Origin of the sequence: Maritimibacter harenae, from assembly GCF_009882975.1 — a bacterium.
Taxonomy (GTDB): Bacteria; Pseudomonadota; Alphaproteobacteria; order Rhodobacterales; family Rhodobacteraceae; genus Maritimibacter; species Maritimibacter harenae.
Genome location: NZ_WTUX01000011.1, coordinates 53,900 through 109,505, shown reverse-complemented (window position 1 = coordinate 109,505; position 55,606 = coordinate 53,900). Strand labels below are relative to the sequence as shown.

At 67.3% G+C, this 55,606-nt stretch carries 54 protein-coding genes and 1 tRNA gene (2 of these 55 cut by a window edge); 26 read left to right on the top strand and 29 right to left on the bottom strand.

Going from position 1 to position 55,606, the window contains the following annotated elements:
• The 7 genes in view from pcaF to GQE99_RS07190 are tightly spaced (at most 22 nt apart) and all read left to right on the top strand, a layout consistent with a single transcriptional unit that may run on beyond the window.
• Nucleotides 1–957, top strand: partial view of a 3-oxoadipyl-CoA thiolase gene (pcaF, locus tag GQE99_RS07220; protein ID WP_161350933.1) — the 3' portion only. Its footprint begins 249 nt before the window's first position; only the last 957 of its 1,206 coding nucleotides appear in the window; its start codon lies beyond the left edge, outside the window; it ends in the stop codon at nucleotides 955–957.
• A 22-nt stretch (nucleotides 958–979) separates the two neighbouring features.
• A complete protein-coding gene (gene paaA, locus GQE99_RS07215; RefSeq protein WP_161350932.1) occupies nucleotides 980–1,972 on the top strand; it encodes a 1,2-phenylacetyl-CoA epoxidase subunit PaaA in 993 nt (330 codons plus the stop codon).
• 11 nt (nucleotides 1,973–1,983) lie between these two features.
• The gene (gene paaB / locus GQE99_RS07210) at nucleotides 1,984–2,268 is read left to right on the top strand and encodes a 1,2-phenylacetyl-CoA epoxidase subunit PaaB (RefSeq protein ID WP_161350931.1); all 285 of its coding nucleotides are present in this window, start codon (nucleotides 1,984–1,986) and stop codon (nucleotides 2,266–2,268) included.
• Nucleotides 2,268–3,035, top strand: a complete 768-nt coding sequence (paaC, locus tag GQE99_RS07205; protein WP_161350930.1) for a 1,2-phenylacetyl-CoA epoxidase subunit PaaC — start codon at nucleotides 2,268–2,270, stop codon at nucleotides 3,033–3,035. Before paaB ends, paaC begins: the two co-directional genes overlap by 1 nt.
• A gap of 4 nt (nucleotides 3,036–3,039) precedes the next feature.
• Nucleotides 3,040–3,501, top strand: a complete 462-nt coding sequence (gene paaD / locus GQE99_RS07200; RefSeq protein ID WP_161350929.1) for a 1,2-phenylacetyl-CoA epoxidase subunit PaaD — start codon at nucleotides 3,040–3,042, stop codon at nucleotides 3,499–3,501.
• A gap of 10 nt (nucleotides 3,502–3,511) precedes the next feature.
• The gene (locus GQE99_RS07195; protein ID WP_161350928.1) at nucleotides 3,512–4,585 is read left to right on the top strand and encodes a 2Fe-2S iron-sulfur cluster-binding protein; all 1,074 of its coding nucleotides are present in this window, start codon (nucleotides 3,512–3,514) and stop codon (nucleotides 4,583–4,585) included.
• On the top strand, nucleotides 4,575–5,336 hold the full coding sequence (locus tag GQE99_RS07190) for a Phenylacetic acid catabolic protein (protein WP_161350927.1): 762 nt from the start codon (nucleotides 4,575–4,577) through the stop codon (nucleotides 5,334–5,336). Before GQE99_RS07195 ends, GQE99_RS07190 begins: the two co-directional genes overlap by 11 nt.
• A 16-nt stretch (nucleotides 5,337–5,352) precedes the next feature.
• Here GQE99_RS07190 and GQE99_RS07185 read toward each other — a convergent pair whose 3' ends face one another.
• From GQE99_RS07185 to paaG, 4 genes are read right to left on the bottom strand one after another with little or no spacing between them, the layout of a single operon-like run.
• Nucleotides 5,353–5,952, bottom strand: a complete 600-nt coding sequence (locus GQE99_RS07185; protein WP_161350926.1) for a TetR/AcrR family transcriptional regulator — start codon at nucleotides 5,950–5,952, stop codon at nucleotides 5,353–5,355.
• Nucleotides 5,952–7,262, bottom strand: coding sequence for a phenylacetate--CoA ligase PaaK (gene paaK / locus GQE99_RS07180; protein ID WP_161350925.1), 1,311 nt, complete (start codon nucleotides 7,260–7,262; stop codon nucleotides 5,952–5,954). The genes GQE99_RS07185 and paaK overlap by 1 nt, the downstream gene beginning before the upstream one ends.
• Nucleotides 7,259–7,696 carry a hydroxyphenylacetyl-CoA thioesterase PaaI gene (paaI, locus tag GQE99_RS07175; RefSeq protein WP_161350924.1) on the bottom strand — a complete coding sequence of 146 codons (438 nt, stop codon included), beginning with the start codon at nucleotides 7,694–7,696 and terminating at the stop codon, nucleotides 7,259–7,261. Before paaI ends, paaK begins: the two co-directional genes overlap by 4 nt.
• Complete coding sequence (gene paaG, locus GQE99_RS07170) at nucleotides 7,693–8,481, bottom strand: 2-(1,2-epoxy-1,2-dihydrophenyl)acetyl-CoA isomerase PaaG (RefSeq protein WP_161350923.1); 789 nt, start codon at nucleotides 8,479–8,481, stop codon at nucleotides 7,693–7,695. Before paaG ends, paaI begins: the two co-directional genes overlap by 4 nt.
• A gap of 104 nt (nucleotides 8,482–8,585) precedes the next feature.
• Here paaG and paaZ point away from each other — a divergent pair, with 104 nt between their 5' ends.
• Together paaZ and GQE99_RS07160 are read left to right on the top strand one after the other, a co-directional pair.
• Nucleotides 8,586–10,616, top strand: a complete 2,031-nt coding sequence (gene paaZ / locus GQE99_RS07165) for a phenylacetic acid degradation bifunctional protein PaaZ (protein WP_161350922.1) — start codon at nucleotides 8,586–8,588, stop codon at nucleotides 10,614–10,616.
• A gap of 31 nt (nucleotides 10,617–10,647) precedes the next feature.
• The gene (locus tag GQE99_RS07160; protein ID WP_161350921.1) at nucleotides 10,648–11,436 is read left to right on the top strand and encodes a PaaX family transcriptional regulator C-terminal domain-containing protein; all 789 of its coding nucleotides are present in this window, start codon (nucleotides 10,648–10,650) and stop codon (nucleotides 11,434–11,436) included.
• Nucleotides 11,437–11,442: 6 nt separating this feature from the next.
• Here GQE99_RS07160 and maiA read toward each other — a convergent pair whose 3' ends face one another.
• From maiA to GQE99_RS07125, 7 genes are all read right to left on the bottom strand, one after another.
• The gene (gene maiA, locus GQE99_RS07155; protein ID WP_161350920.1) at nucleotides 11,443–12,057 is read right to left on the bottom strand and encodes a maleylacetoacetate isomerase; all 615 of its coding nucleotides are present in this window, start codon (nucleotides 12,055–12,057) and stop codon (nucleotides 11,443–11,445) included.
• A gap of 133 nt (nucleotides 12,058–12,190) precedes the next feature.
• Nucleotides 12,191–13,210, bottom strand: coding sequence for a TRAP transporter substrate-binding protein (locus GQE99_RS07150; RefSeq protein ID WP_161350919.1), 1,020 nt, complete (start codon nucleotides 13,208–13,210; stop codon nucleotides 12,191–12,193).
• A 113-nt stretch (nucleotides 13,211–13,323) separates the two neighbouring features.
• Nucleotides 13,324–13,560: an acyl carrier protein gene (locus tag GQE99_RS07145; protein WP_161350918.1), complete on the bottom strand. Its 237-nt coding sequence runs from the start codon at nucleotides 13,558–13,560 to the stop codon at nucleotides 13,324–13,326.
• Nucleotides 13,553–14,956: a class I adenylate-forming enzyme family protein gene (locus GQE99_RS07140; protein ID WP_161350917.1), complete on the bottom strand. Its 1,404-nt coding sequence runs from the start codon at nucleotides 14,954–14,956 to the stop codon at nucleotides 13,553–13,555. Before GQE99_RS07140 ends, GQE99_RS07145 begins: the two co-directional genes overlap by 8 nt.
• Nucleotides 14,953–15,897 (bottom strand): aKG-HExxH-type peptide beta-hydroxylase, encoded by a 945-nt coding sequence (locus GQE99_RS07135; protein ID WP_161350916.1) that lies wholly within the window; start codon nucleotides 15,895–15,897, stop codon nucleotides 14,953–14,955. The genes GQE99_RS07140 and GQE99_RS07135 overlap by 4 nt, the downstream gene beginning before the upstream one ends.
• Nucleotides 15,898–16,201: 304 nt before the next feature.
• Nucleotides 16,202–16,360: a hypothetical protein gene (locus GQE99_RS07130; protein ID WP_161350915.1), complete on the bottom strand. Its 159-nt coding sequence runs from the start codon at nucleotides 16,358–16,360 to the stop codon at nucleotides 16,202–16,204.
• A 77-nt stretch (nucleotides 16,361–16,437) separates the two neighbouring features.
• Complete coding sequence (locus GQE99_RS07125; RefSeq protein ID WP_161350914.1) at nucleotides 16,438–17,439, bottom strand: alpha/beta hydrolase family protein; 1,002 nt, start codon at nucleotides 17,437–17,439, stop codon at nucleotides 16,438–16,440.
• A 238-nt stretch (nucleotides 17,440–17,677) separates the two neighbouring features.
• Here GQE99_RS07125 and GQE99_RS07120 point away from each other — a divergent pair, with 238 nt between their 5' ends.
• Entirely contained in the window at nucleotides 17,678–19,360 is a 1,683-nt protein-coding gene (locus GQE99_RS07120) for a family 43 glycosylhydrolase (RefSeq protein ID WP_161350913.1), read from the top strand.
• An 8-nt stretch (nucleotides 19,361–19,368) separates the two neighbouring features.
• On the opposite strand, the gene GQE99_RS07115 is transcribed toward GQE99_RS07120, so the two are convergent.
• The 7 genes from GQE99_RS07115 to GQE99_RS07085 form a co-directional block, all read right to left on the bottom strand.
• Nucleotides 19,369–20,076: a ThuA domain-containing protein gene (locus GQE99_RS07115; RefSeq protein ID WP_161350912.1), complete on the bottom strand. Its 708-nt coding sequence runs from the start codon at nucleotides 20,074–20,076 to the stop codon at nucleotides 19,369–19,371.
• Nucleotides 20,073–20,942, bottom strand: a complete 870-nt coding sequence (locus GQE99_RS07110; protein WP_161350911.1) for an NAD(P)-dependent oxidoreductase — start codon at nucleotides 20,940–20,942, stop codon at nucleotides 20,073–20,075. The genes GQE99_RS07115 and GQE99_RS07110 overlap by 4 nt, the downstream gene beginning before the upstream one ends.
• A gap of 1 nt (nucleotide 20,943) precedes the next feature.
• Entirely contained in the window at nucleotides 20,944–22,455 is a 1,512-nt protein-coding gene (locus GQE99_RS07105) for a sugar ABC transporter ATP-binding protein (RefSeq protein ID WP_161350910.1), read from the bottom strand.
• Nucleotides 22,452–23,453 carry an ABC transporter permease gene (locus GQE99_RS07100; RefSeq protein ID WP_161350909.1) on the bottom strand — a complete coding sequence of 334 codons (1,002 nt, stop codon included), beginning with the start codon at nucleotides 23,451–23,453 and terminating at the stop codon, nucleotides 22,452–22,454. The genes GQE99_RS07105 and GQE99_RS07100 overlap by 4 nt, the downstream gene beginning before the upstream one ends.
• 11 nt (nucleotides 23,454–23,464) lie before the next feature.
• Nucleotides 23,465–24,439, bottom strand: a complete 975-nt coding sequence (locus GQE99_RS07095) for an ABC transporter permease (protein ID WP_161350908.1) — start codon at nucleotides 24,437–24,439, stop codon at nucleotides 23,465–23,467.
• 32 nt (nucleotides 24,440–24,471) lie between these two features.
• Nucleotides 24,472–25,284, bottom strand: a complete 813-nt coding sequence (locus GQE99_RS07090; protein ID WP_161350907.1) for an SDR family oxidoreductase — start codon at nucleotides 25,282–25,284, stop codon at nucleotides 24,472–24,474.
• 95 nt (nucleotides 25,285–25,379) lie between these two features.
• The gene (locus GQE99_RS07085) at nucleotides 25,380–26,345 is read right to left on the bottom strand and encodes a sugar ABC transporter substrate-binding protein (RefSeq protein WP_161350906.1); all 966 of its coding nucleotides are present in this window, start codon (nucleotides 26,343–26,345) and stop codon (nucleotides 25,380–25,382) included.
• 360 nt (nucleotides 26,346–26,705) lie between these two features.
• On the opposite strand from GQE99_RS07085, the gene GQE99_RS07080 reads away from it, so the two are divergent.
• The 8 genes from GQE99_RS07080 (at nucleotide 26,706) to GQE99_RS07045 (ending at nucleotide 36,274) form a co-directional block, all read left to right on the top strand.
• The gene (locus GQE99_RS07080; protein ID WP_407943786.1) at nucleotides 26,706–28,385 is read left to right on the top strand and encodes an ABC transporter substrate-binding protein; all 1,680 of its coding nucleotides are present in this window, start codon (nucleotides 26,706–26,708) and stop codon (nucleotides 28,383–28,385) included.
• A 14-nt stretch (nucleotides 28,386–28,399) separates the two neighbouring features.
• Nucleotides 28,400–29,209, top strand: coding sequence for an SDR family NAD(P)-dependent oxidoreductase (locus tag GQE99_RS07075; protein WP_161350904.1), 810 nt, complete (start codon nucleotides 28,400–28,402; stop codon nucleotides 29,207–29,209).
• Between the two features lie 63 nt (nucleotides 29,210–29,272).
• Nucleotides 29,273–30,571, top strand: coding sequence for a M24 family metallopeptidase (locus GQE99_RS07070; protein WP_161350903.1), 1,299 nt, complete (start codon nucleotides 29,273–29,275; stop codon nucleotides 30,569–30,571).
• A 63-nt stretch (nucleotides 30,572–30,634) separates the two neighbouring features.
• Nucleotides 30,635–31,624, top strand: a complete 990-nt coding sequence (locus GQE99_RS07065) for a thiamine pyrophosphate-dependent dehydrogenase E1 component subunit alpha (protein ID WP_161350902.1) — start codon at nucleotides 30,635–30,637, stop codon at nucleotides 31,622–31,624.
• A gap of 11 nt (nucleotides 31,625–31,635) precedes the next feature.
• On the top strand, nucleotides 31,636–32,631 hold the full coding sequence (locus GQE99_RS07060) for an alpha-ketoacid dehydrogenase subunit beta (protein ID WP_161350901.1): 996 nt from the start codon (nucleotides 31,636–31,638) through the stop codon (nucleotides 32,629–32,631).
• Nucleotides 32,621–33,943: a biotin/lipoyl-containing protein gene (locus GQE99_RS07055; protein WP_161350900.1), complete on the top strand. Its 1,323-nt coding sequence runs from the start codon at nucleotides 32,621–32,623 to the stop codon at nucleotides 33,941–33,943. The genes GQE99_RS07060 and GQE99_RS07055 overlap by 11 nt, the downstream gene beginning before the upstream one ends.
• A 15-nt stretch (nucleotides 33,944–33,958) precedes the next feature.
• Nucleotides 33,959–35,383, top strand: coding sequence for an NAD-dependent succinate-semialdehyde dehydrogenase (locus GQE99_RS07050; RefSeq protein ID WP_161350899.1), 1,425 nt, complete (start codon nucleotides 33,959–33,961; stop codon nucleotides 35,381–35,383).
• Between the two features lie 9 nt (nucleotides 35,384–35,392).
• Nucleotides 35,393–36,274 carry a 2-oxo acid dehydrogenase subunit E2 gene (locus tag GQE99_RS07045; RefSeq protein WP_161350898.1) on the top strand — a complete coding sequence of 294 codons (882 nt, stop codon included), beginning with the start codon at nucleotides 35,393–35,395 and terminating at the stop codon, nucleotides 36,272–36,274.
• Nucleotides 36,275–36,372: 98 nt separating this feature from the next.
• Here GQE99_RS07045 and GQE99_RS07040 read toward each other — a convergent pair.
• Together GQE99_RS07040 and GQE99_RS07035 are read right to left on the bottom strand one after the other, a co-directional pair.
• Nucleotides 36,373–36,448 (bottom strand) — tRNA-Thr (locus tag GQE99_RS07040).
• 49 nt (nucleotides 36,449–36,497) lie between these two features.
• Nucleotides 36,498–38,162, bottom strand: coding sequence for an ABC transporter permease (locus GQE99_RS07035; protein WP_161351494.1), 1,665 nt, complete (start codon nucleotides 38,160–38,162; stop codon nucleotides 36,498–36,500).
• A gap of 88 nt (nucleotides 38,163–38,250) precedes the next feature.
• Here GQE99_RS07035 and GQE99_RS07030 point away from each other — a divergent pair, with 88 nt between their 5' ends.
• On the top strand, nucleotides 38,251–39,126 hold the full coding sequence (locus GQE99_RS07030) for a hypothetical protein (RefSeq protein WP_161350897.1): 876 nt from the start codon (nucleotides 38,251–38,253) through the stop codon (nucleotides 39,124–39,126).
• Nucleotides 39,127–39,139: 13 nt separating this feature from the next.
• Here GQE99_RS07030 and GQE99_RS07025 read toward each other — a convergent pair whose 3' ends face one another.
• On the bottom strand, nucleotides 39,140–39,412 hold the full coding sequence (locus GQE99_RS07025; RefSeq protein ID WP_161350896.1) for a DUF2312 domain-containing protein: 273 nt from the start codon (nucleotides 39,410–39,412) through the stop codon (nucleotides 39,140–39,142).
• Between the two features lie 106 nt (nucleotides 39,413–39,518).
• On the opposite strand from GQE99_RS07025, the gene GQE99_RS07020 reads away from it, so the two are divergent.
• Complete coding sequence (locus tag GQE99_RS07020; protein ID WP_161350895.1) at nucleotides 39,519–39,734, top strand: hypothetical protein; 216 nt, start codon at nucleotides 39,519–39,521, stop codon at nucleotides 39,732–39,734.
• A gap of 8 nt (nucleotides 39,735–39,742) precedes the next feature.
• On the opposite strand, the gene GQE99_RS07015 is transcribed toward GQE99_RS07020, so the two are convergent.
• The 8 genes from GQE99_RS07015 to GQE99_RS06980 form a co-directional block, all read right to left on the bottom strand.
• Entirely contained in the window at nucleotides 39,743–41,833 is a 2,091-nt protein-coding gene (locus tag GQE99_RS07015; protein ID WP_161350894.1) for an enoyl-CoA hydratase-related protein, read from the bottom strand.
• A 92-nt stretch (nucleotides 41,834–41,925) separates the two neighbouring features.
• Nucleotides 41,926–42,135 carry a hypothetical protein gene (locus tag GQE99_RS07010; protein ID WP_161350893.1) on the bottom strand — a complete coding sequence of 70 codons (210 nt, stop codon included), beginning with the start codon at nucleotides 42,133–42,135 and terminating at the stop codon, nucleotides 41,926–41,928.
• A 49-nt stretch (nucleotides 42,136–42,184) separates the two neighbouring features.
• The gene (locus GQE99_RS07005) at nucleotides 42,185–42,511 is read right to left on the bottom strand and encodes a TraR/DksA family transcriptional regulator (protein ID WP_161350892.1); all 327 of its coding nucleotides are present in this window, start codon (nucleotides 42,509–42,511) and stop codon (nucleotides 42,185–42,187) included.
• A gap of 76 nt (nucleotides 42,512–42,587) precedes the next feature.
• Nucleotides 42,588–43,664 (bottom strand): FliM/FliN family flagellar motor switch protein, encoded by a 1,077-nt coding sequence (locus tag GQE99_RS07000; protein WP_161350891.1) that lies wholly within the window; start codon nucleotides 43,662–43,664, stop codon nucleotides 42,588–42,590.
• 63 nt (nucleotides 43,665–43,727) lie between these two features.
• Complete coding sequence (locus tag GQE99_RS06995) at nucleotides 43,728–46,391, bottom strand: ATP-binding protein (RefSeq protein ID WP_161350890.1); 2,664 nt, start codon at nucleotides 46,389–46,391, stop codon at nucleotides 43,728–43,730.
• A 3-nt stretch (nucleotides 46,392–46,394) separates the two neighbouring features.
• On the bottom strand, nucleotides 46,395–46,676 hold the full coding sequence (locus GQE99_RS06990; RefSeq protein ID WP_161350889.1) for a hypothetical protein: 282 nt from the start codon (nucleotides 46,674–46,676) through the stop codon (nucleotides 46,395–46,397).
• 10 nt (nucleotides 46,677–46,686) lie between these two features.
• Nucleotides 46,687–47,055 (bottom strand): response regulator transcription factor, encoded by a 369-nt coding sequence (locus GQE99_RS06985; RefSeq protein WP_161350888.1) that lies wholly within the window; start codon nucleotides 47,053–47,055, stop codon nucleotides 46,687–46,689.
• An 88-nt stretch (nucleotides 47,056–47,143) separates the two neighbouring features.
• Nucleotides 47,144–48,451, bottom strand: a complete 1,308-nt coding sequence (locus GQE99_RS06980) for an XRE family transcriptional regulator (protein WP_161350887.1) — start codon at nucleotides 48,449–48,451, stop codon at nucleotides 47,144–47,146.
• A 217-nt stretch (nucleotides 48,452–48,668) separates the two neighbouring features.
• Between GQE99_RS06980 and GQE99_RS06975 the strand changes: the two genes are divergently transcribed.
• The 6 genes from GQE99_RS06975 to acs all read left to right on the top strand — a co-directional run.
• A complete protein-coding gene (locus GQE99_RS06975) occupies nucleotides 48,669–50,018 on the top strand; it encodes a substrate-binding protein (RefSeq protein ID WP_161350886.1) in 1,350 nt (449 codons plus the stop codon).
• 123 nt (nucleotides 50,019–50,141) lie between these two features.
• Entirely contained in the window at nucleotides 50,142–51,173 is a 1,032-nt protein-coding gene (locus tag GQE99_RS06970; RefSeq protein ID WP_161350885.1) for a branched-chain amino acid ABC transporter permease, read from the top strand.
• A gap of 9 nt (nucleotides 51,174–51,182) precedes the next feature.
• Entirely contained in the window at nucleotides 51,183–52,373 is a 1,191-nt protein-coding gene (locus GQE99_RS06965) for a branched-chain amino acid ABC transporter permease (protein ID WP_161351493.1), read from the top strand.
• Between the two features lie 12 nt (nucleotides 52,374–52,385).
• Nucleotides 52,386–53,141, top strand: coding sequence for an ABC transporter ATP-binding protein (locus tag GQE99_RS06960; protein WP_161350884.1), 756 nt, complete (start codon nucleotides 52,386–52,388; stop codon nucleotides 53,139–53,141).
• A gap of 13 nt (nucleotides 53,142–53,154) precedes the next feature.
• Entirely contained in the window at nucleotides 53,155–53,940 is a 786-nt protein-coding gene (locus GQE99_RS06955) for an ABC transporter ATP-binding protein (RefSeq protein WP_161350883.1), read from the top strand.
• A 79-nt stretch (nucleotides 53,941–54,019) separates the two neighbouring features.
• Nucleotides 54,020–55,606, top strand: the 5' portion of a protein-coding gene (gene acs / locus GQE99_RS06950; RefSeq protein WP_161350882.1) for an acetate--CoA ligase. The gene runs 351 nt beyond the window's last position; 1,587 of the gene's 1,938 nt are visible here — the first part of the coding sequence; the start codon lies at nucleotides 54,020–54,022; its stop codon lies off the right edge, out of view.

Below are 55,606 nucleotides of genomic sequence, written 5' to 3'. Positions count from 1 at the left end.
ACCACCGTGAACCGGCTCTGCGCCTCCGGCATGGACGCGGTCGGCATGGCGTCGCGGGGCCTGAAGGCCGGCGACTACGACCTCGCCATCGCGGGCGGCGTCGAGAGCATGAGCCGCGCGCCTTTCGTGATGCCCAAGGCCACGAGCGCCTTTTCGCGGTCCAACGCGGTCTACGACACCACGATCGGCTGGCGTTTCGTGAACAAGAAGATGGCGGACCAGTACGGCACGCACTCGATGCCGGAAACCGCCGACAACGTGGCTGAAGATTACGCCGTAAGCCGCGAAGATCAGGACGCTTTCGCCGCCCGCTCGCAGGCCCGATGGGCCGCGGCGCAGGAAGCCGGGCGCTTCGCCGACGAGATCGTTCCCGTCAGCGTGCCGCAGCGCAAGGGCGACCCGGTGATCGTCGACACCGACGAACACCCCCGCCCGGGCACCTCGGCCGAGAAGCTCGCGGGCCTCAAGGGCGTGAACGGCCCCGACCTGACCGTCACCGCCGGCAACGCCTCGGGCGTGAACGACGGGGCCGCGGCGATCCTGATGGCCTCGGAGGCCGGGGTGAAGGCCCACGGGCTGACCCCGATCGCCCGCGTCGTCGCGATGCAGGCCGCCGGCGTCGAACCCCGCGTCATGGGCATCGGGCCGGTTCCCGCCACGCGCAAGGTGCTGGCCAAGACCGGGCTCACCATCGACGACATGGATGTGATAGAATTGAACGAAGCCTTCGCGTCCCAGGGCCTTGCCACCCTGCGGGAACTGGGCGTGGCGGACGACGACGACCGGGTGAACCCCAACGGCGGCGCCATCGCCATCGGCCACCCGCTCGGCATGTCCGGCGCGCGGCTGGTGCTGACGGCGGCCTACGAACTCAAACGCCGCGGTGGGCGTTACGCTCTGTGCACGATGTGCGTGGGCGTGGGCCAGGGCACCGCGATGATCATCGAACGCGCCTAGGCGCGCAGAGGAGGACCAAGACATGTATGCACAAATGGTCAAATCCACCGGCAAGGGCGTGAAGTCGCTCGAGGAAATGGAGCCGGAAGAGCGCCATTTCCAGGAGAAGGTCGATGCCGACATCCGCATCGAACCGCGCGACTGGATGCCGGAGGGCTACAAGAAGACGCTGATCCGCCAGATCGGACAGCACGCGCACTCGGAAATCGTGGGCCAGCTGCCGGAGGGCAACTGGATCACCCGTGCGCCGACGCTGGAGCGCAAGATGATCCTGCTCGCCAAGGTGCAGGACGAGGCGGGCCACGGCCTCTACCTCTACTGCGCGGCCGAGACGCTGGGCATCTCGCGCGACGAGATGACCGAAATGCTTCTGTCGGGCAAGATGAAGTACTCGTCGATCTTCAACTACCCCACCCTGACCTGGGCCGACATCGGCGCGGTCGGCTGGCTCGTGGACGGCGCGGCGATCATGAACCAGGTGCCGCTTCAGCGCACCTCCTACGGCCCCTACTCGCGTGCGATGATCCGCATCTGCAAGGAGGAGTCGTTCCACCAGCGCCAGGGCTACGACATCATGATGAAGATGGCGAAAGGCTCCGAGGCGCAGAAGCGCATGGCGCAGGATGCGCTGAACCGCTTCTGGTATCCCTCGCTGATGATGTTCGGGCCCTCCGACGCCAACTCGGTCCACTCCGAGCAGTCGATGGCCTGGAAGATCAAGATCAACACCAACGACGAGCTGCGCCAGAAATTCGTCGACCAGACCGTGCCGCAGGCCGAGTACCTGGGCCTCACCATTCCGGACGAGACGCTGAAATGGAACGAGGAAAAGGGTGGCTACGACTTCGCCGAACCGGACTGGGACGAGTTCTTCGACGTGCTCAAGGGCGCGGGCCCGGTGAACAACGACCGCCTCGAAGCACGCCGCAAGGCGTGGGACGACGGCGCCTGGGTGCGTGAAGGCCTGCTGGCCCACGCCGAGAAGAAACGCGCCAGCAAAGTGGCCGCAGAGTAAGGACGACGGACATGAGCAAGGAATGGCCCCTCTGGGAAATCTTCATTCGCGGTCAGCACGGCCTGAGCCACCGTCACGTGGGCAGCCTGCACGCCCCTGACGCGGAAACCGCGATCAAGAACGCGCGCGACGTCTACACGCGGCGCAACGAAGGCGTGTCGATCTGGGTGGTGGAAGCCGCCCACATCACGGCCACCGCGCCGGGCGACAAGGGGCCGATCTTCGAGCCCTCCGAGTCCAAGATCTACCGCCACCCGACCTTCTACGACATTCCGGACGAAGTGGGGCACATGTAATGACCCAAAAATCGGACCCGAAGTTCGAGGCGCTCCTGCGGCTCGGAGACAATGCGCTCATCCTCGGACACCGCGTGAGCGAGTGGTGCGGCCACGCCCCGGTGCTCGAAGAGGACATCGCGCTGGCCAACACGGCGCTGGACCTGCTGGGGCAGACGTCGCTCTGGCTGGAATACGCGGGCGAGGTCGAGGGCAAGGGCCGCTCGGCCGATGACATCGCCTTCCTGCGCGACGCCTGGGACTTCCGCAACGTGCTCCTGGTCGAGCTGCCCAACGGCGATTTCGGCCAGACGATCATGCGGCAATACCTGTTCGACGTGTTCAACCGCCTCAACCTCGAAGCGATGAAGACGTCCACCGACACGCGCATCGCCGAGATCGCCGAGAAGGCCGCGAAGGAAGCCGCCTACCACGTCGAACGTTCGGAAGGCACGGTGATCGGGCTTGGCGACGGCACCGAGGAAAGCCATCGCCGGATTCAGGACGCGCTGAACATCCTGTGGCCCTACGCCCAGGAGCTCTTCATCACCGACGAGGTCGACGAGGAGATGGCGAAGGCGGGCGTGATCCCGGACCCCAAGTCGCTCCAGGACGCCTGGAACGCCGAGGTCCGTGGCGCGTTGGCCGAGGCCACGCTCGAAGTGCCCGAGGCGCATTTCGGCCACCGCGGCTCCGGCAAGGACGGGCGGATGCACACCGAGCACCTGGGGCACATCCTGACCCAGATGCAGTGGCTTCAGCGCGCCTATCCGGGGCAGGAGTGGTGAGCCGATGGCCCACCCGTCGACAGAACAGGTGTGGGACTGGCTCGACACCATTCCCGACCCGGAAATCCCGGCGATCACGCTGACTGATCTCGGGATCATCCGGAACGTGGGTTGGGACGGCGACACCTGCGTCGTCACCGTCACGCCCACCTATTCCGGCTGCCCCGCGACCTCGCTCATCAACATGGAGATCGAGACCGCGCTGCGCGAACACGGGCTGGAGAAGATCGAGCTCAAGCGCCAGCTTTCGCCCGCCTGGACCACGGACTGGATGAGCGAACGGGGCCGGCGCAAGCTCGAGGAATACGGGATCGCCCCGCCGCAACCGGCGGGCGGACCGGACAAATGCCCGCACTGCGGGTCGACCAACGTCGAGAAACTGAGCCAGTTCGGCTCGACCCCCTGCAAGGCGCAATGGCGGTGCAAGGACTGCCTCGAGCCCTTCGATTATTTCAAGTGCATCTGAGGAGGTGCGGATGGCACGCTTCCACGAACTCGAAGTCACCGACATACAGAAAACCATCCGCGACGCGGTGGTGGTGACGCTTAAACCCAAGGACGACCCCGAGGCGTTCGACTTCATCCAGGGCCAGTACCTGACCTTCCGGCGCGACTTCGACGGCGAGGAGCTTCGCCGCTCCTACTCGATCTGCGCGGGCAAGGACGACGGCGTGCTCCAGGTCGGGATCAAGCGCGTCGACGGCGGGGCGTTCTCGACCTTCGCCAACGAGGACCTGAAGGTCGGCGACGTGCTCGAGGCGATGCCCCCGATGGGCCGGTTCCACACCGAGCTCGACCCGTCGGCCGGCAAGAACTACATCGGCTTCGCAGGCGGCTCGGGCATCACGCCGGTCCTGTCCATCCTGCGCACCACGCTGGCACGCGAGCCGCGCTCGACCTTCACGCTGGTCTACGCCAACAAGGGCGTGGCGAGCATCATGTTCCGCGAGGAGCTGGAAGACCTCAAGAACACCTACATGGGCCGCCTGTCGGTGATCCACGTGCTCGAGACGGACGCGCAGGAGATCGACCTCTTCACCGGGCTCGTCACCGAGGAGAAAGTGGGCCAGCTCTTCCGCGCGGGCTTCCTCGACGCCGAGGCGACCGACACCGCCTTCATCTGCGGGCCCGAGCCCATGATGCTGGGCATCGCCGCGGGGCTGAAGGCGCAGGGGCTTGCCGAGGACCAGATCAAGTTCGAGCTTTTCGCCTCCGCGCAGCCCGGGCGGCTCGCCAAGCGGGTGATTTCCAAGGAAGCGGGCAAGACCGCGAACGAGGCGCAGATCGTCGTCACGCTCGACGGCGCCACGCGAACGGTCGACGCCTCGAAGCAGCTCTCCGTGCTGGATGCCGCGCGGGCCGAGAATCTCGACGCGCCCTATGCCTGCAAGGCGGGGGTCTGCTCGACCTGCCGCTGCCGCGTGCTCGAGGGCGAAGTCGAAATGGTGACGAACCACGCGCTCGAAGATTACGAGGTGGAGAAGGGCTATGTCCTTTCCTGCCAATCCTTCCCGGTGACCGACAAGGTGGTGGTGGATTATGACCAGTGATTTCGCGGAAATGACGCTGAGCGACTACCTTGAGCAAGGTGGCCGCCTCACCTCCCCCGCCAACGTGCCCCCGCGCTACCGCGCGGAGCTGCTCAAGCTGATGGCCACCTTCGTGGACTCGAACCTCGCCGGTGCGGCAGGCTTCGCCGACGCGATCAACCTGGCCCCGGGCATCAAGGCGCGCGGCGCGGCCGCCCGGATCGTGGCCGAGAAGCTGGACAACGCCGACCGCGTTCTCACGCTCATGGGTGAATTCGGCGCCGACACGGACCGCTACGTGCGCCAGCACCCGTGGGACACCCGGCTCGACCGCAACGCCGACATCGGGGCCACCCGGATCGAGCAGGACATGCGGCTCGCCGTGTTCAACTACCCGTTCACCGGCTGGGCGGACTCGGTCGTGATGAACCTGCTCATGGGCAACGCGGTCTGCGTCCAGCTCGAAGAGCTCAAGGACGTAAGCTACCAGCCGCTGTCGGAAGCCTTCCGCGACATCCTCGCCACCGAGCGTCACCACGCGCAACTGGCCGAGGAAGGCGTGGCCGTGCTGGCCGACGAAGGGGCCGACCTGCAGGCCAGCGTCGACTACTGGATGCCCCGCGTCGCGGTGAGCTTCGGGATCGGCGATGCCGGACGGCTGGAACAGCTTAAGTCGATGGGCCTGCGCCGCACCGACAACGCCGCCCTGAAAGCGGAATGGGAGGCGCGCGTCGCGCCGATCCTGAAGAATTTCGGGCTGAAACCGGCCTGAGCGCGGCACGCGGTGGTCACACCGCGTGCAGCCCCCCAAGCGTCATGTCGCACACCAGCGTGGCATAGGCTTCCCGCTCTGCGGGCCCGGCCTTGCCCGACCAGGTGAAATACCAGTTCAGCATGCCGAAGAGCGCCATCGTCGCCGCGCGCAGCTTGGGCGCGTCGCCCTCGAAGCGCTCCGGGGCGACATGCGCGACGATGTCGGAGACGAAGCGCACGAGGTCCCGCTGCAGGTCGCGCAGCTCCTTCTGCTGCTCCTCGGGCAGAAGCGCCATCTCGTTCATCTGGATGCGGTGCTTGTAGTCGTAGCCCTCGTAGGCGAGCATGATTTCCCGCACCACCGCCCGCAGTTGCTGATCCGGCATCAGGCCCTTGAGGTCCAGCTCGACGACCCGGTCGCGCAGGGCGCGCAGGTGGCTGTCGAGGATGTCGAAAAGCAGCGTCTCCTTGGACGGGTAGTAGTGGTAGATGTTCGCCTTCGAGATCCCGCATTCCTCGGCCAGCCGGGTCATAGAGGACCGGTCGTAGCCCTCGGTCGCGAAGACCTTGGCCGCAGCCAGAAGGATCTGGCTGCGTTTCTCGTCGTGATCGCGGGCGATGGAGCGGGCTGCCATCAGCCCTTCCCCCGGTTGTCGACGACGCGCTGCGCCTTGCCCTGGCTGCGCGCCACGGCGCCGGGGTCGCCGACGATGATCTCGGTCGAGACGCCCACGACATCCTTGATCCGCTTGGTGAGCATGCGTGCGGCGGCGGTCTTCGAGGCTTCGTCGGTGGAATCCTCGGCCGCCTCGACGTAGACGCGCATCCCGTCCATGCGGCCCGACTTGTAGAGCTCGATCTGGAAATGCGCGGTGATGCCGCCGGTGGCCAGCACCTGTTCCTCGATCTGGGTCGGGAAGACGTTCACGCCGCGCAGGATGATCATGTCGTCCGAGCGCCCGGTGATCTTCTCCATCCGCCGCATGGTGCGCGCCGTGCCGGGCAGAAGCCGGGTCAGGTCGCGGGTGCGGTAGCGGATCATCGGCAGGCCTTCCTTGGTGAGCGTGGTGAAGACCAGTTCGCCCAGCTCGCCGTCCGGCAGCACTTCGCCCGATTCCGGGTCGATGATCTCGGGCAGGAAGTGGTCCTCCCAGATGACCGGGCCGTCCTTCGTCTCGACGCATTCGTTCGCCACGCCCGGTCCCATGATCTCGGACAGGCCGTAGATATCGACGGCGTGCATATCGAAGGCGTCCTCGACCTCCTTGCGCATGGAGTCCGTCCACGGCTCGGCCCCGAAGACGCCGACCTGGAGCGAGCTTTCGCGCGGGTCGAGCCCCTGCTTGTGGAACTGCTCGAGGATGTTGAGCATGTAGGAGGGGGTGACCATGATCGCCTTCGGCTCGAAGTCCTGGATCAGCGTCACCTGCCGCTCTGTCATGCCGCCCGACACCGGCACCACGGTCGCGCCGAGGCGTTCGATCCCGTAATGCGCGCCGAGACCGCCGGTGAAGAGACCGTAGCCATAGGCGTTGTGCACGATGTCACCCGGGCGCACGCCCGAGGCGCGCAGGCTGCGCGCGACGAGGTCGGCCCAGTTGGACAGGTCGGTTTCGGTGTAGCCCACCACGGTCGGCTTGCCGGTCGTGCCCGAGGAGGCGTGCACGCGGCGGATCTGGTCGCGCGGCACGGCGAAGAGGCCGAAGGGGTAGTTGTCGCGCAGGTCGTTCTTGTAGGTGAACGGAAACTTGGCGAGGTCCGAGAGTTGCTGCAGGTCGTCCGGGTGCACGCCGGCCGCCTCGAACCGTTCCTTGTACATCGGCACGTTGTCGTAGGCGTGGCGCACGGACCACTTAAGGCGCTCGAGCTGGAGTGCGCGGATTTCGTCGATCGAGGCGATCTCGATCGGGTCGAGCGTGGCGCGGTCGGGGGTCAGGTCCTTCATTGTTTTTCCTCCTCCTCGAAAAGGGTGCCGGGGATGGCGCGCGACATGCCGCGCATCTCGGCGATACGGGTTCCGTCCTGGTTGGTGACGTGAATGTCGTAGATGCCGGAGCGGCCCTTGATGTAGGTCTCTTCGGCCACGGCGGTCAGAAGGTCGCCTTCCTTGCCCGGCGCCAGGAACGAGATCATGTTGTGCTGGGCCACGGTGTTCTGGTTGCGGCTGTTGCAGGCGAAGGCGAAGGCGCTGTCGGCCAGCGCGAAGATCACGCCGCCGTGGCAGATCGCGTGGCCATTGCAGTGATGCGGCATGACCTGGAGCGTCATGGTCGCCTTGCCCTCGTCGACCTCGCCCAGCTCCATGCCGAACCACTTCGACGACTGGTCGTTGCCCCACATCGCCTGGCAGGACCGTTGGGCGCGCTCGCGCGGCGTCATTGCGGCTTCTCCCCGGTGAAGGCCGGCTTGCGCTTGTCGAGGAAGGCGCCCACGCCCTCGGCGTAGTCGGGCGACAGGCCGCACTGGAACATGAGCTCCGCTTCGAGGTCGAGCTGGGCGTCCATCGTGTTCGTCTCGGCCGCCTGGATCGCCTTCTTGGTCTGGGCGTAGCCGAACGTCGGCCCCTTGGCGAATTTCGCCACCTGCTCGCGCGCGGCGGCGAGGAAATCGTCCTCGGGCAGACACTTCCAGATCATGCCCCACTCTTCGGCCCTGGCTGCCGGCAGTGGCTCGGCGGTGAGCGCGAGGCCACGGGCGCGGGCCGGCCCCACCAGGTTGGTGAGCGAGAACGAGCCGCCGGTGTCCGGGATCAGGCCCACGTTGGCGAAGCTCTGGATGAACTTTGCCTTCTCGGAGGCGATGACCATGTCGCAGGCGAGCGACAACGAGGACCCCGCCCCGGCCGCCACGCCGTTCACGGCGCAGACCACCGGCATCTCGAGCGCGCGGATCTGGCGCACCAGCGGCGCCCAGAAGGTGCGCACGGTATAGCCGAGGTCGATCTTGTCGGTCTTGCGCGGATCGCGGTCGCCCAGGTCCTGCCCGGCGCAGAAGCCCTTGCCCGCCCCGGTCAGAAGAACCGCGCGGGCATCATTGGCGGCCCCGTCGAGCGCTTCGCGCAGGGCCATGTGCATTTCTTCGTTGAAGCTGTTGAGCCGGTCGGGACGATTGAGGGTGATTTCCACCCAGCCGTCCTGCCGGTCCACGAGCACGGTATCGCTCATCGACTCCTCCCTTGGTGTTGCGCAATACTTGCTTAAACCGACTGGTCGGTCAATAATGTTCTTGACCGCGACTCGTGCGGAAACGCGAAAAAGGGAGGATGACCATGAGCCTCATGGACGTGTCCAGCTATGCCGCTGGCGAATGGGTGAAGCCGGGCGCAGGTGCGCGCAACATCGCGAGCGCCGTGACCGGCGAAGTGATCGCCAGCGCGGGCAACGACGCGCTCGACGTGCAGGCGATGCTCGACCACGCGCGCAACATCGGCGGCCCCGCCCTGCGCAAGATGACCTTCCACGAACGCGCCAAGATGCTCAAGGCGCTCGGACAGTACCTGACCGAGCACAAGCAGAAGCTCTACGACATCTCCTTCTCGACCGGCGCCACGCAGGGCGACCACGGGTTCGACATCGACGGCGGCATCGGCACGCTCTTCGTCTTCGCCTCCAAGGGGCGGCGCGAGATGCCGGACGGGCATGTCTACCTCGACGGCGACGTGGAGCAGTTCTCGCGCCACGGCACCTTCAAGGGGCAGCACATCTGCACGCCGATGCAGGGCGTCGCGCTCCACATCAACGCCTACAACTTCCCGGTCTGGGGGATGCTCGAAAAGCTCGCGCCCACCCTGCTGGCCGGCATGCCCGCGATCGTGAAACCGGCGACCGCCACGTCCTATGTCACCGAGCTCTGCGTGCGCCTGATGCTGGAAAGCGGGCTTCTGCCCGAGGGCGCGCTGCAATTCGTGGCGGGCGGCACCGGCGACATGCTCGACCGGCTGACCTGCCAGGACGTGGTGAGCTTCACGGGCTCGGCCGACACCGCGCTCAAGCTGCGCTCGACCCCCGCCATCCTCGAGAACGCCGTGCGCTTCACGGCGGAGGCCGACAGCCTCAACAGCTCGATCCTGGGGCCCGATGCCGAACCCGGCACGCCGGAATTCGACCTCTTCGTGAAGGAAGTGCAGCGCGAGATGACGGTGAAGGCGGGGCAGAAATGCACCGCGATCCGCCGCATCATCGCCCCCGAAGCCCAGGTCGAGGCCGTGATCGACGCCCTGCGCGAACGGCTCGCGAAGAACGTGATCGGTGATCCGGCGGCCGAGGGCACGCGCATGGGCGCGCTCGTCTCCACCGGCCAGCGGGCCGACGTGCTCGAGAAGATCGCGATCCTCGAGACCGAGGCCGAGCGCGTCATCGGCGACCCCGACAATTTCGAGGTGGTGGGCGCCGACCGCGAGAAAGGCGCTTTCCTGCCGCCGATGCTCTTCCGTTGCGCCGACCCGGACAAGGCCACCAAGGTCCACGAGACAGAAGCCTTCGGCCCGGTCTCGACCATCATGGGCTACCGTGACCTCGACCACGCCGTCGAACTGGCCAATCGCGGCCAGGGCTCGCTCGTCGTGTCGCTCATCACCAATGACGGTGAAGTGGCGCGCGACGTGGCGATGGGCGTGGGCGCCTATCATGGTCGTATCTACATCAACAACCGCACCTCGATGAAGGAAAGCACGGGCCACGGCGCGCCCCTGCCCCACATGGTCCACGGCGGCCCCGGCCGCGCCGGCGGCGGCGAAGAGATGGGCGGCATCCGGGGCGTCATGCACTTCATGCAGCGCACCGCCGTCCAGGGCTCGCCCGACATGCTGCAGGCCATCGGCCAGCAGTTCGTGCCGGGGGCCGAGGAGAAGCCCGCGCCCGCGCATCCCTTCACCCGCACCTTCACCGAGCTCCAGATCGGCGAGACGATCGTCACCGACCCGCGCGAAGTGACCCTCGACGACATCGAGCACTTCGCCGAGTTCACCGGCGACACGTTCTATGCCCACATGGACGACGAAGCCGCCAAGCGGAACCCGTTCTTCCCGGGCCGCGTGGCTCACGGCTACCTGCTTCTGAGCTTCGCCGCGGGGCTCTTCGTGGAGCCGAACGAGGGGCCGGTTCTGGCCAACACCGGGCTCGACAACCTGCGCTTCATGCAGCCGGTTCCGGCAGGCGACAGCATTCACGTCAAGCTCACCGTGAAGAAGAAGACCCGCCGCACCGACGAGTATGGCGAGGTGCGCTGGCACGTGACGATCCTGAACCAGGACGACGCGCTTGTGGCGGAATACGAACTTCTGACGATGAACGCCTATTGAGCACCGGACGGGGCGGGGCTACCCTCGCCCCATGTCCGCCAACGCCCCCATCGACCGCCTGATCGCGCTCGGACCGCTCAAGGTGTGGTCCATCGTGGTCACGATCATGGGTGACCTGTGCCGCAGCCCCGGCGACCGGATCGGGGGGCCGCTGCTCACGCGCCTCGTCGCGCCGATGGGGATCACGAACCAGGCGTTGCGCGTGGCGCTGCACCGGCTCAAGCGCGACGGCTGGATCGAGGCGGAGCGCGACGGGCGCGTGTCGTCCTACGCGCTGACCCCGGAGGGGCGGCTGAGGACCGAAGCCGTGCGCCCGGTCGTCTACCCCTCGATGCCGCCGGAGCCGGGCCCGGTCTACGTCGCCCTGCCCGCCCCGGGTCTCTCGACACAGGATTTCGGCGACATGCTGCCCGAAGAGGCCGCCTTCGCCCACACCCGCGCCGCCATCGTGGCGGGGCCGCTCGAAGAGCTTTCCCGCGAGCTTCTGGTGGCCGAGGTCGACCGTGACCGCGTCCCGGACTGGATCTGCGACGTGATCGTCGCGCCCGAGGCGCTGGCCGATTACACGGCTTTGGCCGAAACGGTGGAGACGCTGGGCACCCCGCCCGACGACCTGCTCGAGGCCACCGTGCGCCGGCTCCTGGCCTTCCACCACTGGCGCCGGCTCAGGCTGCGCCACGGGGTGCTGCCCGACCGGCTCCTGGGCCCCGACTGGCCCGGCGCGCGCGCCCGCGCCGCGACCACGGCATTCCTCGAGCGTCACCCGCGCCCTTCCATCGACGACCTCATGGCCGCGATCGAGGCGCAGGCGACGTCCTGAGCCAGATCAGCGCGGGCTGCGGTCCGGATGGGCCGCCGCGAAGGCGGGGATTTCGGACAGGTTCTCCGCGATCCGGCGGATCTTCGGCATGGGGGTCAGGTCGACCTCCCAGCGGTCGGCGTTGTAGATCTGCGGCATCAGGCAGATGTCGGCCATCGTCACCACGTCGCCGTAACAGAAATCACCGCCGTCCAGCATCTCTTCGACCGCCGCGAGCCCCGGCGCGATGAAGTGCTGCATCCAGCCCTGCATGGTGATCGCCCCGTCCGAGGCCTGGACGGCGTGGCGGGCGACGCGCAGGTTGCACACCGGGTGAATCTCCATCGCCACGGCGTAGGACAACGCCCGCACCCGGTGGCGTCCCAGCGCGTCCTTGGGCAGGAAGCCCAGTTCGCGCGTCTCGTCGAGGTATTCGAGGATGGCGAGCGACTGGGTCAGCATCTGCCCGTCGATCTCCAGCGCCGGGACCAGGCCCTGCGGATTGACCGCCAGGTGCTCCGGCGTGGTCTGTGCCCCGGTGGTCAGGTCCACCAGCACCGACTCCCATTCCAGTTCGGCCAGCCCGAGCGCGATGCGCAGCCGGTAGCTCGCCGAGGATCGCCAGTAATCGTAGAGTTTCACCTGTGCCGCTCCCTCGTTGTTTTCACGTGCAGGGCGGTCATAGCGCAGCCGCGCGGCGAATACACCCGGGGCTTTGGCCGGGGGCCGCCCGGCAGCGGAATGGGCAGGGCGCCGCGCGCCCTGCCACGTTGCCTCAGTAGTCGGCGTCGTACTTCGCGAGCGCTTCCTTGTAGGCCGCGAGGATCGCGTCCGCGTCGTGGCCCTTGGCCGACACGGCTTCCTTCCACTCCTCGGTCAGAGGCGCGGCGGCGTCGATCCAGGCCTGGACCTCTTCCTCGGTCGGCGTGTTGAAGGTCTGGCTGTCGTCCGCCATCAGCTTCTCTTTCGCCGCCATGTCGTCGTCGTACCAGCCCTGTGCCACGCGGCCGGACCATTCGGGCGTGCAGTGATCGTCGATCACGGCCTTGTTCTCGTCCGAAAGGCTCTCGTAGCTCGACTCGTTCATCACGAGCACCTGTGCCGAAAGGTAGAACGGCATGTCGAGGTGGACCGGCACTTCATCGGTCAGGTTGAAGTCGTACATCGACCCCCACGGGAAGGTCACGGCTTCGGCGGTGCCCTTCGAGAGCGCTTCACGCACTTCCGGCGCGGGCACCTGGACGGGGCCGCCGCCGAGAAGCGACACGAAGCGGGCCATCGTGGCGTGCGCCGGGCGCACGTTCATGCCCTTCACGTCATCGGGGCTCGTCACGTCGACCTGGCTGTGGAACGCACCCGGCGCGTGCGGGTGAACGAAGCACACCTTCACGTCGCCCATTTCCTGCTCGGCGCCGTATTCCGCGTACCACTCGTGGATCGCCTGCGCGCCGCCCACGCTGTCGTCGGCCATGAACGGCACTTCGGTCAGCGCGTAGATCGGGAACCGGCCGGCGGTGTAGCCCGGGTTCACGTAGGACAGGTCGACGATCCCGTCGCGGGCCATGTCGTAGTGGTCCGGCGCGCGGCCAAGCTGCTGGGCCGGGTAGATATCGATCTGGATCCGGCCGTCGGACGCCTCCATCACCGATTCCGCCCAGGGCTGGATGCCCTTGGTGGCCGGCGAGATGGTGGGCGGCACCCAGTGCGACAGGCGGAGCGTCACCTCCTGCGCGGTCAGGGCCGCGGGGGCGAGAGCTGCAAGCAATGCGCCAAGCGCAACATGTGTCTTCTTCATATTTTCCTCCCTAGGAGCCCGGTCACGTCCGGGTCTCTGTACCAATCGGTATCAAACCCCCGGAGAAAATCAATTTTTGCTTTCCCCGGGAGCAGGAATTTCGCGCAGAAAGTTCAGATCCGCGCCTCACCGCTCCGAAGCGCGGCGGCAAGCCCGCGCACCGTCGGATGGTCCAGCAGCACCCAGCCGGGAAGCTCCGTCGACAGCTGCGCCGAAAGCGTCAGGAGCACGTTTTCGGCTGCCAGCGAGTCACCGCCTGCGTCGAAGAAATCCTCGTCATCGCCGGGGACGGTGCCCAGCGCCTCGGCAAAGGCCGCGCGCACGCGCTCTTCGAAGGTGGGATCAGGCACGTGCGACCTCTTTTTCCGGTTCCGTCAGTTCGGCCAGCAATGCGCCCAGGTCCACTTTCCCGGACACGTTGCAGGGCAGCGCGGGGCGCAGGTGGACGTGGTCGGGTTGCTCGGCGGCGGGCAAGGCCGTGCGCAGATGGCGCAGCAGAGCATCCCGCTCCAGCCCGCGCGCCTGCACGAAGAGGTGGACCTCGTCCCCCGCATCCTGGCCCGGCACAGCGACGACCGCCGCTTCCTCGACCTCCGGCAGGCGCAGTGCGGCGTCGGACACCCGCTGGGCGGCGAAGTTCACGCCATTGCGCGTCAGGAAGCCCTGGACCCGGCCGACGATGTAGAGGTAGCCGTCCGGCGCGAGATAGCCGACATCGCCCGTGGGCGCCTCCTCCCGCTCCGGGAGGGTCACGCAGATTTCGCCGATCTCGCCCGGCCCGACTTCACGGCCGTTGTCACGAATGGTGACCTGCACGCCTTCTTCCGGTTTCCCGCAGCTTTCCGGGCGCTCCAGGATCTCGGGGCCCGTGATCATGCTGATCGTGCCAAGGCCCGCCGCGCTGTAGACCATCCTGTAGTTCATGGTCAGCCGCCGGACCGCTGCGACCTTGTCCTCGGCAAGCGCGGGACCGCCCACGGCGCCCAGGCGTTCGAGTTCCGGGTAGCGCGGCGTCGGCCCGGGCAGCGCGGCCAGGCGGCGGATGGTCGAGGGCGGCAGGCTGCACTCGGCCACTTCCGGGCGCTTCAACGCCGCGTCGAGTTCGTCGAGCCGGTGGACGATGTCGAGCGCGATGATCTTGCGCCCCATCGCGAGGAAGCGAAGCCACATGAACCCACTGGCCGAATACCCGACCGAGGTCGGGCTGAGCACGGCGCGCCCGGCGGGAATATTGTACTTCTCTTCCATGGCCTCGATGATTTCATGAAGCCGCACCTGCGTGCGCGGGGCGATTTTCGGAAGGCCCGTGGTGCCGGAGGTCGAGAACCAGACGGCGTTGTGCATCGGGTCCGGATCGCACGGCACCGGGCCGGGTTCCGGGACCGGGTGCATCGGCTGGACCCGCATCTCCACACCCGCCAGCGCCCGCGTCCCGACGATGGCGCGGGCGGAAAGCCGCGTGGCCCATTCGTTCACCCGCGCGGCGGGCGTGCGGAAATCGACGAAGAACCCCGAGGCCCCGTGCGTCCATGCCGCAAGGAGGATTTCGAACGCCGTGAGGTTCTCGGAGGCGATGATGATGATCGTGTCGCCCGGTCCCACCCCGGTCTCGGCCAGAACGCGTGCCCGCGCCTTGATCCGCCCCAGGAGCTCGGGCCCGGAATAACCGTGGCCCCGGTACTCTACCACGGTGTCGCGGTTGTCCCGGAGGTTGCGGAAGATCCGCGAAGCGGCTGTTTCGGTCATGCCTGTTGCTCCAAGCCGGCCTTGCAGGCGGCGACGGCCGCGGCGGCCTCGTCGATGATCTCCTGCCCTTTCGGGGTGAGCCGGGCATGTGCGGCGATTTCACCCTGCCCGCCTTCGAAGGCGGCGATCGAACTGCGAAGGTGTCGGTCGATCTCGTCCTCGACCCCGGGACCGAAAGCGGCGTGCGCATCGGGCGACCGGGACAGGTCGTGCAGGAACTGCACCATCCGGGCGAGCACGAAGGTCGCGTGGTAGATCCCGTCCATCGGGCGGGCATCGCGCCGAAGCGGGCTCGAGAAACGCTCCTCGGGGTCGTTCAGGACGACCTCGTCGTCGAGATGCGCATAGAACAGCTTCTGGTGCGAACATTCATGCACGAGCGCGAGCGCCAGGGGCAGCGGCTCGGCCTGCCCCTCGGGATTGATCAACACGGCGCCCCAGGCAGCGAAGGCGGTCGCGCCCCCGAACCGGGCGGAGTCGGTCCCCGAACTGGCGAGGATGATGGTGGACACGAGCGCCTCGATCTCTCCCCACCACGCCGGCAGTTGGGTGGCGAGCGCGGGACGGATCCGGCCGAAGGCGGCGCGCAGGCGGGCTTGCGTGTCGGGGTCCGGCGCGGCCAGCGCCCCGGTCAGGCCGATGTCGTCCCGGAAGGCCGATTGCAGCAGGTACGCCTCGGAGGCGTCGAAGGTGCCGTCGCCCCAGGTGACGAGCGCGCAACGTTCGGACGGCGCCGGACGGGCAAGCACCCGGCCATGTTCGGCATGAAGCGCGCGGATCGCGTCGATGTCGTTTTCGACCGCCGCCTCGCGCATAAGCGCCTGTAGCGCATGGGCCGCGGGCGCGGTCGACAGGGTGCGGGTTTCCTCGGGGTGTCCGAGCACGTCGGACACGAGATAGGAGAGCGCGGCCACAAGCCTGGCATCGACGTCATCGACCATCGATGCCGCTTGCCGCGGATCGGGCATCAACATGTCTTAATTCCGAATTCTCGTTTAAGCGCCGATCGGTTCGACGCTGACCTTGGCGGCCCCGGATGCCGGTGTCTTGAGGCTCAGAAGCCTGGAAAGATCGATCTGCATTCGTTTGTCCCGTTCAGTGTTTTGTATTCTTGTTCAGACGGTCCACCCGGGCCAAACGCGGGCCCGGGCGTCTTGTTGTCGATCCGGGAAATGATTGGCGCGGGTGTCGCGAATGAATACCGCCACGCAATCCGACACCGAAGCCCCCCAGCTCGTCAGTCGGTTACTTGCCGTCGGCCGGCTCTCCGACCTTGGGCATGCCGACAGGCTCGCCGTTGATGTTGGTCGGCTCACCGTTGATGGTCGGTGGTTCATTGCCGACTTTCGGGGCACCCGCGCTGGCGACTTTCAGAGCCAGAAGCTTGGTCGTATCGATCTTCATGAAAATTTTCCCTCATTGGTTTCGGTATGGAAAAACATACCTATGAACAGGACGCTAGCAGCGATTAACCACTTCGGTCAATCGACTTCGAACCCCGGTATCTCGGCCACCGGCCACTGGACCGGGCCCTCTCCCGCGCGGCACAGGACCGGGTGCAATGTCCACGGCCCGGGCCTGTCCGGCCGTGTGACACGGCAGGTCCAGGCGCCGGTCTGGGGCGCGATGCGAAGCCAGCCGTCATCGTTCACACGCGCAAGGCGGCCGTCGGAGGTGCGCCAGACCGGCAACATGGCCAGCCCCGTCCGGTCGGCGGGGCCATAGGCATCAAGGATGACGTGATCGGGCCGGATGACGGTCATGCTCCAGCGCAGGTCGAGGGGCGCCGACGGCTTCGGCGTGGAGAGCGCCGCTGACCCCGGTTCGACCGGGCGCAGGATCGCTTCGGCCAGCGCGGGGGCATTCTCCGGCCTGCTGAATTCGCCGTGCTCGCCCTCGATCTCGATCCAGTCGACGCTGCCGTAGGCATGGGACCAGCGGGCGAGGATATTTTCGAGCGCGCCCCCGTCCGCCCATTCGAACGGATTGTAGTTCTCGCCCCCGATTCCGTAGATGTGGCGCACGTGGCCGGGAAACGGAAACCTGTATTCCGCCTCCAACGCCACGAGCCGTTCGACCGGGACGCCCAGCTCCACCAGTTTCGCCGCCACCCGGTAGGCAAGCCCGCTCGCCGCGCAATTGCCGCCGACGATGCAGGGGCGATCGCCGAAGGCCCGATGGAGGTGACGCGCGTAGTGGTCGGCCATGAATTCCGCCACGGGGCCGTTGATCTCGGAGTCGGGCAGAATCCACCGCAGCGACCGCATGCCGACAAGGTCGCAGCGCCCGCCCAGCGCCTCGATCAGCCCGTTGAAGATCGGCTCTCCGACCGAACAGAAATAGATCGGCAGCGCCTCCGGGTCGCCTTTCACGAAGCGCAGGCAGCCCTCGGGATCGAGTGCCTCCCCGGACCACCGGCGCGTGAGACGCCCGACGCGGGCGAGGTTGGCCGAGAGGTCGACGACGGGCTGCGGGGCGTTCATGGGCGGGCGGTCTTTCTTTCGGCATCGGATCTGTTGCGACAGCAACGGTTGAAGGCGGTCACGCGAAAGTCAAGCGCCTTGGGCACTCAACAGGCTGGTCGCGGGGCCTGTCCGGGTCCTAAAGATGGAGGTGAGGAGATGCAGGCAAGAGGAGAGGCCCGAAATGATCGGTCAGGCCCGCGGTGCAGGTTCTGCATCCATCGGCAGTCGGGCCCGCCGCGCGGCGGCTAGGCTTGGCATGACCCTTTGCCTGGCGCTCGCAATGCCGGGAGGCGTGCGGGCGGAGCCGGATCCGGGCCGCACGCTCATCATGCCCGGGCTCGGCGACCCGGACGTGCTGTCGGACGGGTCGCGGGTGCTTCTGACCGGCACGCTCGACCGTGCCGGGGCGCGGCGGCTGAAGTTCTGGGAAAGCCGCGACCTCACTCAGTTCACGCCGGCCGGCATCTATGACCCGTCCGCCGTCGACCCGCGGCATGATTACTGCCGGATCTGGGCGCCGGACCTGTCGCTGGACGGCGGGCGTTACGTGCTGGCCTTCTCGGCCCTACGCCACGCGCCCGGCACCGATTGCCCCAAGCTCGGCGGCCTCTTCGCCACCGCGCAGGTCACGACCTTCATCGCGACATCGCCGGTGGGCGAGATCGCCTTCGGCCCGCCCGTCCCGATCAATCCCGGCACCGGCCTGCCGCGCAGCGACGTGACGCGCGGCTGCCCGGCCGAGGGATGCAACCACGCGATCCGCATCGACGCGGACCTGTCGCGCGCGACCGATCCCGGGTGGTTCTTCTACACCTGGTTCGACCGCGGCAACAACGTCAGCGCCTTCCGCCTCGACGCACCGGACCGGGTGCGCGACATCCTGCGGCCCTACCCCAACTACGCCAACCCGCGCCGCGATGTCGCCTACGAGGAGCGCATCACCGAAGCGCCCGACCATTTCACGCGGAACGGCATCCACTACCTCGTCTACAGCCGGGGGCACGTGCATCGCTCCTATGGCCTGAGTTACCTGATGGCCGACAGCGCCGCGCGGTTCGACAAGGCGCGCGGGGCGCACAGCCTGTCGACCCCGGCCTTCACCGAAACGGGGCCCGGCTGCGTGGGCAGCGGTCTTGGCCGCAATTACCGCAACCTCCCGCTGGTCGAGAACATGGGCCACGGGTCGGTGATCGAGCACCGGGGCCGCCACTACATCTTCTACCATGTCGGGCAATGGCGCGGGGCGGGCTGCGACGGCTACCGGCGCAAGGTCTACCGGCAGGCGCTGCGCTTCCGCGACGATGGCACGATCGAGAGCCTGACCGATCTCTACCTCGTCTGGTCACGCGCGCCGGGGCGGAGCTACGCGCTCGATGTACAGCTCGGGGACGGCACGTGGATCGCGCCCTGCGTGGGGGCGGACATCCTCGGGCGCACACCCTCCTACCGTTTCACCGGTGTCTGCCCCTCGGCCCCCGCCCCGCGCGCCGTCCACAAGTCCGAGATCGCGCAAGTGCGGCTTGTTCAGTCGCGCGACGGGACATGGGGGGATGGTGCCGGGGAACGCCAGCAAACGGTCGCCTACGACGGCGGCGAGGTGCTGCGCCTGGATCCACCCGGCCGGCCACCGGCCTTGGCCGTCACCTGGACCGGCACCGGGCGGCGGGGCGAAGCGTTCTCGCTCGACGTGGTGCTGAAGGACGGGCGCGTGATCGGGCCCTGCGTGGATGCCGGGCTGTTGGACAGGCGCCACGCCCACGCTTTCGACGGAACCTGCCCCGCGGCGCCGGGGGCCGGCGTGACGCCCGACCGGGTGGCCGCGTTCAGGGTCTGCTCGGCCACGGGGCGGGCCTTCAAGGACTGGAGCCGCGCACTGTGTGAAACGCGGGCCCGCCCGCCGGGGGCCGACCGCGTGCATATCGACATGGGGGGCGGCTGAGCGCCCGGTCAGAGCGCGCCGCGTGCCGCCCAGATCGCGCCGCGCCGGATCATCTCGGTCACCTGCGGGACCTTCAGGTCGTCCAGCTCGTGCCCGATGGAGCAATAGAACACGCGGCCCTTGTCCCAGCGGCGCGTCCACGTGACCGGGATCACCGTGCCCTCGATCCACCACAGGTGGTCGCCCGAGAAGGTCGTCGTGGCCAGCACGTTGTTCGACGGATCGGTGAGCATGTAATACTGCTCGGAGCGGATGCGGAAGCTGCGGATGCCTTCGACCAGCGGGTGGTCCGGCTGGGAGATGGTCACGTCGTAATCGATGTAGTCCTCCCGCGGCTGGAGGTTGTCAGGCCAGCCCGGGGGGTGGGCCACGAACTGCCCGCCGATGAGGAAGTGATAGGTCGGGCGGTCGCGGAAGGCGTCCCCCATGTGACCGTGCCAGCCCGCGATCCCGCAGCCGTCCCCGATCAGCTTGAGAAGCCCGTCTTCCTGCGGCTTGGTCATGTTGCCGAATTCTTCCTGGTGGCCCGAGCGGGCCGAGGACCAGATCGGCGTGATCAGGTCGAGATCGGCCAGTGACGCGGGATCCTCGAGCGGGGCCAGCGTGTCGTAGACGTCGACCTCGAACCCGTTGTCGCGCAGGAGCGCCTCGTACCAGTCCGAGAAATGCGTGGGCGTGTGGCCTTCCCAGCCTCCGACGAAGAGCGCGGCCTTCATGGGCGTTCCTTTCGCATGTAATTCAGGATCGAGGCCATGTCGCGCGCGCCGTAGCCGCGTGCCTCGGCGTCGATCAGGGTGTCGAGCGTCACCTGCCCCTGCGGCATGAGGGTGCCCAGCGACCGGGCCAGCTCGGCGGTCACCGCCATGTCCTTGCGCGCGAGCGAGACCGTGAAGGTCACGTCATGCGCATCCTCGTCGAGGTAGAGCGGGCGGCGGTATTTCAGCATCGGGGCGGCAGCCGCGCTGTTCTCGATCACGTCGAAGGCGGCCTCGGGGGCGATCCCGGCGGCCTCGGCCAGCGTCATCGCCTCGGCGAGCGTCTGGTTCAGCCCGTGGATGAGCGAATTCACGGCAAGCTTCATCACCGCCCCCGCCCCGGTGGTGCCAAGGCAGATCGTGGCACGCCCCATCGCGTCCAGAACCGGCCGGATGGGCGCGAGCGCCTCTTCGGTGCAACCGGCCATGATCAGAAGCTGCGCGTCGGCTGCGGCCTGCGTGGCCCCGGAGACCGGGGCGTCGATCACCGTGCACCCCGTCGGCGCGCGGCGGGCGAGCGCGGCGATGTGGTCGGGCGACATCGTGCCCATCTCCACGAAGGTCTGCGCGCCCCGCCCCGCGAAAAGCCCGTCGGGGTCGAAATGCACGATCTCCGAGGACGGGTCGTCGGCCAACATCGTGACCACGACTTCGCAAGCCTCGGCAAGCTCCAGCGGTGTCGCCACGACCGCGCAGCCGGTGCGCCCGGCGAGGTCCGCCGCCTTGTCGGGCGAGCGGTTCCACACCGTGACGTCATGCCCTGCCGCCACGAGGTTGCCGGCCATATGGGCGCCCATGCGGCCAAGTCCGGCGAACCCCACGCGCATGCTATGCGACCTTGTCGGTCTCGAGCCCGGAGATCGCCTGGATCAGGCTGTCCTCCGTCACCTCCTCCGCGGTGAATTCGCGCATCACTCGGCCGTTGAACATCGCCACGATCCGGTCGGAGACGTGCAGCACCTCGGGCATTTCCGAGCTGATGACGATCACCGCGTAGCCCTGCGCGGCCAGTTCACGGATCAGGTTGTGGATCTCGGATTTCGAACCCACGTCGATGCCGCGGGTGGGTTCGTCCACGATCAGCACTTCGGGGTGCATCGAGAGCCACTTGCCGATCACGATCTTCTGCTGGTTGCCGCCCGACAGGTTGCCCACCAGCTGCCGCCAGCCCGGGGTGCGGATGTCGAGCTTGTCGCGGTACTGGTCGAAGATCGCAACCTCGGCCCCGTCGCTGACGAAGGGGCCGGCGGTCATGTCGTCGACCTGCGGCAACGTCATGTTGTCCCGGCAGTTCATGCCCAGGATGAGCCCCTGCGCCTTGCGGTCCTCGGGGACGAGCGAGATGCCCCGCTTGATCGCGTCGGCGGGCGAATTGATGCGCACCTCTTCCCCGTCGAGCATGATCGTCCCCGACGACGGGTCGCGCAGGCCGAAGAGCGTCTCGGCGATCTCGGTGCGCCCGGCGCCCACGAGCCCGTAGAAGCCCACGACCTCGCCCTTGCGCACGGTGAAACTCACGTCCTCGAACAGGTCGCCGCAGCTGAGGTTGCGCACCTCGAGGGCGACGTCGCCCATCTGGTGGGTGCTCTCGCTCCGGCTGAGGTCGAGCGTGCGCCCGATCATCAGCTGGGTGACCTCTTCCTCGTTCGTTTCGGCCGTGTTGAGCGTGCCGCGATACTGCCCGTCGCGCAGGACGCTGATCCGGTCGGTGATCTTGAAGATCTCCTCCATGCGGTGGGAGATGTAGATCACGCCCACGCCGCGCGACTGGAGGTCGGCGATCACCTCGAACAGCACCACCTTCTCCGCATCGGTGAGCGAGGCGGTCGGCTCGTCGAAGATAACCGCGCGCGGGTCGACGGTGAGCGCGCGGGCGATCTCGACCATCTGCTGGTTGGCGATCGACAGGTCGCCTACCCGGGTGCGCGCGTCGAAGCCCACATTGAGCGTCTTCAGGATCGCGTTGGTCTGGTCGTAGAGGGTCTTCCAGTCGACCCGGCCGAAGCTCTTCCTGGGCAGTTCGCCCAGGAAGATGTTCTCGGCCACGGTCAGCTCGTCGGCCAGGCTCAGCTCCTGGTGGATGAACACCACGCCCTTGGACTTCGCCTCGATCGGCGAGGTCATGACGGTGGGCTCCTCGGCGATGAAGATCTGGCCTTCGTTCGGCTGGTGGATGCCACCCAACACCTTCATCAGAGTGGACTTCCCGGCGCCGTTCTCGCCCATCAGGGCGTGGACTTCGCCCGGCATGACCGCGAAGGACACGCCATCGAGGGCACGCACGCCGGGGAAGGTCTTGACGATCCCCTCGAGCCGCAGTGCGGGGGTTTGGTCGGTCATGTCTTCAACTCCTCTCTGCCCTTGCGGTTCAGCTGCCGGTCGAGGAACAGCACCGCGATCAGGATCAGCCCGATGACGAGGTTCACGGTTTCGGTGTCGGCCCCGATATGGCCCAGCCCCTTGCGCAGAAGCTGGATGGCGATCACGCCGCCGAGCGTCGAGATGATCGACCCGTAGCCGCCCGACAGCTTGGTGCCGCCCAGGACCACCGCGGTGATCGCCCAGAGCTCGTAGAGCATGCCGTCATTGGGGTTCACCGAACCCGATTCCGAGTAGAACACCACCGCCGACAGCGCCGCGAGGAAGCCGATCAGCATGAAGTTCCACAGAAAGTGCGGCCCCACGCGGATACCGGCGTTCACCGCCGCTTCCCGGTTGTTGCCGATGGCATAGGCGTTGCGGCCGTGCACGGTCTTGGTCATCAGGAGCCACAGCAGAAGCGCCGCGCCCAGGAGGAACCAGGTGGCGGTGTGCAGGCCCAGGAACTGCGCCTCGGCGAAGTCCACCAGCGTCCAGTTGAGGTGGCTGGTGGGCTGCTCGCCATTGTACATGAACACCAGCCCCCGGTAGCCCAGCATCGAGCCCAGCGTCACGATGAAGGCGTCGACGCCGGTCTTCCACACGATGAGCCCGTTGATCGCGCCAAGCACGACACCCGTCAGGAGCGCGAAGCCCCAGGCCAGCGGGATCGCCCAGTCGCCGATCGCCGCCATGAAGGGCCAGGTCATGCTGTCGAGCAGTACGATCGCGGCCAGCGCGAAGGTCGCCCCCACCGACAGGTCGATGTTGCCGTTGATCATGATGATCGTCATGCCGAGCGCGATGATGCCGATGGGCGCCGACTGCTTCAGGAGAAGAAGCATGTTGTCGAAGTCCATGAAGGCCGTTTCGGTGACCGACAGGAACTCGCCGGCGATGGAGAAGAACGCAAGCTCCACCACGATGAAGGCCCAGATCGCGCCCTGCTTGATGAGATTTGCCCGTGTTTCTTTTTTCATGGTCTCTCTCCTCAGGCGATCGGCGACCAGAGGCGGCCACGCTTCGCAGCGATGTCCAGCCAGACGGCGAGGATGATGATGATCCAGGTCACGACGTATTGCGCGTAGAACGCGAGCCCCATGAGCAGGAGGCCGTTCTGGATGAAGCCAAGGATGAGCACGCCGATCACGGTCTTGAAGATCGTGCCGGCACCGCCCAGGAGCGAGGCGCCGCCGAGGATGACCGCGGCCAGCACCTCGAGCTCCATGCCCTGTCCCACGGTGTTCTGGCTGCCCAGGCTCCGGCTGGCCTGGATCAGGCCCGCGGTCGCCACGCAGAAGGACGACATGAGGTAGGTCATGAAGACGATGCGCGCGCGCGGAATGCCCGAGAAGGTCGCGGCGATCCCGTTGCCGCCCACCGCGTAGACCTTTCGTCCGAACGGGGTGCGCGACAGGATGATGCTGAGCACGATGGCCAGCAATGCGAACATGATGATCGGCACCGGCACCCCGGCGATCGAACCCTGCCCGAAGATGCCGAACCAGGTGCCTTCCTTGTCCGCGATGTCCATGTTCTTGCCGCCCGAATAGGTCAGCGTCAGGCCGTGGATGGCCGACAGCATGCCCAGCGTGACGATCAGGGAGTTGAGCTTGAGATAGCCCACGAGGAAGCCGATGAAGGCCCCGAGCGCCATGGTCATGGCGAACATGACGGGAATGCCCAGCGTCGGCCCGATCTTGTCATGCAGGTCGAGCACCACGATGGTCGAGAAGGACATCATCGACCCGACCGACAGGTCGAGATTGCCCCCGATCACCACGAAGGTGACCCCCAGGGCCATCACGCCCAGGATCGCGGAGGACCGGATCACCCCGAAGATGTTGTCGATGTCGATGAATCTCGGGTTCGCGATCGCGAACACGATCATGAAGACCACAAAGGCGACGAGGATACCCTGTCGCGCAAGGAAGCCCGCGACTCCCTTCTTCGTCAATTCCGCCATGTTCTCCTCCCTATGGCTGGCATGAGCCGGTGTCAGACGAGCGTCATGCCTCCATCGATCATAACGATCTGTCCCGTCATGTAGTCACTTTCGCGTCCCGCGAGGAACGATGTCGTGCCCGTGATATCCTCCGGCGTCGCCACGCGGCCCTTCAGGATCTCGGACGAGAATTCGGCCATCGCCTGCCCGGGCCGCTCGGCGGCGCCGATTTCCATCAGGTCGCGGTCGACCTGTTCCCACATTTCGGTCGCGACCACGCCGGGCGCGAAGCCCGTGACGGTGATCGCGTGCTTGGCCAGGTCGCGCGCGCCCGACTGGGTGAGCGACACGACCGCCGATTTGCTCGCGCAGTAGGGCGCGACGTTGTCGAAGCCCTGGCGGCTGGCGATCGAGGCGGTGTTCACGATCTTGCCGGCCACACCGTCCGCATCGACCCCCTGGGCGATCATCTGCCGGGCGGCTTCCTGCATGCCGATGAGGCAGCCCAGCCCGTTGATCCCCATGATGAAATTCCAGTTGTCCTCGGTCACGTCGAGGAAATTCATGGGCCGGTTCACCCCGGCGTTGTTGAATTTCACGTCAAGGCGCCCGAACCGCTCCACCACGTGGGCGATCATGGCGCGGACCTCTTCGCGGTCGGTCACGTTGACCGCGGCGTGGGTCACCTGGCCCCCGGCACGCGCGGCGCGCTCGGCATTGGCCTCGGCCACCTGGGCCACCTTCTCCGCGTTGATGTCCGCGAAGCAGACGTTGGCACCTTCGTCCAGCAGCGCTTCGCCGATGGCACGACCGATGCCTTGCGCGGCACCGGTCACGATGCAGGATCGTCCCGAAACACGAGCCATGTCCCGCCCCTTTCGTGAGAGAAATCGAAAAAAAAGAAAGGGAATGCGCGAGACGGGCCAACGTGGCGTTCGCCCCGCGCATTCAGGGAGGAAGATCAGAAGACGGGCTTCTCGAACTCGTCCATGTTGTCCTGGGTGATCTTCGGCGTGTCGAAGTAGTTCAGGAACGGAACGTCCTCGCCGTTGAGGATGTCGATCGCGGTCTGAAGCGCGGCTTCGGCATCGTCGACCGGCGACTGGTAGATCGAACCCCAGTATTCACCGGCGGCCATCGCCTCGTAGCCCACCGCGAAGTTGGTGGCGCCCACGAAGGTGATTCCTTCGGCACGGTCGGCGGCCTTGGCGGCGTTCAGCGCGCCCACGCCCATGTTGTCGTCACCGGCATAGACGCCGTCGATGTCGTCATACTTGACGAGGAAGGCTTCCATGACCTGCTGCGACTTCTCGCGGTTCCAGTCGCCCGGCTGGGTCTCCATCAGCGTGACGTTCGGGCAGACTTCCGGCAGGCGGTCCTCGAAGCCCTTGGCGCGCTCGATGGCGGTGGTGTAGCCCGGCTGACCCGAGATCTGGACGATCTGGGCTTCATCCTCGATGCCCAGCTCCTTGAAACGGTCGCACATGATCTCGGCGGACCGGGAGCCCTGCGTGATGTTGTCCGGGCCGGAGAAGGAGGCGACGAAGTCGAAGCCCTGCTCGGCGATGTTGGAGTTGGTGACGATCACCGGGATGTCGGCCTGCGATGCCTTGCGCACGGCCGGGATCACCGCTTCGCCGTTGGTCGGCCAGATGATGATCGCGTCGACTTCCTGCTGGATCAGGTCTTCCATCTGCGCGATCTGGCGGGCGACGTCGCCGCCGGCGTCCAGGACGACGACTTCCACGTTGTCGTTCGCCTCGGCGGCCGCGATGAAGGCCTGCTCGTAGGTGGTCTGGTAGCTGTCGACGCCCACGTTGTTCTGCGTGATGCCGATCGTGTAGGTGTCCATGTGCGCTTCGCCGAATGCGGCGGTGCCGATCATCGCGGTCGAGCAGACGAGCGCAAACTTGGTCGAAATCTTCATGTAATGGGTCCTCCCGGTTTCATGTTTCATGATTGCGACTGTCCTCTCCAGTCCGGAGCGCATACGCCCCGGTGCAATCTGCGGACCATCCAGCGTCATTTTTCGCTAACTTAGACCTCCCCTTTTTATCCATTTTGAATAATCTGACATCCAATCTGGACATCATGACGATTCCGGACGCCTCTCAAACTGAACATTTTGAACAGGACCGTGATGACCGACTCGCCACGCACACCCCGAACAACACGAGCTGCCGACCGCATGAACCTGCAATCCGCGAAAAATATCCGTTCCGGACAATCCGGAGGCGCCCTTCCGGCGTCCGGCGCCTCCGCGCCCAGCGGGCCGGAAGTGCAGCGCGTGGTTCATTTCCTGCAGGAAATCTTTTCGGAGGTCGAAAACGGGATCGAACCCAGCACGACGAACCCGCACCTCAACATGCTGCTGCACCTGCTGCACTGCCATTTCGAGGGCCGCGTGGTGTCGCCCTCGGCCATCGTGGCGGCCTCCGGCGTGCCCTACGCCACGGGCACCCGCAAGCTGGCCGACATCGTGGACGCGGGCTTCATCGAGCAGCGGCCGCGCACCAAGTCGGGCAAGAGCGTCTCGCTCCACCCCTCGGAAAACCTGCTCCAGGTGTTCCACCGGGTGGCCGACCGGATCGACCGGATCGCGATGGCGGCCTACGGCGGCGAACGACCCACGCCGGAAGCGCGCGACTACTACTTCGGCGGGTCCTACCAGTCCGGGCAAAGCATGATCCCGCCGCCGCGCGCCCTGCCCCAGTCGCTCAAGCTGGCCGGTGGCCTGCGCATCCTGGTGCACGGCGATCCGACCTTCATGGTCATGGAGAACCTCAAGCGCCAGTTCGAACAGATCGTCGGCACCGACATCAACCAGCGCGCCTTCTCGATCGACCGGCTGCGTGAAGAGGCGCTGCGCAACGCCACCCGCGCCAACAGCCGCTACGACCTGATCGCGGTCGACCTGCCCTGGCTCGGCGAGTTCGTGAAGAAGGGCGTGATCCGCCCGCTGCCTGACGTGATGGACGTGGACCGGCTGGAGCCCAGCGACTTCCACACCGCGGGCTGGCGCGCGACGCATTGGAACGGCGTGCCCTACGGCGTGCCCAGCCAGACGACGCCTGAGCTCATGTTCTACCGCAAGGACTGGTTCGCCGAAGCCGGGCTCGAGCCGCCGCAGACCACCGACGCGGTGATCGAGGCCGCCCGACAGTTCCACGACCCGCGCCGCGGACGCTACGGGGTCGCATGGAACGCCGCGCGCGGGACCGCGCTGGGACACACCTTCATGATGACCTGCGCCGATTTCGGCCAGCCGATCATCGACCTGCCCGAGATCGCCGGAGGCTTCGACGCCGACCATCTCGAGCGCGACGATTTCCGGCCCATGCTGGACAGCGAACGCGCCCAGGCCGCGGCCGAGTACCTCATGCAGCTGATGGAGTATTCGCCGCCCGACATCCTGTCGATGTCCTGGTACGAACGTGTGCGCCCCTTCGCCAACGGCAGCGTCGCGATGGCCTATGGCTACACGCTGCTGGCCCCGTATTTCGAGCGCGACGAAACCTGCGCGGCGCATGGCAACGCGGGCTACCTGCCCCACCCGCACGGTCCCGGCGGCATGCCGATCGCGCCGGTCGGGGGCTACGCGCTCTGCGTGCCGGCGAACCTTGCCGAAGAGCGGATTCCGGACGCGGTCGAGGCGTTGATCGCCTTCACCTCGCCCGCCGCCCAGAAGCTCTATGCCCAGGAAGGCAGCCGCACGGCCCCGCGCTACTCGGTCGGGGCCGATCCGGAAGTCCGCCGCCTGTCGCCGATCTTCGAGCTCGTCGACCAGATGTCCTGGCGCGACGAGCTGCAATTCTGGCCGCGCCCGCCGGTGCCGCAGATCTCGGACATCATCACCGTCTGCGGCCACGAATTGCACGACATGCTGCGCGGTCTCGTCAGCCCGGCCGAAGCCTTGGCCCGGGTTCAGGCGCAGGCCGAACAGATAATGAGAACACCGGTCACCTAGTTAGGGAGGAAACCATGGACCCCAATCGCCTCAAGGGCAAAAACATCCTGATCACCGGCGCGGCCCGCGGCATGGGCGCGGCCAACGCCGAAGCCTTCGCCGCGCAGGGCGCCAACGTCTGCATCGGCGATCTCGATCTGGACGAAGCCCAGTCCGTCGCCAAGCGCATCAACGACGCGGGAAACGGCAAGGCGATCGCGGTCAAGATGGACGTGACCAAGCGGGAGGACAACGCCGCCGCCGTGGCCGCGGTGGTGGACGAATTCGGCTCGATCAACGTGGGCCTCTTCAACGCCGGCATGAACAAGCCCCGGTTCTTCATGGATATCGATGAGGACAACTGGGACATGATCATGAACGTCAACACCAAGGCGATGTGGCTGGGCATGCAGGAGACCGCCCGCCAGATGATCAAGCAGGGTCCGATGGAGGATCACCCCTACAAGATCATCAACGTCGGCTCGATCGCGAGCCGCAAGCCGCTGGTCGACGTGACCGTCTACTGCACCTCGAAATACGGCTGCCTCGCGCTCACCCATTGCGGCGCCATCGGGCTGTCCGAGCACAACATCACCGTCAACGGCTACGCGCCGGGCGTCGTCGTCACCCCGCTCTGGGAGCAGCTCGACAAGGACCTCGTCGACATCGGCTTCAAGGAGCGTGAAGGCCAGGCCTACGACGACATCGTGCGCGACGCGCTGCAGATCAAGCGCGTGTCCTACCCCGACGACATCACCGGCACGGCGTCTTTCCTGGCGAGCGACGACAGCGACTACATGACCGGCCAGATGATCCACATCGATGGCGGCTGGTGCATCCAGTAACCGACCGATTTCCGGAAACAACCCAACAACGAGGGCCGACAGACCGGCCCGGAGGAGACCCAAATGTCACGCGCCCTGCTGCCGAACCTCCTGACCCCTCAGGATCTTGAACCGAACTGGGAATGGCGTGAACGCCTGCCCGCGTCCGGCCACATGTCGGTCGATTTCGAACGCCGGATCGACCACGACCGCCTGCGCCGCTACCGGCTCGCCCGGACGCGCCAGGCGCTGCAGGCGTCGAACGCGGGCACGCTGCTGCTCTTCGACGTGAACAACATCCGCTACGTCTCGGCCACCAAGATCGGCGAGTGGGAGCGCGACAAGATGTGCCGGTTCTGCCTGCTCACCGGCGACGACAGCCCCTACGTGTGGGACTTCGGCTCCGCCGCGATGCACCACAAGCGCTACTCCGACTGGCTGGAGCCCGACCACTGCCTGGCCGGCGTCGTCGGCATGCGCGGCACCATCCCGCCCGAGTTCGGGCTGATGCAGAAGTACGCCAAGGAGATCGCCCGCCTGATCAAGGAAGCGGGCATGGCCGACATGCCGGTGGGCGTGGACTATGCCGAAACCGCGATGTTCCACGCGCTCAAGGAAGAGGGCCTCAACATCGTCGACGGCCAGCAGATCATGCTGGCGGCGCGCGAGATCAAGAACTGGGACGAGATCCAGCTGCTCACGCAGGCCGCGAGCATGGTCGATGGCGTCTACCACATGATCTACGAAGAGCTGAAGCCGGGCGTGCGCGAGAACGACATCGTCGCGCTGTCCAACAAGATGCTCTACGAGATGGGCTCGGACGACGTCGAGGCGATCAACGCGATCTCCGGCGAACGGTGCAACCCGCACCCGCACAACTTCACCGACCGTTACTTCCGCCCCGGCGACCAGGCGTTCTTCGACATCCTGCAAAGCTACCAGGGCTACCGCACCTGTTACTACCGGACGTTCAACATCGGACGCTCGACACCCGCGCAGGTGGACGCCTACGTGAAGGCGCGCGAATGGATCGACGCCTCGATCGAGGCGATCAAGCCGGGCGTCACCACCGACCAGGTGGCCAAGCTCTGGCCCAAGGCCGAGGAGTTCGGTTTCCCCAACGAAGACGCAGCCTTCGGCCTGCAGTTCGGTCACGGCCTGGGCCTCGCGCTTCACGAGCGCCCGATCATCAGCCGCGCCGTGTCGCTCGATCACCCGATGGAGATCCAGACCGGCATGGTCTTCGCGCTCGAGACCTACTGCCCGGCCGCCGACGGTTACTCCGCCGCGCGGATCGAGGAGGAGGTCGTGGTGACCGAGACCGGCGTCGAGGTGATCAGCCTCTTCCCGGCCGAAGAACTGCCCATCGCGAACCGTTACTGATCGTTGCGTATCACCCGCCCTGCCGGCGCAGGGCGGGTGCCACCCCGCCTCCGGGAGGACACAATGGCCAAGGCCAAAGCCAAGACGAAAACCAACACCGAAGACTACCTGCGCATGTACCGCCAGATGGTGCGCATCCGGACCTTCGAGGACAACGCGAACCAGCTTTACCTCTCGGCCAAGATGCCGGGGCTGACGCACATGTATTCCGGCGAGGAAGCCGTCGCCGTGGGCATCTGCGAGGCGCTCACGGACGACGACCGCATCACCTCGACCCACCGCGGCCACGGCCATTGCGTGGCCAAGGGCGCTGAGTTCAAGGAGATGTTCTGCGAGCTTCTGGGCAAGGAAGAGGGCTATTGCCGGGGCAAGGGCGGCTCGATGCACATCGCCGACCAGAGCCACGGCAACCTCGGCGCCAACGCCATCGTCGGCGGGTCGATGGGGATCGCCACCGGCTCGGCCCTGCGCGCCAAGCTCAACGGCGACGACGACGTGACCGTGTGCTTCTTCGGCGACGGCGCCACCGCGCAGGGCCTGCTCTACGAGGTCATGAACATGGCCGCGCTTTGGAACCTGCCGGTGATCTACGCCTGCGAGAACAACGGCTACTCGGAATACACCAAGACCGAGGAGATCGCGGCGGGATCGCTCACCGCGCGCGCCGAGGCATTCGGGATCGAGGCGTTCAAGGTCGACGGGCAGGACGTGCTCGCCGTCAACGACCTGACCCAGAAGCTGGTCGCGCGCTGCCGCAAGGGCGAGGGTCCGTTCTTCCTGGAACTCGAGACCTACCGCTACCACGGCCACCACGTGGGCGACATCAACCGCGAATACTACCGCTCGAAGGACGAAGAGAAGGACTGGAAGCAGAACCGCGACCCGATCGTGCGCTTCCGCGGCTACCTGGTCGAGCAGGGCATCGCCACCGAGGAGGAGATCGAGGCGATGAACGCCGAGATCGAGAAGGATGCGACCGATGCCGTCGCCTATGCCGAGGCCGCGCCCTACCCGGACGCGTCCGAGGTCGACATGCACGTCTACGCGGACTGAGGAGACACGAGATGCGAGAGATTACCCTGTCCCAGGCCGTGAACGAAGCACTGGCCGAGGAAATGCGCCGCGATCCCACCACCTTCATCATCGGCGAGGACGTGGCCGAGGCCGGTACGCCCTTCAAGGTGCTGTCGGGCCTCGTGGAGGAATTCGGAACCGAGCGCGTGATCGACACGCCGATCTCCGAGCCGGGCTTCATGGGCATGGCCGTGGGCGCGGCGATGACCGGATCGCGCCCGATCGTCGACCTGATGTTCGGCGACTTCATCTTCCTGATCATGGACCAGCTGTGCAACCAGGCGGCCAAGATCCACTACATGTCCGGCGGCAAGCTCAACGTGCCGCTGGTGCTGCGCACGAACCTGGGCGCGACGCGCCGCTCGGCCGCGCAGCACTCCCAGTCGCTCCAGGCGCTGGTGGCCCACATTCCGGGGCTGAAGGTGGCGATGCCTTCTTCGGCCTACGAGGCGAAGGGGCTGATGAAGACGGCGATCCGCGACAACAACCCGGTCGTCATCTTCGAAGACAAGCTGATGTACCAGGACAAGGCGCCGGTGCCGGAAGAGGAATACCTGATCCCCTTCGGCGAGGCGAACGTGAAGCGCGAGGGCTCCGACATCACGCTGATCGCCACCTCCTCGATGGTGCAGGTCGCCGAGAAGGCCGCCGAGATGCTCGCGGGCGAAGGCATCAGCGCCGAGGTGATCGACCCGCGCACCATCGTGCCGCTGGACGAGAAGACGCTGCTCGACAGCGTGAAGAAGACCAGCCGGGCGATCGTGATCGACGAGGGCCACCAGAGCTACGGGGTGACGGCCGAAATCGCCTCTCGCCTGAACGAGAAGGCCTTCTACCACCTTGACGCGCCGGTGCTGCGCATGGGCGCGATGGACGTGCCGGTGCCCTTCAGCCCCGCGCTCGAGGACATCACGGTGCCCACCCCCGAGGGCGTGGCCGACAACGCCCGCAAGCTCTGCGCCGGGGAGCTCATTCATGCCGCATGACGTGACGATGCCCCAACTCGGCATGGCACAGGACGCGGGCAAGATCGTGTCCTGGCTGAAAAGCCCGGGCGACGCGGTCGCCAAGGGCGATGCCCTGTTCGAGGTCGAGACCGACAAGGCCACGATGGAGGTCGAGGCGCAGGCCGACGGCTTCCTCACCGGCGTCGCGGCCCAGGAAGGCGAAGACGTGCCGGTGGGCGCGGTGATCGCCCGCATCTCGGACAGCGCCGACGACGAGGGCCCCGCCCCCGCGCCGGCCGCCGCCGAACCGGCCGGAGATGCGCCCGCCGACGACCTGCCGGAGGGCCATTCCGTGACCATGCCGCAGCTCGGCATGGCGCAGGATTCGGGCCTTCTCGTGAGCTGGCAGAAATCGCCCGGCGATGCCGTGGCCGCCGATGACGTGCTCTTCGAGGTGGAGACCGACAAGAGCACGATGGAGGTCGAGGCGGGGCGCGACGGCTTCCTCGCCGCGACGCTGGCCGAGGCCGGTGAAGAGGTGCCGGTCGGTGAAGCCGTGGCGATCATCAGCGCCGGGGCCCCGGCCGCGCCCGTCACCCGCGCGCGCGCCGAGGCTCCCGCGTCCGCCGCCCCCGCACCGGCCCCGGCCGAGCCGTCGGCCAAGGACGACGCGCCGAAGGCCGAGGCGAAGGCCCCGGCCAAACCGGCCGCCAAGGCGCCCGCCGCGGCGCCGGCGCGCGGCAGCGGCGAGCGCGTCCTGGCGTCGCCCAAGGCGCGCCGTCTCGCGCTCGAGCAGGGGCTCGACCTGTCGCGACTGGCCGATGCAGGCTACCCGCAGCCCTATCACGTCGCCGACCTCGACACGCTGCGCGCCCTGCCCGAGGCCGCACCGGCCGGCGAAGGCGTGGCAGCCAGCCGCAGGCTTGTCGCCGAGGCGGCCCAGGACGGGCTGCCGGACTTCACCGCCTGGGCGGCCGAGGTGCACGGGATGAAGGACGCCGACGCGATCCTCGCCGGGCTCGCCGCCGCCTCGCTCCCCGAGGCCGGGCCGGTCGCAGTGGAACGTCACGGGCAGTCGCGGACGTTCGCCCTGCCCGCCGGCCGCGCCCTGTCGCAGGTCGAAGAGACCGAGGACGCCCCGGCGCTCACCCTGCGCGATCTGCGTGGCTCGCCGCTGCGCAGCGTCGACATGGGCGGCGAGGCGACGCCGGTGGTGACCCTCACCACGAACGGCGCAGGCCTGACCATCACGCTGGAATGCAGCCCGTCCCAGATGGACGCGCAGGCGGCGATCCAGTTCATCACAGACTTCGCGGGCCGGGTGGAACAACCACTCCGCCACCTGCTCTGACCCTTCGGAGGCCACATGGACTACACCGATCTCTACATCAACGGCGAATGGCGCAAGACCGAGGACCGGTTCGACGTGATCAACCCGGCCACGGAAGAGGTGCTCGCCTCCGTCGCCTCTGCCGACATTCCCGATGCCGACGCGGCGCTCGACGCGGCCGAGGCCGCGATGGCCGACTGGGCCGCCCGCACGCCGCGCGAACGGTCCGAAGTGCTGCGCAAGGCATGGGAACTCATGACCGCGCGGCTCGACCATTTCGCCAACCTCATCACGCTGGAGAACGGCAAGGCGGGCGTCGACGCCAAGGGCGAAGCCACCTACGCGGCCGAGTTCTTCCGCTGGTTCGCCGAGGAGGCGGTGCGCGCCGACGGTCTGATCACCCACGCCCCCGCCTCGGGCGCGCGGATCGTGGTGCAGCACAAGCCCGCGGGTCTCGCCGTGCTGGTCACGCCGTGGAACTACCCGGCCGCGATGGGCACCCGCAAGATCGCCCCGGCGCTGGCCGCGGGCTGCGGCGTGATCATCAAGCCCGCCTCCGAGACCCCGCTGACCATGCTGGCGCTCATGCCGCTGCTGGAAGAGGCGGGCGTCCCCAAGGGGCTGGTGAACGTGCTCCCGTCGCGGCGCACCGGCGCGCTGGTCGATCACATCATGCACGACCCGCGCGTGCGGGTGGTGAGCTTCACGGGGTCCACCGGCGTCGGCCGCACGCTACTCAAAAGCGCGGCCGACCAGATCCTCAAGCCGGCGATGGAGCTGGGCGGCAACGCCCCCCTCCTCGTGTTCGAGGACGCCGACCTGGACACCGCCATCGAGGGCACCATGCTCGCCAAGATGCGCAACCTGGGCGAGGCCTGCACGGCCGCCAACCGCATCTACGTCCACGAGGACATCGCCGAGGAATTCACCCGCCGCCTGACCGAGCGCATGTCGGCGCTCAAGGTCGGCGACGGCACCGATCCCAGTGTCGACGTCGGCCCGCTCGTGAACGCGTCGACCCGCGACAAGGTGGCCGAGTTCGTCTCGGACGCCGTGGCCAAGGGCGCCAAGGTCGAATGCGGCGGAACCACGCCCAACGGCAAGGGGTTCTTCTACCCGCCCACGGTGCTCTCGAACGTGAGCCAGGACGCGGCCTGCGTCCATGACGAGATCTTCGGCCCCGTGGCCGCGATCCAGACGTTCTCCGACCAGGAGGACGCCATCAAGCGTGCCAACGACACCGAGTACGGGCTCGTGGCCTACGTCTTCTCGGAGGACTTCAAGCGCGCCATGCAGGTCTGCGAACGGCTCGACTACGGCATGGTGGGGCTGAACCGCGGGCTCGTGAGCGACCCGGCGGCCCCCTTCGGCGGCACCAAGCAATCCGGCCTCGGCCGCGAGGGTGGCCACGAGGGGATGCTGGAGTTCATGGAAACCCAATACATCTCGGCCAGCTGGTAAGGGGGCGTCATGTCGGACATCAAAGCCAGCCCCTCGACCCGGCGCCTCGCGCTCGAAAAGGGCGTGGACATCGAAAGCCTCGCCCGCAAGCTGGGGCGCGAAACGATCGGGGCCGAGGACATCACGGGCACCGCCTCCGCCCCGGCGGGCGGCGGTGCGGACACGTCCTACTGGGATGTGGACCACAGCCAGTACGGCCCGGTCACCGAGGAACCGATGAGCCGCTTCGCTCAGGTGGCCTCGAAGAACCTCGCCGCCGCGCAGGCGCTCATCCCGGCCGTGACCCATCACGACCGCGCCGACGTGACGGCGATCGAGGCCCTGCGCAAGGCCTGGAAACCCGAGGCGCAATCGCGCGGCGTGAAGTTCACCGCGCTCGCCTTCCACGTCTGCGCCCTGGCCCGCACCCTGCGCGCCTTTCCCCGCTTCAACGCCTCGCTCACGCCCGAGGGCGACACGCTGATCCTGAAGGATTTCGTGCACATCGGGATCGCGGTGGACACGCCCCACGGGCTCATGGTTCCCGTGATCCGCGATGCCGACCGGAAGGGCCTGTGGCAGATCGCGGCCGAGATCGCCGACCTCGCCGCCCGCGCGCAGGCCCGCAAGATCGGCCCGGACGAGATGGGCGGCGCCTCCATGTCGATCACCAACCTGGGCGGTATCGGCGGCTCGGCCTTCTCGCCGATCGTGAACCCGCCGGAGGTGGCGATCCTCGGCATCACGCGGACCGAGACGGTGACGGTCTGGGACGGCGACACCCCGCGCCCCGTGCCGATGGTGCCGCTCGATCTTTCCTACGACCACCGCGTCATCAACGGCGCCGACGCCGCGCGCTTCCTGTCGCACTACGCGGACCTCATCGCCGACCCGCGCAACCTGATGATCTGAACGTGCCCGCCGCGCCTGCGGGAGCGGCAGAAGCCGTACACAAACAAAGCCCGGGTCTTCGCGCCCGGGCTTTTTCGCGTGCGGTGAGGATGGTGCCGTGGTGCCCCCAGAGAGACTCGAACTCCCGACCCACTGATTACAAATCAGTTGCTCTACCAGCTGAGCTATAGGGGCACGCCCCGCGACTTAGACCGGCGGGGCGATCGGATCAAGAGGGGATGGGTCAGCGGTTGGCGCGGGCCATGAAGCCCACGGCCACGAGGCCCACCAGGATGACGAGGATGGCGGCCGGCGCGGCCTCGCCGATCTGTTCGAGCGAGGCCTTCTCGTACACCCGCGTCGAGAGCGTGTTGTAGTTGAACGGGCGCAGGAGCAGCGTGGCCGGCAGTTCCTTCACGCAATCGACGAAGACCAGCAGAAGCGCGGTGCCCACCGAGCCGCGGATGAGGGGCACGTAGACCTCGCGCAGCGCGCCGCCCGCCGTGCGCCCCAGCGACCGCGCGGCCATCGGGAGCGACGGCGACACCCGCCCCATCGCTGCATCCGCCGCGTTCTGGGCGATGGCGAAGAAGCGCACGCCGTAGGCATAGACGATGGCGACCGCCGTGCCGGTCAGCAGAAGCCCGGGATCGAACCCCGTGAGCGCCAGCATCCCGTCGGCCACGGCGTTGTCGAGAGCTGCGAGCGGGATCAGGATGCCCACCGCCAGCACCGCGCCGGGGGCCGCGTAACCGATGGTCGATACCGGCAGGACGAGGCGCGGCAGCCGCGCCCCGGTCAGGCGCACGCCGTAGACCAGGAAGAGCGCGAAGGTCACGGTCAGCACCGCCGCGCTGCTGCCCACCGCCACGGTATGGCCCAGCGCCCGCAGAAGCCCGGGGGCGAGCCAGCCGTCCGCATTCTTCACCGCGTGCCACATCAGGACGCTCACCGGCAGGACGAAGCCGATGGCGAAGGGCACCGTGCACAGCGTGGTGGCGAGCCAGCCCTGCCAGCCGGTGAGGCGCACCGGCTCGACCGGGCGCTGCTGGCGCTCCAGCCGGTAGAAGCGGCTCTTCGAGCGGCTGACCTTCTCGATGGCCACCAGCACCAGCACGAGCCCGAGGATCACCATCGCGATCTGGGCCGCGCCGCCCGCGTTGCCCATCTCGAGCCAGGTGGTGAAGATGCCCGTGGTGAGCGTCTGGACCGCGAAGAAATCGACCGTGCCGAAGTCCGACACCGTCTCCATCATCACGATGGCCGATCCCGCGGCGATGGCCGGGCGCACCAGCGGCAGGCCCACGCGCCAGAACCGGCCCATCGGCCCGGCTCCCAGCGCACGCGCCACCTCGTAGACCCCGCCGGACTGTTCGCGCAGACCTGCACGCACGAGCAGGTAGACATAGGGCGCGAGCGCGGCCGTCAGCACGACGATGGCGGCCCAGAGCGAGCGGATCTCGGGAAACCAGTAGTCGCGCGCGCTCTCCCAACCGAAGAGCTGGCGCAGCCCGGTCTGGACCGGGCCGGAGTACTCCAAGAAATCGACCAGCGCGTAGGCCCCGACATAGGCGGGAATCGCCAACGGGAAGAGCAGCAGCCACTCGAGCCAGCGGCGCCCCGGGAACCGGTACATCGTCACGAGCCAGGCCGCCCCCGTCCCCACGGCCGCCGCGAGTCCCGCCACGGCGAACGCGAGGATCACCGTGTTGCGGAAATAGCGGGGCAGCGTTGTGGAAATAAGGTGCGGCCAGACGTTCTCGGCCGGGTTGAAGGCCATCCACACGACGGCGAGGATCGGCCCGACGACGAGCAGACCGATCGCCACCGCGCCAACCGACCACGGCCCCGGCCAGCGCCAGGCGCGGCGCGGCACTTGCCTTGTAACTTGACCATTTTGCTCGACCATCTCGGGACCGGGCTTATCCATTTCCGGTTTCACTGTCCAGAAATCCCGGTATATGGTGCCGCGAACCCGAAAGGACCGCCCAGCGCCCATGCAGATCGCCTTCCATATCGGCGCCCATTGCACCGACGAGGATCAACTCGTCAAATCGCTGGTCAAGAACACGCAGATCTTCACCGAACAGGGCGTCGCCGTTCCCGGCCCCTCGCGCTACCGCCAGCTTCTGACCGAGGTATCGGCCAAGCTCGCGGGCAGCCCCGCATCGCTCGAGACGCAGGACATGGTGCTCGAGCAGATCCTCGACGGGACCGACCCGCAGCGCGTGGTGTTTTCCTTCGAGAATTACATGTCCGGCCCGCGCCGGGTGCTCGAGAGCGGGATGCTCTACCCGGCCGCGGGCGAGAAGACGCGCATCCTGCGAAATCTCTTCCCCGCCCACGAGATCGAGTTCTTCCTCGCCGTGCGCGACCCGGCCACCTTCGTGCCGGCCTTCGTGAAGAAACACCCGGAACTCGATGCGACCCAGGTGATGGGCCAGCTCAACCCGAACGGCATGATATGGTCGGACGTGGTGCGCGACATCCGCGAGGAGAACCCGGATTGTCCCGTCACCGTCTGGTGCAACGAGGATACGCCGCTCCTGTGGCCGGAAATCATGCACCGGATCACCGGTCTCGACATGAGCCTCCAGTTCAAGGGCGGGCTCGACATCATCGCGCAGATCATGCAGCGCGAGGGCGTCAAGCGTCTGCGCGCCTACATGGCCGAACACCAGCCGCAATCCGAGGCGCAGCGGCGCCGGGTGCTGATGGCCTTTCTCGGCAAATACGCGATCGAGGGCGCGGTCGAGGAAGAGATCACCCTTCCCGGCTGGACCGCGGACCTCGTCGATGAGCTCACGCGCGCCTACGACGACGACATGGCCGAACTGGCGCGCCTGCCGGGGGTGAGTTTCGTCACCACCTGAGCGCGCCGGGCGCTCACATGCCGAGCGCCTGCTTGTACATGTCGAGCACCGCTTCTTCCTCGGCGATGTCGTCGGGCTCGCGCTTGCGCAGCGCGATCACCTTGCGCATGACCTTGGTGTCGTATCCGCGCGCCTTGGCCTCGGCCATGACCTCTTTCTGCTGATCGGCGAGGTCCTTCTTTTCCATCTCCAGGCGCTCGAAGCGCTCCACGAACTGGCGCAGCTCGTCCGCGGCCACGCGGTAGCTGCCCGGGCTGCCTTCGTTGTCTTCAATCACGTCGTTCATCTCGTCCTCGCCTGTGTGGATGAGGCTTCTTGCTAGTCCCTCGGCACGCCGCCATCAAGGGTCATTCTCCCTTGCCTGCCACGTCCCGGCGGGCTATGCGCCCGGCATGGAAATCATGATCTACATCGGGGCGGCCATCTCGGTTGTCGGGCTCGTCGGGCTGATCCTCAGCGCGCTGCGCGTGATGCGTGCGAAGAAGGCGGGGCTGGACGACGACGGGCTGCGCGAGGCGGTGCGCCGTGCCATGATCCTGAACTTCGGCGCGCTGATGCTGTCGGCCTTCGGGCTGATCCTCGTCGTGGTGGGCGTGATCCTCGCCTGAGCCGGGGCTCAGCGCAGGTTCATGTCCTCGAACCGGCGCCCGGTGCTGACCAGGCGGTCCCACAGGGGCGCGGGCGTCCAGAAATCGTTCTCCTCGGCCCAGGCGCGGAGTGCTGCGCGCACGGCCAACGGCCCCTCGCGATCGGCAAGCCGCATCGGGCCGCCGGCGGCGCGCGGGAAACCCAGTCCCTGGAGCATCACCACGTCCACGTCCGAGGGCCGCGCGACCACCCCGGCCTCGACCAGCTTCGCACCTTCGTTCGCCAGGGCCAAGAGGCAGCGCTTGCGGATCTCCTCGGGCTTCATGCCGGTCGCCGACACGCCCGCTTCGGCGCGCAGGCCGCGCAGCATCTGGTCGAGCTCCCGCGACACCTCGCCGGTGGCCACGCGATCCTCGCCCTCGTAGACATAGAACCCCTGCCCCGAGCGGCGCCCGTACCACGCATTCTCGAGCATCCGCACCGGGATCGCCGACGGGCATTCCTCGGCCCGAAGACCCCAGACGGCGTCGAGCCCGGCCACGTCCTGCGCTTCGAACGGCCCCAACGGCATGCCGAGGTCGCGCATCGCCCGGTCCACCGCCTGCGGCGAGGCCCCGCGCTCCAGCGTCAGGGCGGCGGCGCTGTAGTAGGCCGTCACCAGCCGGTTGAACACGAGCCCCGCGCGCGGTTCGGCCACGATCGGCATCTTGCCCATCGCGCGGGCGAGCCGGATGAGCGTGGCCGTCGCCGCGGGTGCCGTGCCGCGCACCGGCGCGATCTCGACCAGGCGGTTGCGGTCGGCCGGCGCGATGAAATGCATGGCCGCGAACCGGTCGCGCCGGGCGGCAGACTGCACCAGCGTTTCGAGGTCGCAATCGGCCGTGGAACTGGCGATGACCGCGCCCGGCTTGGCGATCCCGCCGACCTGGAGCAGGACATGCGCCTTGCGCACGGCATCCTCCGGCAGCGCGTCGATGATCACGTCGGCATCGCCCAGCGCGCGCAGGTCCTGCGACACTTTCAGGCGTGACAGCCGCGTGTCGCGGGCCCGGCCCGACAGCCGCCCGGCCTCGACCGCCGCGCCCAGGCTGCGCTCGATCCGGGTGCGCACGCGGGAGATCGCGGGATCGTCCTCGAGCGCCACGGTCACCGGCACGCCCGAGGCGAGCGCCGCCATCGCCACGTCGCGGGCCAACGGCCCGGCCCCGATCACGCCCACGGCATGGACGGGAAGCGGGTCCACACCCGCCAGCGCGGGGACGCGGGCCGCCCGCCGTTCGGCGAGGAAGGCATGGCGCAGACCGCGCGAGGTGTCGGAATTCACGAGGTCCTCGTAGGCCGCGTGCTCCATGTCGAGCCCCGTCTCGAACGGCACGAGCAGCGCGGCCTCGACGAGATCGACGAGGCGCGGGACGGCTTCGCCCTGCTTGTCGGCGTGGCGCCGGCGGGCCGCGATCACCTCGAGGTATCCGCGCGCATCGCGCGTGCCCCGGGTCACGTCGCGGGTCGGGCGCGGCGGGGTGCCGTCATGGCCGAAGTTGCGCGCGGTGCCGAAGCCCGCGCGCTCCAGGTTCCTTTCTACCACCTTGTCGATCAGTCCCGCCGCATGGGCCCGCTCGGCGTCGAGCGGCTTGCCGGTGGTCAGCATGTCGAGCGCAACCTTGGCCCCCACCAGCCGGGGCAGCCGCTGGGTGCCGCCCGCGTTGGGCACGACGCCCAACGTGACCTCGGGAAAGCCCAGCCGCGCGTCTTCGTGCGCCAGGCGGTAGTGGCAGGCGAGCGCCAGCTCCAGCCCACCGCCCAGGGCCGCGCCATGAATCGCGGCGATCACCGGTTTCGGGCAGGCTTCGATATGCAGGCAGAGATCGGCGAGCGTGGGGGCGCCGAAGGTGGCGGAGAATTCGCGCACGTCCGCGCCCGTGGGAAAGGTGCGCCCGTCGGCGCGGATCAGGATCGCCTGCGCTTCGGGATCGTCCTGCGCGCGGGTCACGGCGTCGAGGAGCGCGGCGCGCACCGGCTGAACCAGCGCGTTCACAGGGGGACTCGCAACGGTCAGAACCGCGACGCCGTCGCGCGCTTCGTAACGAACCCTGTCTGCCCCCTCCGGCCCCGCGTCCATGTGGCGACACCGCTCCAGATAATTGAATGTTCACGGAACGATAGGCCGCGGGGCGGCGTATTGCAAATCCTCCCTGCGGGCGGATGCCCGGATCAGACCGGCATGTTCTCGTACTGGTCCTCTTCGTCGTCCTGGCGCAGCCACTGGGCATAGACCCGAAGCTGGGCGGGCAAGGCAAGGTTGTTGTCGGCGTGGGCCGCGATCACCTGGCGCAGGCGATCCTCCCACATCCGCCAGTTGACCGGGTCCGCCGCGATGTCATCCATCAGGGCTTCGGCCGTCTGAACAATAGGTTGTTTCATGTAATCCTCCCGGGGTCTCCCTCGCAGCGGGTCAGCAGAAACACTCGGATCAGCCTCTTTTCGAGGCACAACTCGCACAAAATGGGGTCTGCGGCAGGAGATCGAGCCGCTCCTCGGAGATCTCGGTGCCGCATTGAACGCAATAGCCATACTCGTCCTCGTCCATGCGGGTGAGTGCGGCCTTGATCTGCGCGATCTCGGCCTGGCCGGAGGTGCCCATCTGTTCAAGCACTTCGTCCTCCTCCCGCTCGGTCGCCAGTTCTTCCCAGTCCTTGGACTGGTGGCTGTCGAGTTCATCATCGATCTCGTGGAGGCGCGTGTCGAGTTCGGCGAGCCGACCCTCGAGAATCTGGCGATATTTTGCGACGTCGGGCATATTGTCTCCTGTTCATCAGGCGCTTCAATGCCTGTGATATTGGCGCTGTGCCTTGATCTCGGTCAATAGAGCCGGCTCATCCATCGTTCCCGAGATCGCCGAGGTCGCCCAGCGCATCGAGGTCGATGGGCGTCGAGTCGCCGGGCAGGTCGCCAAGGTCCGGAAGCGTATCGAGGTCGGGCAAATCGCCCTCTTGCACCGGCAAGTCCGGCACCTGCGCCCCCTGCCCCTGCGGAGGCGTAGGGGGCGCTTCACGGGGCAGCGCGCGCGACTCGCCGGCCGTCCCGAGCCGGACCGCGCGGTTGCCGTCAGCCATGCCCAGGCGCCCCTGCGCCACCGGCCGCCCGTCGAGATCCGCCACGGTGACGTTGTCGAGCGCGCCCGCCGGCAGCGGGATCATGCTGCCCGCGCGAAGCTCCGTCACCTGCGCGATCGGCATTTCGACGCGGTGCAGCATGGCCCGCAGGCGCACCGGCGCGCCCGCGACCACCTCGCCCAGCCGACGGGTGAAGCCCGCGCCATCCGCCAGGCCCGCCCCGGCGCCCGCGGTCGGCGCCGCGTCAAAGGGCAGGATGAGGTCGAGCCTCCCCTGCTTCGCGCCGCGCGCCATGTCGAGCGACATCCGAAAGCGGCGGTAGGGAACATCTTCGAGCGTGAGCGGGATGGCCCGCGCCTCGGCCAGCGCGAGCGCGTAGCGATAACCGCTGAGCGCCGGTGCCTGCTCCAGCGCCGCCTCCGCCGCGCGCTGTTCGAGAAGTTCCAATACGCGGTCGATGAAATCCGCGCAGAGGATCGCATCGGTGCGCGTGGGGGCGCGGGCGTCGGCGGGGCGCGGGGTGACACGGCCCGTGGTCTGCACCTCGATCAGCGCGGCCAGCACGTCACGGTCCAGCAGCACGAGCCCGTAGCGCCCCCCGGGCCCTTCCGTCAGCGCCATCAGCGCATGCTCCGCCATCTCCCCGGTCACGGTAGCGAGCGTGACACGGTCTTCCTCCGGCGCGCCGGCCGCGATGGCGAGCCCCGCGACCTCTTCCCCCGCCTGCATCACGACGGTGCGCAGGATCTTGGCCGCGTCGGGCGCACCGATTTCGGGCGGCGGCCGTCCGGCCCCCGCCTTGCGGCGGATAACGCTGGGGCGTGTCTCTGTGCTCATGTCCGTGCCACGAAACCGGTGTCGCGCCGAGCCTCGCAGGACAGTGTTAAGATAGCGTAAAGGTTAACGCGGCAACGTGACCCGGAACGCCGCCCCGCCCTGCCCGGGCAGATAGGTCACGCCGCCGCCGAGTTTCGACATGATCTCCCGGCAGATGGCGAGGCCGAGCCCGGCGCCGCCCGCGCGCTGCTGGTCGGACAGGCGCGAGAACTTCTCGAAGATCATCCCCTGGCTGTCGGCCGGGATGCCGGAGCCGTTGTCGACGAAATCCACGTGGATGCGGTCGCGGTGGGCAGCGGCGGAAATGGTGAGCCGGGGCGTGTCGGCGTCGCAATACTTGCGGGCATTGGCGATGAGGTTGATGAACACCTGGGCCAGCCGGTCGGGATCGGTGCGGATCGCGAAATCCTCCTGCGTCGGCTGGCGGCGGATGTCGATGTGCCGGCCATCCCGGCCGCTCGCCGCCGCCGACACGGCGCGCTCCAGGACGTCGTGGAGGTTGCCGGGCTGGACGTTGAGCGTCACCTGCCCCGCCTCCAGCACCGACAGGTCGAGCAGGTCGTCGAGCAGCCGGGTAAGACGGATCGCCTCGTCCTGGATGATCGAGGAATACTTGCGGGTGTCGGCATCCTCCATCCCGCCTTCCTTCAGGATCTCGGAAAACGCGCGGATCGAGGTCATGGGCGTGCGCAGTTCGTGGCTGATCTGGCTCAGGAACGCATCCTTCTGGATCGACAGCGCCGTGAGCTTCTCGTTGGCTTCCTGGAGCTGGCGGGCGGTGCGCGCGAGTTCCTCGGATTTCGCCTCGAGCTGCGAGGAATACTCGAGGATCTGCTGCGTCTCGTCGGCCACCGCCATCAGGTCGTCGACCGAGACCGAGGCCCCGCCGACGATCTGCCCGACCATCGCATGCGCCGTGGCCGCGCCGACGGAGCCCGAAAGCTCGCGCTCCAGCAGCCGCAGGAAGTCCGGGGTCGTATCCGGCAGGTAACCTTCCTTGCCCTGCCGCGCGCTTTCGGCCTGGAAGAGCGCCTGCGCCTCGGACGGGCCCATGATCCGCTGGGCCATGACGAGCAGGTCCTCGCTCTCGGCATTGCCACGCGTCCAGCCCTGGGCGGTGCGGCTGTGCTCGAACACGTTGACGAACTGCGCGCCCTGGAGGCGCTCGATGGGACGCGGAAAGGACAGGAGCGAGCCCAGGATGAACCCGGAGGTGTTGAACATCATCGACCAGAAGATCGCGTGGACCACCGGGTCCATGCCCTCGACGCCGAAGAAGGCCTGCGGCCGCAGCCACCCGATGCCCCAGGGGCCGTCGGCCATCACGGCGGCCGACATGATCCCGGTCTCGCCGAAGGACGGCAGGAAGAGCGCGTAGGCCCAGACGAGGAACCCCAGTGTCAGGCCCAGCGCCGCGCCCACCCGGGTCGCGCCCCGCCAGAAGAGCCCGCCGATCATCGCGGGCAGCACCTGCGCGACGCCGGCGAATGAGATCAGGCCGATCGCAGCCAACGCCGCGCCCCCGCCGGAGAAGTGGTAGTAGAGCCAGCCGAGCCCCAGCACGGCGGCGATCGAGATGCGGCGCGCCACCAGCACGATCTGGCGCACGTCGCCCGACATCGCCGCCCCGCCCGAGCGGGTCGAGAGCCAGATCGGCATCACGATGTGGTTCGACATCATGGTCGAGAGCGCGATCGCCGCCACGATGACCATCGACGTGGCCGAGGAAAACCCGCCCAGGAAGGTCAGCATCGCCAGCCCGCCCTGGTCGAAATGGAGCGGCACGGTCAGCACGAAGAGGTCCGGGTTCGCCCCGGTGGGCAGGACCTGGAGCCCCACGACCGCGATGGGCACGACGAAAAGGCTCATCAGGAACATGTAGAGCGGGAAGGCCCAGCTGGCGGTGGCGAGCTGTTTCTCGTCCACGTTCTCGACCACGAGCACCTGGAACATGCGCGGCAGGGTGAGGAAGGCCGCCGCCGACAGGAAGATCATCGTCGCCCAGCGCGCCCCGTCGATGTCCCAGTCGGAAATCGCCGAGGCTTCGATCCGGGCCGCGATGTCGCCCGCACCGCCGCTCACGCCCCAGACGACGAAGACGCCCACCGCCAGGAGGGCCACGAGCTTGACCACCGCCTCGACCGCGATCGCGGTGACAACGCCGTGGTGGCGTTCGTTGGCGTCGAGGTTGCGGGTGCCGAAGAGCACGGTGAAGGCGGCAAGCCCGGCGGCGACCCAGAAGGCCGTCGCCTCGGGGTCGGCCTGCGCATCGCCGCTGACATCGGCGAAGACGGAATAGGACAGGACCACGGACTGGAGTTGCAGCGCGATGTAGGGCGTCGTGCCCACGACGGCGAGCAGCGTGACCAGCACGCCCAGAAGGTTCGACTTGCCGTAGCGCGACGAAATCAGGTCGGCGATCGAGGTGATGCGCTGCGCGCGCCCGATGCGCACCAGCTTGCGCAGGACCCACCACCAGCCGACCATGACCAGCGTGGGGCCGAGGTAGATCGTGACGAACTCCAGCCCCGAGCGCGCGGCGTAGCCCACCGCGCCGTAGAAGGTCCACGCCGTGCAGTAGATCGACAGGCTGAGCGTGTAGATGATCGGCGTGCGCAGCCAGGCACCGCGCCCGGTGCGCGCCTGCCGGTCGCCCCAGAAGGCGACGAGGAACAGGAACCCCACGTAGGCGAAGCTGACGCCGATCAGCAGGTTGAACCCGACCACGCGCTACTCCTCGCCGTCGCTGGCGACCTCGAGCGGGTCGGTGGCCACGCCCCCCGGCGCCCGGGCGAGCGAGCGCACCAGCGCCGCCGCCCCGATGATCAGGAGCAGCCAGGCCGCGAAGAGATACATGCCGGCATAAGCGGTGGAGCGCGCCGTCGTCGCGGCGCCCAGGAGCGGGACGAGAAACAGGATCGCCCCCAGCGCCGGCAACACGCGCAGCGCGTCGATCACGCGCCGGCGGCGGTAGGTGTCTCTTGCAAGGAAGGTGGTGGGCCGCCGTGTCATCGCCGCCCCGTCAGTCGTCCGTGATCTCGCGCAGGACGCTCAGCACCTCGGCGTTCGAGAAGGGCTTGGTCATGAAGCGCGTGGCGCCCAGCCGGTCGGCGGTTTCGCGGTCCTTCTTCTGGCCGCGCGCGGTCAGCATGAGGACGGGCAGATCGGCGGTGTCCGGGTTGGCGCGCAGGTCCTGAAGAATCTCGTAGCCCGAGCGCCCGGGCAGCATCACGTCGAGCACCAGCGCGTCGGGCGCGTGGCGCTCGACCGCGTCCAGCGCCGTCTCCCCATTTGCATGCGTCGCCACCGACCAGCCATCCCGGCTGAGGATGAACGATATCGCTTCGATGATGTTCGGCTCGTCCTCGATCAGCAGAACCTGTCTTGCCATACGCTCCCCCGCATGGGGCCTCCTCCCGACCCCGTGCCATGTTTATCACCGGGGCCGGGCTCAGAGTCAAAGCGCATGCGCCCTCCCCTTACACCCGGCCACCCAGGATGGAGGGCTCGCGGCGGGCCGTACAGCTGTCGCGCGGGCAGATCCGACAGGAGGCGCCGACGCCCAGCGCGGCACCGTCGGTCCCCTCGACGGGCTCGATCAGCATCGTCGCCTCGTGGATCGGGGGCGCGTCGAACGAGGCCGCGGGGCGCGGGATCGACACCGCGCGGCACAGGAACCGCTTGGGGTCGGCCCCCGGCATCTCGACCACCTGCGCGATGGGCTGCCCGGGCCGCGCCAGTGCCTGGTAGAGCGGCCAGAGCGGACAGGCGGCCCCGAAGCGCGGCAGCGGGAAACCTTCGAGCGGCTTGCGCAGCGTGACCGTGCCGGACCCGTCGCAGACCACGAGCCCGCGCGCGGGCGTGCCCTCTTCGGCCGGCAGGCTCGCCATGCGGCGCAGTACGGCGTCGATCCCGACGCCGAAGCCGTCGGCCACCCGCGCCGGGTCGCCCCCGGTGTTGGCCAGGGATGTGCGCAGGGCGCGCAGCGGCATCATCCGGGCGTCCGAGACATAGCGCACCAGCATCCGGTGGGCCAGGTCGCGCGCACCCCGGTCGCGCAGCGTCTTGGCCCGGTCGAGCATCACCGCGATGTCGCCCTCACCGACCGCCGGTTTCTCCAACTCCTCGAAATGGTAGCCCGCCGCCTCGACGAAGGCCGCCACGTCATCGACGGAAGAGACCTGCATCGCGCGCGCCTCGGCCCCGGCCTCGAGATATGTGACCAACCCTTCGGCAGAGGACGACAGGCGCTGCGCCTCTTCGCGCATGTTGCGCAGGAAGCGGGCCTGCCAATCCGGGTCGATGTCCTCGGTCTCGGCCAGGATGGCGGCGGTGGAGCGGATCGCGGTCACGGTCGAGAGCACCTCGTGCAGGGAGGCGGCAAGATGCGGGTCGTGGGTCAGGCGGTCGGACAGCGTCTCGACCACCCGTTCGAGATCCTCGATGCGCCGCGCCTGGGCGGCGACGAGCCCCGCCCATCCGGCGAAACGGCCCGCGAATTCCTCGACCCGGTCAAGCTCCGGCGCGCCCCCTTCGATGCGCGCGGCGGCGTCGCCCAGCGCGGCCACGAGCGCCTCGCCCGCCCCCTCGGACAGTTGCGCGGGCTCGGCGTCGAGTTCGCGCGCGAGGTCCACGAGCAGCTTGCCGCCGATTCTGCGGCGATTGTGCTCGATGAGGTTGAGGTAGGCGGGCGATACGCCGACGGCGCGGGCAAGATCGGCCTGCCGCTGGCCCAGCGCGAGGCGTCTTTCGCGGATGCGGCTGCCGGTCAGGCGGGACTGCGGCATGTCAAAAAATCCTTGTTTTCCGGGCGCTTTCTGCGACTGCGAGAAAATTCGTTTACAAGTATACCATCGCATCTGTTCATTTGTTTACAAAAAAATCGTTTCTCTAGAACCATTTGTTGCTTCGTTTTCAGACCCGCCACAATAATGCCATCAGCCTGTTAAGGCTCACGGCATGTGCGGGGAGGCCATGCCGTCATTTCCAAACGGGAGGATATTCATGTCCAAATCGAACTTCACCCGTCGTGGGCTTCTCAAGACGGGCGCCGTATCCGGCGCCGGTCTTGCCCTGCCGACGATCTTCACCTCCGCCGCTTCGGCCTTCACCAACGAGCCGACCGGCGGAACGGTGACGCTCGGCTTCAACGTGCCCCAGACCGGCCCCTACGCCGACGAAGGTCTCGACGAACTGCGCGCCCAGGAACTCGCGGTCGAGCACCTCAACGGCATGGGCGACGGCGGCATGCTCAACACCTTCTCGTCGCAGGCGCTGGAAGGGAACGGCATCCTCGGCAAGAAGGTCCAGTTCGTCACCGGCGACACGCAGACCAAGTCGGACGCCGCGCGCGCCTCGGCGAAGTCGATGATCGAGAAGGACGGCGTCACGATGATCAACGGCGGCTCGTCCTCGGGCGTGGCCATCGCCGTCCAGGGTCTCTGCCAGGAGGCCGGCATCATCTTCATGGCGGGCCTCACCCACTCCAACGACACCACCGGCAAGGACCGCAAGGCCAACGGCTTCCGCCACTTCTTCAATGGCTACATGTCGGGTGCCGCGCTTGGCCCCGTGCTCAAGAACGCCTACGGCACCGACCGCCGCGCCTACCACCTGACGGCCGACTACACCTGGGGCTGGACCCAGCAGGAGTCGATCCAGGCCTCGACCGAGGCGATCGGCTGGGAGACCGTCAACAACGTGCTGACCCCGGTCGGCGCGGGCGACTTCTCGTCCTACATCACGCCGGTCCTGAACTCGGGCGCCGACGTGCTGATCCTGAACCACTACGGCGGCGACATGGTCAACTCGCTGACCCAGGCGGTGCAGTTCGGCCTGCGCGACGCGCAAGCCAACGGCAAGGACTTCGAGATCGTCGTCCCGCTCTACTCTGAGCTGATGGCGGCCGGTGCCGGCGAGAACATCAAGGGCGTGTACGGCTCGATGAACTGGAACTGGCAGCTGTCGGACGCCGGCACCCAGGCCTTCGTCAAGTCGTTCGGCGAGAAGTACGGCCGTCCGCCGTCCAACTCGGCGCACACCTGCTACGTGCAGACGCTGCTCTATGCCGACGCCGTGACCCGTGCGGGCTCGTTCAACCCCTGCGCCGTGGCCGAAGCCCTCGAAGGGTTCGAGTTCGACGGCCTGGGCAACGGCCCGACGCTCTACCGCGCCGAAGACCACCAGTGCTTCAAGGACGTGCTGGTCATGAAGGGCGCCGAGAACCCGACGACCGAGTACGACACGCTCGAAATCGTCGAGCAGACGCCGGTGGAACAGGTCATGTACGAGCCGAACCACCCGATGTTCGGCGGCGACGAGGCCTCGCTCGGCGAATGTAACGACGGCGCGTAAGCGCCCCGGTCTGGCCGTGTGGCGGAGACGTCGCGCGGCCAGCCATCCCCGGCTTGACGGCAGGGACGCAGCGGACAGCGTCCTGCGGCCGGGCGGACTTCAACCTTCTCACGGGTGGGGACAATGGACGCCATCATTCTTCAAATCCTCAACGGGCTCGACAAGGGCTCGGCCTATGCGCTGATCGCGCTCGGGCTCACGCTGATCTTCGGCACGCTCGGCGTCGTGAACTTCGCCCACGGCGCACTGTTCATGATCGGCGCTTTCGTCGCGGTGACGCTGCAACGCATCTTCGGCTTGTCCTATGAAGAGGTGGATCCGGACAAGACCGACTTTCTCGGCAATCCGCTGGTCGTCGACAAACCCTATGTCGAGAAATGGTTCGGCGCCGATTTCGGAGCCTGGCTCATCGACTGGTCCGTTCCGCTGGCGATCATCGCCGCGATCCCGGTCATGCTGATCGTCGGTTTCGTGATGGAGCGCGGGCTCATCAAGCATTTCTACAAGCGTCCGCATGCCGACCAGATCCTCGTGACCTTCGGCCTCGCGATCGTTCTTCAGGAGCTCATCAAGTACTTCTTCGGCGCCAACCCGATCCAGACCGGCGCCCCCGACGCCTTCGCGGGCTCGATGGATTTCGGCGTCCTCCTGGGCTTCGACCCGAACGTGATCATCTATCCCTACTGGCGGCTCGTCTACTTCCTGTTCGCGGCCCTCGTGATCGGCGGCGTCTTCGCCTTCCTCCAGTTCACCACCTTCGGCATGGTCGTGCGCGCCGGCATGGCGGACCGCGAGACCGTGGGGCTTCTCGGCATCAACATCGACAAGCGTTTCACGCTGATGTTCGGGCTGGCCGCGGCCGTCGCGGGGGTGGCGGGCGTGATGTACACGCCGATCCTCGCGCCCAATTACCACATGGGCATGGACTTCCTCGTCCTGTCGTTCGTCGTGGTCGTGGTCGGTGGCATGGGCTCCCTGCCCGGGGCCGTCGCCGCGGGCTTCCTGCTGGGGATCCTGCAGAGCTTCGCCTCGATGAACGAAATCAAATCCCTCATTCCGGGGATCGACCAGGTGATCATCTACCTCGTCGCGATCCTCATCCTGCTCACCCGTCCGCGGGGCCTGCTGGGCCGTGCCGGCGTGATGGAGGACTAAGACATGAAAATGCTCGGACTCAGCAACAAAGACACCCGCTTCCTCCTGATCGTCATCGCGCTCACGCTGCTCACGCCGATCATCCTGCAACCCTTCCCCGAGGGCTCGTCGCTGGCGCAGTTCAACGCGGGCTACCCGGACCTGATGCAGCGCTTCGCGATCTTCGGGATCTTCGCGATCGGGTTCAACATCCTCTTCGGCCTCACCGGCTACCTCTCCTTCGGCCACGCGGCCTTCCTCGGGGTGGGTTCCTACTCGGTCGTCTGGATGTACAAGCTCCTGGGCTACAACGTGGTGCCCGGCATCCTGCTGGCCATCGTCGTCTCGGGCCTCTTCGCGCTTCTCATCGGCTTCATCAGCCTGCGCCGCTCGGGCATCTACTTCTCGATCCTGACGCTGGCCTTCGCGCAGATGAGCTACAACCTCGCCTACTCGGTGCTCACCCCGCTCACCAACGGCGAGACAGGGCTCCAGGTCTACACCAACGACGCGCAGGTCCTGATGGGCGCAGGCGCCCCCAACTCGCCCCACTTCTTCGGCATCGTGATGAACGAGAGCTCGAAGCTGAACCTGGGCGGGTGGGAGTTCACCTTCAACAACGGCTATTACTTCTGCGCCATCGTCGCGATCCTGGTCTTCTACCTGAGCCTGCGCATCTTCCGCTCGCCCTTCGGGCTGATGCTGCGCGCGATCAAGACCAACCAGACGCGCCTGAACTACACCGGCCTGAACGCGCGCCCCTACACGCTCGCGGCCTTCGTGATCTCGGGCATGTACGCCGGGCTCGCCGGTGCGCTGATGGCCTCGATGGACCCGCTGGCAGGCGCCGAGCGGATGCAGTGGACGGCCTCTGGCGAAGTCGTGCTGATGACCATCCTCGGCGGGGCCGGCACCCTCATGGGTCCGATCCTGGGCGCGGGCTTCATCAAGTACTTCGAGAACATCTTCTCGAAGATCAACGACCAGGTCCTGCACGGCTGGTTCGCCTTCCTGCCCGACGGGCTGGAGAACTTCATCATCGGCGTCAGCCACTTCTTCGTCGGCAAGTCCTGGCACCTCACGCTGGGCCTGCTCTTCATGCTGGTCGTGATCTTCCTGCCCGGCGGTCTCGTCGAAGGGGGTCAGCGCATCGCCCGCGCCTTCCGCAACCGCAAGTCGAAAGACGACGGTGCGCAGGCCCGCACCCAGCCCGCGGAATAAGGAGAAACACCAATGGGTATCCTTGAAGTCAAGAACGTGGGCAAACGCTTCGGCGGCCTGCAGGCCCTGTCCGACGTGAACCTCTCGGTCAAAGAGAACTCGGTCCATGCCATCATCGGCCCGAACGGCGCCGGCAAGTCCACCCTGCTCAACTGCTTCGTGGGCAAGCTGATCCCCGACACCGGGAGCGTGATGTTCAACGGGCAGTCGGTGCTCGGGCTCAAGCCGTACGAAATCAACCAGATGGGCATCTCCCGCGTGTTCCAAACGCCCGAGATCTTCTCGGACCTGACCGTGATGGAGAACGTCATGATTTCGTGTTTCGCGCGGCGCGACGGGTCGTTCCGGATGCACCCGTTCGAAACGGTGGCCCACGAGACCGACATCGTGGAACAGGCCGAACAGATGCTCGAGGACGTCAACATGCTGGACAAGCGCCACATGCACGCGGCCTCGATGTCGCGCGGCGACAAGCGGCGGCTGGAGATGGCGATGTGCCTGGCCCAGAACCCCAAGCTCCTGCTTCTGGACGAGCCGACCGCGGGCATGGCCCGCGCCGACACCAACAACACGATCGACCTGCTCAAGGAGATCAAGGAGAAGCGCGACATCACGATGGCGATCATCGAACACGACATGCACGTGGTGTTTTCGCTGGCCGAACGGATCACGGTGCTTGCCCAGGGGACGCCCCTGGTCGAGGATACGCCGGAGAACATCAAGGGCCATCCGAAGGTGAAGGAAGCCTACCTCGGGGAGGCTGCGTAAGGAGATGAAGGACATGAACGAACACGTCGCCGGAGAGGCTTCGCGCCGCGAGAAGGTCGATCACTCCAACAACGCGAACAAGGCCGCCACCGCGCCCGCCTTCTTCTCGGCCTGGGACATTCACGCCTATTACGGCGAGAGCTACATCGTGCAGGGCGTGAGCTTCAACATCCACGAGGGCGAGATCCTGGCGCTGCTGGGCCGCAACGGGGCCGGCAAGACCTCGACCCTGCGCGCGATCGCGCGCACCGGCAGCCCGCTGGTCACGGAAGGCGAGATCTGGCTCGACCACCAGCCGCTCCACAAGATGAAGAGCCACGAGGCCGCGCAATGCGGGCTGGGGCTCGTGCCCGAGGACCGGCGCATCATCCAGGGGCTCACGGTGGAGGAGAACCTGCAACTGGCGCAGATCGCCCCGCCGATCGGCTGGTCGCTGGAACGGGTCTACGAGCTCTTCCCGCGCCTCAAGGAACGGCGCAAGCAGGAGGGCACCACCCTGTCGGGCGGCGAACAGCAGATGCTCGCCATCGCGCGCGCCCTGGTGCGCGACCTCAAGGTGCTTCTGCTCGACGAACCCTACGAGGGCCTCGCCCCCGTCATCGTCGACGAGATCGAGAAGACGCTCAACGTCATCAAGGCGCAGGGCATCACCACCGTTCTCGTGGAGCAGAACGCGATCCGGGCGCTGGAGCTGGCCGACCGCGCCGTCATCCTCGACACCGGAACGGTCGTCTTCGACGGCACCGCCCAGGAGGTGCTGGACAACGAAGAGCTGCGGCACGAGTATCTGGCCATCTGATCAAGACCTTAGTCGGGCGCCCAAGGGGCGCCCGAACCCGATAGGACGACAAATACCCCGGCAAGGAGGAGGACCCAACATGTCCGACACAACCTATCCGCCATCCGATGAATTCGTGAAGAACGCCCATGTTGACGCGGCCAAGTACAAGGAGATGTACGAGGCCTCGGTGAACGACCCCGAAGCCTTCTGGAAAGGGCAGATGGGCCGGCTCGACTGGTCCAGGACGCCCACCAAGATCAAGAACACCTCGTTCGACTACCACAACGTGTCGATCAAGTGGTTCGAGGACGGGGAGCTCAACGTCTCGGTCAACTGCGTCGACCGGCACCTGGCCAAGCGCGGCGACCAGACCGCGATCATCTGGGAAAGCGACGACCCGAACGTCGACATGCACATCACCTACAACGAGCTGTCGGAGAAGGTGAACAAGTTCGCCAACGTGCTCAAGGGCCTGGGCGTGGGCAAGGGCGACCGTGTCGTGCTCTACCTGCCGATGATCCCGGAAGCCGCCTACGCGATGCTCGCCTGCACGCGTATCGGGGCGATCCACTCGATCGTCTTCGCCGGCTTCTCGCCCGAGGCGCTGGCGGCCCGCGTGTCGGGCTGTGACGCCAAGCTCATCATCACCGCCGACGAGGCCCCGCGCGGCGGTCGCGCCACGCCGCTCAAGAAGAACGTGGACAAGGCGCGCGAGCATTGCGGCGACGTCGCCACGCTCGTGGTCGAGCGCACCGGCGCCGACGTGGGCATGGGCGACAGAGACCACGGCTACACCGCGCTGATGGCCGATGCCTCGGCCCAGTGCGCGCCGGAGCCGATGAACGCGGAAGACCCGCTCTTCATCCTCTACACCTCGGGCTCGACCGGGGCGCCGAAGGGCGTCGTGCACACCACCGGCGGCTACCTGCTCTATGCCGCGATGACCCACGAGATCACCTTCGACTACCATGACGGCGACGTCTACTGGTGCACCGCGGACGTGGGCTGGGTCACCGGCCACAGCTACATCGTCTACGGGCCGCTGGCCAACGGCGCGACCACGCTGATGTTCGAAGGCGTGCCCACCTACCCGGACGCGGGCCGGTTCTGGGCCGTGTGCGAGAAGCACAAGGTGAACCAGTTCTACACCGCCCCCACCGCGATCCGCGCGCTCATGGGCCAGGGCAACGAATGGGTGACGAAATACGACCTGTCCGACCTCAAGGTGCTGGGCACCGTGGGCGAACCGATCAACCCGGAAGCCTGGAACTGGTACAACGAGGTCGTCGGCAAGGGAAATTGCCCCATCGTCGACACCTGGTGGCAGACCGAGACGGGCGGTCACCTGCTGACCCCCCTGCCCGGCGCCACGGCGACCAAGCCCGGTTCGGCCACCACGCCCTTCTTCGGCGTGCAGCCGGTCGTGCTCGACCCGCAGTCGGGGGCCGAGATCAAGGAGACGGAATGCGAGGGCGTGCTGTGCATCGCGGACAGCTGGCCGGGCCAGATGCGCACCGTCTACGGCGACCACGAACGGTTCGTGAAGACGTACTTCTCGGACTACAAGGGCTACTACTTCTCCGGTGACGGCTGCCGGCGCGACGCCGACGGGTACTACTGGATCACCGGCCGCGTGGACGACGTGATCAACGTGTCGGGCCACCGCATGGGCACTGCCGAGGTC

Excerpts from the sequence above, each read along its gene's own strand:
- paaA (WP_161350932.1), top strand. The coding sequence starts at position 980 with ATGTATGCACAAATGGTCAAATCCACCGGCAAGGGCGTGAAGTCGCTC.
- paaB (WP_161350931.1), top strand. The coding sequence starts at position 1,984 with ATGAGCAAGGAATGGCCCCTCTGGGAAATCTTCATTCGCGGTCAGCAC.
- paaC (WP_161350930.1), top strand. The coding sequence starts at position 2,268 with ATGACCCAAAAATCGGACCCGAAGTTCGAGGCGCTCCTGCGGCTCGGA.
- paaD (WP_161350929.1), top strand. The coding sequence starts at position 3,040 with ATGGCCCACCCGTCGACAGAACAGGTGTGGGACTGGCTCGACACCATT.
- GQE99_RS07195 (WP_161350928.1), top strand. The coding sequence starts at position 3,512 with ATGGCACGCTTCCACGAACTCGAAGTCACCGACATACAGAAAACCATC.
- GQE99_RS07190 (WP_161350927.1), top strand. The coding sequence starts at position 4,575 with ATGACCAGTGATTTCGCGGAAATGACGCTGAGCGACTACCTTGAGCAA.
- GQE99_RS07185 (WP_161350926.1), bottom strand. The coding sequence starts at position 5,952 with ATGGCAGCCCGCTCCATCGCCCGCGATCACGACGAGAAACGCAGCCAG.
- paaK (WP_161350925.1), bottom strand. The coding sequence starts at position 7,262 with ATGAAGGACCTGACCCCCGACCGCGCCACGCTCGACCCGATCGAGATC.
- paaI (WP_161350924.1), bottom strand. The coding sequence starts at position 7,696 with ATGACGCCGCGCGAGCGCGCCCAACGGTCCTGCCAGGCGATGTGGGGC.
- paaG (WP_161350923.1), bottom strand. The coding sequence starts at position 8,481 with ATGAGCGATACCGTGCTCGTGGACCGGCAGGACGGCTGGGTGGAAATC.
- paaZ (WP_161350922.1), top strand. The coding sequence starts at position 8,586 with ATGAGCCTCATGGACGTGTCCAGCTATGCCGCTGGCGAATGGGTGAAG.
- GQE99_RS07160 (WP_161350921.1), top strand. The coding sequence starts at position 10,648 with ATGTCCGCCAACGCCCCCATCGACCGCCTGATCGCGCTCGGACCGCTC.
- GQE99_RS07150 (WP_161350919.1), bottom strand. The coding sequence starts at position 13,210 with ATGAAGAAGACACATGTTGCGCTTGGCGCATTGCTTGCAGCTCTCGCC.
- GQE99_RS07140 (WP_161350917.1), bottom strand. The coding sequence starts at position 14,956 with ATGACCGAAACAGCCGCTTCGCGGATCTTCCGCAACCTCCGGGACAAC.
- GQE99_RS07135 (WP_161350916.1), bottom strand. The coding sequence starts at position 15,897 with ATGGTCGATGACGTCGATGCCAGGCTTGTGGCCGCGCTCTCCTATCTC.
- GQE99_RS07130 (WP_161350915.1), bottom strand. The coding sequence starts at position 16,360 with ATGAAGATCGATACGACCAAGCTTCTGGCTCTGAAAGTCGCCAGCGCG.
- GQE99_RS07125 (WP_161350914.1), bottom strand. The coding sequence starts at position 17,439 with ATGAACGCCCCGCAGCCCGTCGTCGACCTCTCGGCCAACCTCGCCCGC.
- GQE99_RS07120 (WP_161350913.1), top strand. The coding sequence starts at position 17,678 with ATGACCCTTTGCCTGGCGCTCGCAATGCCGGGAGGCGTGCGGGCGGAG.
- GQE99_RS07115 (WP_161350912.1), bottom strand. The coding sequence starts at position 20,076 with ATGAAGGCCGCGCTCTTCGTCGGAGGCTGGGAAGGCCACACGCCCACG.
- GQE99_RS07110 (WP_161350911.1), bottom strand. The coding sequence starts at position 20,942 with ATGCGCGTGGGGTTCGCCGGACTTGGCCGCATGGGCGCCCATATGGCC.
- GQE99_RS07105 (WP_161350910.1), bottom strand. The coding sequence starts at position 22,455 with ATGACCGACCAAACCCCCGCACTGCGGCTCGAGGGGATCGTCAAGACC.
- GQE99_RS07100 (WP_161350909.1), bottom strand. The coding sequence starts at position 23,453 with ATGAAAAAAGAAACACGGGCAAATCTCATCAAGCAGGGCGCGATCTGG.
- GQE99_RS07095 (WP_161350908.1), bottom strand. The coding sequence starts at position 24,439 with ATGGCGGAATTGACGAAGAAGGGAGTCGCGGGCTTCCTTGCGCGACAG.
- GQE99_RS07090 (WP_161350907.1), bottom strand. The coding sequence starts at position 25,284 with ATGGCTCGTGTTTCGGGACGATCCTGCATCGTGACCGGTGCCGCGCAA.
- GQE99_RS07085 (WP_161350906.1), bottom strand. The coding sequence starts at position 26,345 with ATGAAGATTTCGACCAAGTTTGCGCTCGTCTGCTCGACCGCGATGATC.
- GQE99_RS07075 (WP_161350904.1), top strand. The coding sequence starts at position 28,400 with ATGGACCCCAATCGCCTCAAGGGCAAAAACATCCTGATCACCGGCGCG.
- GQE99_RS07070 (WP_161350903.1), top strand. The coding sequence starts at position 29,273 with ATGTCACGCGCCCTGCTGCCGAACCTCCTGACCCCTCAGGATCTTGAA.
- GQE99_RS07065 (WP_161350902.1), top strand. The coding sequence starts at position 30,635 with ATGGCCAAGGCCAAAGCCAAGACGAAAACCAACACCGAAGACTACCTG.
- GQE99_RS07060 (WP_161350901.1), top strand. The coding sequence starts at position 31,636 with ATGCGAGAGATTACCCTGTCCCAGGCCGTGAACGAAGCACTGGCCGAG.
- GQE99_RS07055 (WP_161350900.1), top strand. The coding sequence starts at position 32,621 with ATGCCGCATGACGTGACGATGCCCCAACTCGGCATGGCACAGGACGCG.
- GQE99_RS07050 (WP_161350899.1), top strand. The coding sequence starts at position 33,959 with ATGGACTACACCGATCTCTACATCAACGGCGAATGGCGCAAGACCGAG.
- GQE99_RS07045 (WP_161350898.1), top strand. The coding sequence starts at position 35,393 with ATGTCGGACATCAAAGCCAGCCCCTCGACCCGGCGCCTCGCGCTCGAA.
- GQE99_RS07035 (WP_161351494.1), bottom strand. The coding sequence starts at position 38,162 with ATGGTCGAGCAAAATGGTCAAGTTACAAGGCAAGTGCCGCGCCGCGCC.
- GQE99_RS07030 (WP_161350897.1), top strand. The coding sequence starts at position 38,251 with ATGCAGATCGCCTTCCATATCGGCGCCCATTGCACCGACGAGGATCAA.
- GQE99_RS07025 (WP_161350896.1), bottom strand. The coding sequence starts at position 39,412 with ATGAACGACGTGATTGAAGACAACGAAGGCAGCCCGGGCAGCTACCGC.
- GQE99_RS07020 (WP_161350895.1), top strand. The coding sequence starts at position 39,519 with ATGGAAATCATGATCTACATCGGGGCGGCCATCTCGGTTGTCGGGCTC.
- GQE99_RS07015 (WP_161350894.1), bottom strand. The coding sequence starts at position 41,833 with ATGGACGCGGGGCCGGAGGGGGCAGACAGGGTTCGTTACGAAGCGCGC.
- GQE99_RS07010 (WP_161350893.1), bottom strand. The coding sequence starts at position 42,135 with ATGAAACAACCTATTGTTCAGACGGCCGAAGCCCTGATGGATGACATC.
- GQE99_RS07005 (WP_161350892.1), bottom strand. The coding sequence starts at position 42,511 with ATGCCCGACGTCGCAAAATATCGCCAGATTCTCGAGGGTCGGCTCGCC.
- GQE99_RS07000 (WP_161350891.1), bottom strand. The coding sequence starts at position 43,664 with ATGAGCACAGAGACACGCCCCAGCGTTATCCGCCGCAAGGCGGGGGCC.
- GQE99_RS06990 (WP_161350889.1), bottom strand. The coding sequence starts at position 46,676 with ATGACACGGCGGCCCACCACCTTCCTTGCAAGAGACACCTACCGCCGC.
- GQE99_RS06985 (WP_161350888.1), bottom strand. The coding sequence starts at position 47,055 with ATGGCAAGACAGGTTCTGCTGATCGAGGACGAGCCGAACATCATCGAA.
- GQE99_RS06980 (WP_161350887.1), bottom strand. The coding sequence starts at position 48,451 with ATGCCGCAGTCCCGCCTGACCGGCAGCCGCATCCGCGAAAGACGCCTC.
- GQE99_RS06975 (WP_161350886.1), top strand. The coding sequence starts at position 48,669 with ATGTCCAAATCGAACTTCACCCGTCGTGGGCTTCTCAAGACGGGCGCC.
- GQE99_RS06970 (WP_161350885.1), top strand. The coding sequence starts at position 50,142 with ATGGACGCCATCATTCTTCAAATCCTCAACGGGCTCGACAAGGGCTCG.
- GQE99_RS06965 (WP_161351493.1), top strand. The coding sequence starts at position 51,183 with ATGCTCGGACTCAGCAACAAAGACACCCGCTTCCTCCTGATCGTCATC.
- GQE99_RS06960 (WP_161350884.1), top strand. The coding sequence starts at position 52,386 with ATGGGTATCCTTGAAGTCAAGAACGTGGGCAAACGCTTCGGCGGCCTG.
- GQE99_RS06955 (WP_161350883.1), top strand. The coding sequence starts at position 53,155 with ATGAACGAACACGTCGCCGGAGAGGCTTCGCGCCGCGAGAAGGTCGAT.